At 39.3% G+C, this 57671-nt stretch carries 54 protein-coding genes (2 of these 54 running past the window's edge); 26 read left to right on the forward strand and 28 right to left on the reverse strand.

Translation table 11 applies throughout. The features are described from left to right. The 7 genes from AAHB15_RS05800 to AAHB15_RS05830 all read right to left on the reverse strand — a co-directional run. A protein-coding gene (locus tag AAHB15_RS05800; RefSeq protein ID WP_342041970.1) for a hypothetical protein crosses the window boundary here: on the reverse strand, positions 1-516 show its 5' portion. Its footprint begins 672 nt before the window's first position; the window shows 516 of its 1188 coding nt (coding positions 1-516); the start codon lies at positions 514-516; its stop codon lies off the left edge, out of view. Positions 517-675: 159 nt separating this feature from the next. Then, the gene (locus tag AAHB15_RS05805) at positions 676-1857 is read right to left on the reverse strand and encodes an HD-GYP domain-containing protein (protein ID WP_342041971.1); all 1182 of its coding nucleotides are present in this window, start codon (positions 1855-1857) and stop codon (positions 676-678) included. A gap of 224 nt (positions 1858-2081) precedes the next feature. Further along, positions 2082-3323: an ATP-binding protein gene (locus AAHB15_RS05810; protein WP_342041972.1), complete on the reverse strand. Its 1242-nt coding sequence runs from the start codon at positions 3321-3323 to the stop codon at positions 2082-2084. Positions 3324-3502: 179 nt separating this feature from the next. Next, entirely contained in the window at positions 3503-4918 is a 1416-nt protein-coding gene (locus AAHB15_RS05815) for an amino acid permease (protein ID WP_342041973.1), read from the reverse strand. 771 nt (positions 4919-5689) lie between these two features. Beyond that, positions 5690-6439: a C39 family peptidase gene (locus AAHB15_RS05820; protein ID WP_446715844.1), complete on the reverse strand. Its 750-nt coding sequence runs from the start codon at positions 6437-6439 to the stop codon at positions 5690-5692. A 206-nt stretch (positions 6440-6645) separates the two neighbouring features. Continuing rightward, entirely contained in the window at positions 6646-7092 is a 447-nt protein-coding gene (locus AAHB15_RS05825) for a threonine/serine exporter family protein (protein ID WP_335574748.1), read from the reverse strand. Positions 7093-7109: 17 nt separating this feature from the next. Then, positions 7110-7871, reverse strand: coding sequence for a threonine/serine exporter family protein (locus AAHB15_RS05830; protein WP_342041974.1), 762 nt, complete (start codon positions 7869-7871; stop codon positions 7110-7112). Positions 7872-8494: 623 nt separating this feature from the next. Between AAHB15_RS05830 and gntK the strand changes: the two genes are divergently transcribed. Next, positions 8495-10039: a gluconokinase gene (gene gntK / locus AAHB15_RS05835; RefSeq protein WP_144563272.1), complete on the forward strand. Its 1545-nt coding sequence runs from the start codon at positions 8495-8497 to the stop codon at positions 10037-10039. Positions 10040-10104: 65 nt separating this feature from the next. Here gntK and gnd read toward each other — a convergent pair whose 3' ends face one another. Then, positions 10105-11001, reverse strand: coding sequence for a phosphogluconate dehydrogenase (NAD(+)-dependent, decarboxylating) (gene gnd / locus AAHB15_RS05840; protein ID WP_342041975.1), 897 nt, complete (start codon positions 10999-11001; stop codon positions 10105-10107). 148 nt (positions 11002-11149) lie between these two features. Between gnd and AAHB15_RS05845 the strand changes: the two genes are divergently transcribed. Next, positions 11150-11995 (forward strand): MurR/RpiR family transcriptional regulator, encoded by an 846-nt coding sequence (locus AAHB15_RS05845; RefSeq protein WP_144563274.1) that lies wholly within the window; start codon positions 11150-11152, stop codon positions 11993-11995. A 42-nt stretch (positions 11996-12037) separates the two neighbouring features. Here the strand turns inward: AAHB15_RS05845 and AAHB15_RS05850 are convergent, their stop codons facing one another. From AAHB15_RS05850 to yfkAB, 5 genes are all read right to left on the reverse strand, one after another. Further along, positions 12038-13369: a GntT/GntP/DsdX family permease gene (locus tag AAHB15_RS05850; RefSeq protein ID WP_335574753.1), complete on the reverse strand. Its 1332-nt coding sequence runs from the start codon at positions 13367-13369 to the stop codon at positions 12038-12040. 223 nt (positions 13370-13592) lie between these two features. Next, the gene (locus tag AAHB15_RS05855; protein ID WP_098996209.1) at positions 13593-13823 is read right to left on the reverse strand and encodes a hypothetical protein; all 231 of its coding nucleotides are present in this window, start codon (positions 13821-13823) and stop codon (positions 13593-13595) included. 155 nt (positions 13824-13978) lie between these two features. Beyond that, a complete protein-coding gene (locus AAHB15_RS05860; RefSeq protein WP_342042128.1) occupies positions 13979-14263 on the reverse strand; it encodes a RidA family protein in 285 nt (94 codons plus the stop codon). A gap of 19 nt (positions 14264-14282) precedes the next feature. Further along, positions 14283-15206 carry an HPr(Ser) kinase/phosphatase gene (gene hprK, locus AAHB15_RS05865; RefSeq protein WP_251565257.1) on the reverse strand — a complete coding sequence of 308 codons (924 nt, stop codon included), beginning with the start codon at positions 15204-15206 and terminating at the stop codon, positions 14283-14285. Between the two features lie 221 nt (positions 15207-15427). Further along, complete coding sequence (gene yfkAB, locus AAHB15_RS05870) at positions 15428-16546, reverse strand: radical SAM/CxCxxxxC motif protein YfkAB (RefSeq protein ID WP_335574754.1); 1119 nt, start codon at positions 16544-16546, stop codon at positions 15428-15430. Positions 16547-16746: 200 nt separating this feature from the next. On the opposite strand from yfkAB, the gene AAHB15_RS05875 reads away from it, so the two are divergent. Then, on the forward strand, positions 16747-17547 hold the full coding sequence (locus AAHB15_RS05875) for a formate/nitrite transporter family protein (RefSeq protein ID WP_098527334.1): 801 nt from the start codon (positions 16747-16749) through the stop codon (positions 17545-17547). A 116-nt stretch (positions 17548-17663) separates the two neighbouring features. On the opposite strand, the gene recQ is transcribed toward AAHB15_RS05875, so the two are convergent. From recQ to AAHB15_RS05900, 5 genes are all read right to left on the reverse strand, one after another. After that, positions 17664-19787 carry a DNA helicase RecQ gene (gene recQ / locus AAHB15_RS05880; protein WP_342041976.1) on the reverse strand — a complete coding sequence of 708 codons (2124 nt, stop codon included), beginning with the start codon at positions 19785-19787 and terminating at the stop codon, positions 17664-17666. A gap of 205 nt (positions 19788-19992) precedes the next feature. Beyond that, a complete protein-coding gene (locus AAHB15_RS05885) occupies positions 19993-21087 on the reverse strand; it encodes a CaiB/BaiF CoA transferase family protein (RefSeq protein ID WP_342041977.1) in 1095 nt (364 codons plus the stop codon). A gap of 14 nt (positions 21088-21101) precedes the next feature. Further along, positions 21102-22673 carry a fatty acid--CoA ligase gene (locus AAHB15_RS05890; protein WP_342041978.1) on the reverse strand — a complete coding sequence of 524 codons (1572 nt, stop codon included), beginning with the start codon at positions 22671-22673 and terminating at the stop codon, positions 21102-21104. Positions 22674-22790: 117 nt separating this feature from the next. Further along, entirely contained in the window at positions 22791-23951 is a 1161-nt protein-coding gene (locus AAHB15_RS05895; protein ID WP_342041979.1) for a thiolase family protein, read from the reverse strand. Positions 23952-23963: 12 nt separating this feature from the next. Beyond that, the gene (locus tag AAHB15_RS05900; RefSeq protein WP_342042129.1) at positions 23964-25097 is read right to left on the reverse strand and encodes an acyl-CoA dehydrogenase family protein; all 1134 of its coding nucleotides are present in this window, start codon (positions 25095-25097) and stop codon (positions 23964-23966) included. Between the two features lie 374 nt (positions 25098-25471). Here AAHB15_RS05900 and AAHB15_RS05905 point away from each other — a divergent pair, with 374 nt between their 5' ends. Next, positions 25472-25678 carry a zinc ribbon domain-containing protein gene (locus AAHB15_RS05905; RefSeq protein WP_098527340.1) on the forward strand — a complete coding sequence of 69 codons (207 nt, stop codon included), beginning with the start codon at positions 25472-25474 and terminating at the stop codon, positions 25676-25678. Between the two features lie 53 nt (positions 25679-25731). Here AAHB15_RS05905 and AAHB15_RS05910 read toward each other — a convergent pair whose 3' ends face one another. Further along, positions 25732-26145, reverse strand: a complete 414-nt coding sequence (locus AAHB15_RS05910; RefSeq protein WP_342041980.1) for a VOC family protein — start codon at positions 26143-26145, stop codon at positions 25732-25734. Between the two features lie 596 nt (positions 26146-26741). On the opposite strand from AAHB15_RS05910, the gene AAHB15_RS05915 reads away from it, so the two are divergent. Further along, complete coding sequence (locus AAHB15_RS05915; RefSeq protein WP_342041981.1) at positions 26742-27704, forward strand: D-2-hydroxyacid dehydrogenase; 963 nt, start codon at positions 26742-26744, stop codon at positions 27702-27704. Positions 27705-28046: 342 nt separating this feature from the next. Here the strand turns inward: AAHB15_RS05915 and AAHB15_RS05920 are convergent, their stop codons facing one another. Beyond that, positions 28047-30800, reverse strand: coding sequence for a dynamin family protein (locus tag AAHB15_RS05920; protein WP_342041982.1), 2754 nt, complete (start codon positions 30798-30800; stop codon positions 28047-28049). A 373-nt stretch (positions 30801-31173) separates the two neighbouring features. Between AAHB15_RS05920 and AAHB15_RS05925 the strand changes: the two genes are divergently transcribed. Both AAHB15_RS05925 and AAHB15_RS05930 read left to right on the forward strand, forming a co-directional pair. Beyond that, positions 31174-31683, forward strand: a complete 510-nt coding sequence (locus AAHB15_RS05925; protein ID WP_342041983.1) for a hypothetical protein — start codon at positions 31174-31176, stop codon at positions 31681-31683. A gap of 6 nt (positions 31684-31689) precedes the next feature. Further along, entirely contained in the window at positions 31690-31959 is a 270-nt protein-coding gene (locus tag AAHB15_RS05930) for a zinc ribbon domain-containing protein (RefSeq protein WP_335574765.1), read from the forward strand. 281 nt (positions 31960-32240) lie between these two features. Here AAHB15_RS05930 and AAHB15_RS05935 read toward each other — a convergent pair whose 3' ends face one another. From AAHB15_RS05935 to AAHB15_RS05945, 3 genes are all read right to left on the reverse strand, one after another. After that, on the reverse strand, positions 32241-32963 hold the full coding sequence (locus AAHB15_RS05935) for an amino acid ABC transporter ATP-binding protein (protein WP_342041984.1): 723 nt from the start codon (positions 32961-32963) through the stop codon (positions 32241-32243). Beyond that, a complete protein-coding gene (locus AAHB15_RS05940) occupies positions 32960-33616 on the reverse strand; it encodes an amino acid ABC transporter permease (RefSeq protein ID WP_144563291.1) in 657 nt (218 codons plus the stop codon). The genes AAHB15_RS05935 and AAHB15_RS05940 overlap by 4 nt, the downstream gene beginning before the upstream one ends. A 100-nt stretch (positions 33617-33716) precedes the next feature. Further along, entirely contained in the window at positions 33717-34517 is an 801-nt protein-coding gene (locus tag AAHB15_RS05945) for a basic amino acid ABC transporter substrate-binding protein (RefSeq protein WP_342041985.1), read from the reverse strand. Positions 34518-34943: 426 nt separating this feature from the next. Between AAHB15_RS05945 and AAHB15_RS05950 the strand changes: the two genes are divergently transcribed. The 15 genes from AAHB15_RS05950 to leuD all read left to right on the forward strand — a co-directional run bounded on the left by AAHB15_RS05950 (position 34944) and on the right by leuD (position 50624). Further along, complete coding sequence (locus AAHB15_RS05950) at positions 34944-35300, forward strand: hypothetical protein (protein ID WP_342041986.1); 357 nt, start codon at positions 34944-34946, stop codon at positions 35298-35300. 363 nt (positions 35301-35663) lie between these two features. Next, entirely contained in the window at positions 35664-35801 is a 138-nt protein-coding gene (locus AAHB15_RS05955) for a hypothetical protein (protein WP_176541029.1), read from the forward strand. Positions 35802-35819: 18 nt separating this feature from the next. Continuing rightward, positions 35820-35981, forward strand: a complete 162-nt coding sequence (locus AAHB15_RS05960; protein ID WP_176541030.1) for a hypothetical protein — start codon at positions 35820-35822, stop codon at positions 35979-35981. A 144-nt stretch (positions 35982-36125) separates the two neighbouring features. After that, positions 36126-36455, forward strand: a complete 330-nt coding sequence (locus AAHB15_RS05965) for a MerR family transcriptional regulator (protein ID WP_098527351.1) — start codon at positions 36126-36128, stop codon at positions 36453-36455. Positions 36456-36647: 192 nt separating this feature from the next. Then, entirely contained in the window at positions 36648-37910 is a 1263-nt protein-coding gene (locus AAHB15_RS05970) for an ammonium transporter (protein ID WP_251565223.1), read from the forward strand. A 72-nt stretch (positions 37911-37982) separates the two neighbouring features. Then, entirely contained in the window at positions 37983-38969 is a 987-nt protein-coding gene (locus AAHB15_RS05975; RefSeq protein ID WP_342041987.1) for a DUF294 nucleotidyltransferase-like domain-containing protein, read from the forward strand. Further along, the gene (locus AAHB15_RS05980) at positions 38956-39690 is read left to right on the forward strand and encodes an exonuclease domain-containing protein (RefSeq protein WP_335572984.1); all 735 of its coding nucleotides are present in this window, start codon (positions 38956-38958) and stop codon (positions 39688-39690) included. Before AAHB15_RS05975 ends, AAHB15_RS05980 begins: the two co-directional genes overlap by 14 nt. A gap of 363 nt (positions 39691-40053) precedes the next feature. Next, positions 40054-41724, forward strand: coding sequence for a dihydroxy-acid dehydratase (gene ilvD, locus AAHB15_RS05985; protein WP_342041988.1), 1671 nt, complete (start codon positions 40054-40056; stop codon positions 41722-41724). Between the two features lie 598 nt (positions 41725-42322). Further along, positions 42323-44050: a biosynthetic-type acetolactate synthase large subunit gene (gene ilvB, locus AAHB15_RS05990; RefSeq protein ID WP_342041989.1), complete on the forward strand. Its 1728-nt coding sequence runs from the start codon at positions 42323-42325 to the stop codon at positions 44048-44050. Beyond that, positions 44047-44568 carry an acetolactate synthase small subunit gene (ilvN, locus tag AAHB15_RS05995; RefSeq protein WP_098527357.1) on the forward strand — a complete coding sequence of 174 codons (522 nt, stop codon included), beginning with the start codon at positions 44047-44049 and terminating at the stop codon, positions 44566-44568. The genes ilvB and ilvN overlap by 4 nt, the downstream gene beginning before the upstream one ends. A gap of 26 nt (positions 44569-44594) precedes the next feature. After that, positions 44595-45626 carry a ketol-acid reductoisomerase gene (gene ilvC, locus AAHB15_RS06000; RefSeq protein WP_342041990.1) on the forward strand — a complete coding sequence of 344 codons (1032 nt, stop codon included), beginning with the start codon at positions 44595-44597 and terminating at the stop codon, positions 45624-45626. After that, a complete protein-coding gene (locus tag AAHB15_RS06005; RefSeq protein ID WP_342041991.1) occupies positions 45613-47157 on the forward strand; it encodes a 2-isopropylmalate synthase in 1545 nt (514 codons plus the stop codon). Before ilvC ends, AAHB15_RS06005 begins: the two co-directional genes overlap by 14 nt. 262 nt (positions 47158-47419) lie before the next feature. Continuing rightward, on the forward strand, positions 47420-48526 hold the full coding sequence (leuB, locus tag AAHB15_RS06010) for a 3-isopropylmalate dehydrogenase (protein WP_335572988.1): 1107 nt from the start codon (positions 47420-47422) through the stop codon (positions 48524-48526). 93 nt (positions 48527-48619) lie between these two features. Continuing rightward, positions 48620-50038 (forward strand): 3-isopropylmalate dehydratase large subunit, encoded by a 1419-nt coding sequence (leuC, locus tag AAHB15_RS06015; protein WP_335572989.1) that lies wholly within the window; start codon positions 48620-48622, stop codon positions 50036-50038. Between the two features lies 1 nt (position 50039). After that, positions 50040-50624, forward strand: a complete 585-nt coding sequence (leuD, locus tag AAHB15_RS06020; RefSeq protein WP_098527362.1) for a 3-isopropylmalate dehydratase small subunit — start codon at positions 50040-50042, stop codon at positions 50622-50624. 39 nt (positions 50625-50663) lie between these two features. Here the strand turns inward: leuD and AAHB15_RS06025 are convergent, their stop codons facing one another. Further along, positions 50664-50978, reverse strand: a complete 315-nt coding sequence (locus AAHB15_RS06025) for a DUF3892 domain-containing protein (RefSeq protein WP_144563301.1) — start codon at positions 50976-50978, stop codon at positions 50664-50666. Positions 50979-51132: 154 nt separating this feature from the next. Here AAHB15_RS06025 and AAHB15_RS06030 point away from each other — a divergent pair, with 154 nt between their 5' ends. Both AAHB15_RS06030 and AAHB15_RS06035 read left to right on the forward strand, forming a co-directional pair. Then, a complete protein-coding gene (locus AAHB15_RS06030) occupies positions 51133-51711 on the forward strand; it encodes an RDD family protein (RefSeq protein WP_342041992.1) in 579 nt (192 codons plus the stop codon). A 134-nt stretch (positions 51712-51845) separates the two neighbouring features. Continuing rightward, positions 51846-53402 (forward strand): glycosyl hydrolase family 28-related protein, encoded by a 1557-nt coding sequence (locus AAHB15_RS06035; RefSeq protein WP_335572991.1) that lies wholly within the window; start codon positions 51846-51848, stop codon positions 53400-53402. A 185-nt stretch (positions 53403-53587) separates the two neighbouring features. On the opposite strand, the gene AAHB15_RS06040 is transcribed toward AAHB15_RS06035, so the two are convergent. Next, positions 53588-54178 carry a DUF1836 domain-containing protein gene (locus AAHB15_RS06040; RefSeq protein ID WP_342041993.1) on the reverse strand — a complete coding sequence of 197 codons (591 nt, stop codon included), beginning with the start codon at positions 54176-54178 and terminating at the stop codon, positions 53588-53590. Between the two features lie 131 nt (positions 54179-54309). On the opposite strand from AAHB15_RS06040, the gene trhA reads away from it, so the two are divergent. Next, a complete protein-coding gene (gene trhA, locus AAHB15_RS06045; protein WP_342041994.1) occupies positions 54310-54957 on the forward strand; it encodes a PAQR family membrane homeostasis protein TrhA in 648 nt (215 codons plus the stop codon). A gap of 213 nt (positions 54958-55170) precedes the next feature. Then, positions 55171-55992, forward strand: a complete 822-nt coding sequence (locus tag AAHB15_RS06050) for a YitT family protein (protein ID WP_176541032.1) — start codon at positions 55171-55173, stop codon at positions 55990-55992. Between the two features lie 57 nt (positions 55993-56049). Here AAHB15_RS06050 and AAHB15_RS06055 read toward each other — a convergent pair whose 3' ends face one another. From AAHB15_RS06055 to AAHB15_RS06065, 3 genes are all read right to left on the reverse strand, one after another. Further along, the gene (locus tag AAHB15_RS06055) at positions 56050-56421 is read right to left on the reverse strand and encodes a DUF488 domain-containing protein (RefSeq protein WP_335572994.1); all 372 of its coding nucleotides are present in this window, start codon (positions 56419-56421) and stop codon (positions 56050-56052) included. Positions 56422-56508: 87 nt separating this feature from the next. Then, positions 56509-56742, reverse strand: coding sequence for an excisionase family DNA-binding protein (locus AAHB15_RS06060; protein ID WP_098527370.1), 234 nt, complete (start codon positions 56740-56742; stop codon positions 56509-56511). Positions 56743-56981: 239 nt separating this feature from the next. Further along, a protein-coding gene (locus AAHB15_RS06065; RefSeq protein WP_342041995.1) for an amidohydrolase crosses the window boundary here: on the reverse strand, positions 56982-57671 show its 3' portion. It continues 498 nt past the right edge of the window; 690 of the gene's 1188 nt are visible here — the last part of the coding sequence; the start codon falls outside the window, past its right edge; its stop codon occupies positions 56982-56984.

Here is a 57671-nt window from a genome sequence, read left to right on the forward strand (position 1 = left end):
TAACACGGAACAAAAAGTTAGAACAAGAAAAGCTATGATACTAACAACCATATAATTAGAAATGAATAAATCTTGGTAATGAGGAAATAGATTTGGGTGGGTAACTAATAGAAACGCGTTTAAAATGAACAATATAACATAAAAAAACAGTGCGACCTTATTAAAAAAGAACTTCCCTACCTTAGGTGAAAGCCACAAAAATCCGAGATGTTCTTTTTTATTTTCCTTTTGTTTAGAAACAATCTCTTGTCCATCGATTATGGCAATCAGCTGGAGATCTAAAAGCTGTTCAGCAAAATCAATAAGGTTAACGTCTTCTTCCGGATACTTTTCTTTCAACCTCTGCTCGATATCCCCTAATGAAAGACCATTGTTCAATAAATCAATTGCATTAATACAAATCTCTGGCATTTCATAAAACTCACCAGAATTTATATCCTCAACAATAAAGTGTTTTTTCTCTTCTCTAATTTTGATAGGGACTAATGTAAGTTTCGAAAAAAGGGTTATATCCATTATAAACCACCCTTCCTGATGTTTATCAAATAAAGAAGGATGCAAGCTTTTGCTAGCACCCTCCCATTTTATTTATCATCCAAACCAGCAAACCCAACATAAACTAGTTGCTTTAATTTTTTTTAATTTCCGGATTTTCAAGGATATCACCTCCTTAAATTAGTAAATTACAAGATTATTGTTTTCATCAATCGTATTTACAGATGTATCATGGAGCTCTCTCCAAGTTGGATAAACCTGCTTAAATAATTCAACTAATTCAGGATCAAACTGAGTGTTTTTCCCCTCTAATATCCGTTTGTATGCTTCATCAACTGACAAGGCATTTCGATATGATCGATTCGAGGTCATCGCATCAAAGGCATCTGCGATTGCAGCAACCCGAGCCAGAAAGGGTATTTCCTCCCCCTTTAATTGATCAGGGTACCCATTCCCATCCCATCGTTCATGGTGCGAGCGTATAACATCAATACTACTATTTAAACCTACCACCTTTGATACGGCATCTGCCCCAACATTAGTGTGAGATTTAATTATTTCAAACTCTTTATCAGTAAGCCTAGATGGTTTCATTAATATTTGGTCAGGAATATGGATTTTTCCAATATCATGAAGTAAACATGCAAATTCAAAATCTTTTAATTGTTCTTCTTTATATCTTCCTGTTGCTTTTGCAAGTTCAAGTGCATAACTCGCCACTCGTTCACTATGACCTCTTGTATAAGGATCCTTAAGTTCAAGTGTCGCTATTACTCCTTTTACAAGACCAGTTAATTGTTGATCATAAGATGATTTTATTGCATTCACATAAGATTGAAATCTTGATAATAAAATAAATGAAAAAACGGAAAGAGTGACCGCTAAAATAATGCCTATGACTACATTTGGTGGATTAATAATTAGTCCCACTATCATATATTTAAATATGATTCCACACGAAACAACTATAACAAAAGGTTTACTAACGAAAATTGCAGAGAGTAACAGCCAAAAGATTTCTACGGCACTACCACCAGGATATTGGGAGGGGTCTCCCGAGTAAGTCACTAAATCATTAATTAATGAAATAATAGTATAGGTTAAAAAGTAGATATATTTAATATAATGTGTTTTTTGTTTTTTGTTTAAATAGTGTGCCACCGGCAGTAATGCAATTGTCAATAAATATAACCAGTATATAAGACTTCCTAGTCCTCCCTCTAATTCTGTATTACGTCTAGAGATGAAGGAATAAATGATATCAAAAGCAATAGATATTATATAGAATAAAACCAAAAACCATTTTAGAGTTCGGGTTTCAGCATTTCTTAAATTAGGATCAATTTTTGGTTGTTTTTTCATTTGGTAAACCTCTCGTAAGGATCATAAAATATTCTCCTTTTAGGTAGTAAGTATTATATTGACGAACTGAAAGCTAAATTTTTTGACACTTTCCTACATTATAAAACATTTAAATTAATTAAAGTACAATAAATCAAGTCGATTTATGAATAAATAAGAAATATTTTGGTTTAACGTAAAGGATATTCATTTTTTTCTAACAAGTTGAAAAATTTAGTTAACCACTAATTTCCTTTATTATTAATCGGTAAAATAACTTTGATTTTAGTTCCCTCTTTTAAGGAACTTTCGATCTTAATTTCCCCTAGATGATCTTTTATAATTTGGTTAGTAACCATTAAGCCTAAACCTGTTCCATCCTTTTTTGTAGTGAAAAAAGGCTCACCAAGATTTAAGATGTCTTCTTCAGCAATCCCCATACCTTCATCCTTAATTGAAATTAATAATTTCTGCTGTTTTTCAAAGACCTTTACTTGAATGTGAATCCGGCCGCCTTCAGGCATCGATTCAATTGCATTTTTAATTAAATTAATAAAAACCTGTTTTAGTTGTTTTTCATCACAATCAATCGGGGGCAATGGTCCAGCAATAATAGTTTCGACAGTTACACCTTGTCTTTCAGCCTGCTGCTGGGTAATCGATAGGGTATAGGCAATAATTTCCTCGATGCTTGCCTTTTCAAATTTAATTTTTTTTGGTTTTCCTATATACATAAGGTCATCAACAATTGAGTTGATGCGGTCGATTTCCTCAATCATAATTGGAAAATAGTTATTAGTCTTTGGATAGTTTTCCTGGTGGAACTGAGTAAATCCTTTTAATGCTGCGAGAGGGTTCCGAATTTCATGACCAATAGCTGCTGCCATTTGACCAATCACCGCGAGTTTCTCCTTGTTCTTTAGTTCCTCGTAAACATCAGTTAACGAATGAATGTAAGAATAAAACCTTACCAAAACAGTTAGAGCAATTCCTGATAAAATTAAGTAAAGTAATATGGGAAAAACAACATTGATATCCTGCAGTATTAGACCTATTAATATATATTTCCCAATGATTCCTATAGCAGTAAACCAAAAGTACTTCTTATTTACAAATATAGGTGCAAATAGAATACAGAGGACCTCTACTATATTCCCAGTTGCAAAATGATGATTTGTTCCAATATACCTAATTAAGTTATCTATAATATCAATCATTAGGAAGGCAGTTAAATATAGATATTTAATTAAGAAAAGCTTCCCTTTTTTGAATTGGTAAACAGCCAAAAAAAGGGGTAACAACATTAAAAAATATAAAGATAGTCCTAAACCATCTCTGGAAACTTCAACACTGCCACCAATGTATAACCTAATATAGTAGTAATACACATCCCAAACATAAAAAAGCAGGTTAAATAAACATAAAAAAAGGATTATCGCTTTTTTTTCTTCAGCAAATAATCTAAGATTATTGCTACCTTTTTTCATATAGCTAACTCCTTAATATTTAAATAATAATAGATCAAACTAGTTCTCTACTCCTATTCTACCATCTTTCACGAATCCAAATGACAATATTTTTGTTTACTCGATAATTTCCGACAATATTCGATAAAATTATAACAAAAAAAAGAACTTGCCAAAAAGCAAGTTCTTTTTCCTGTTGACTAGCTGACTTTCTTCATGCGCTTAACTTTATCATTTAACGTTGAATGCCTGCGTCCATATCCGAAGTAAACAAATAATCCAATTACTAACCAAACAGCGAAACTGATCCATGATAGAGCTGGAAGCTGAAGAGCTAAATATCCACAGAATAAGAAAGCAAGAATCGGGATATATGGTACAAACGGTACACGGAAACCAGTTTTTGGGGTCTGCTTGTTTTTACGTAGATACAATATTCCAACTGATACAGTCATAAAAGCAAATAATGTACCGATGTTTACCAACTCTGCAAGTCTTCCTAAAGGAACTAATCCTGCGAAGATTGATACTAAAATACAAGTGATCCAAGAATTTATCATTGGTGTTTGCTTCTTTTTATCTACCTTAGAGAATACCTTTGGCAGTAATCCGTCACGGCTGATTGCATAAAATAAACGTGTTTGTCCATAAATCATAACTAATAAAACTGTAGTGATACCGGCAATTGCTCCTAAAGAGATGAAACCTGCTACCCAATCCTGGTGAATATAGTTAAGAGCAAAAGCCACGGGATTTTTAACTCCTAGCTGTTGATAAGGAACAATCCCAGTTAAAATGGCAGATACAATGATATATAAAACCGTACAAACTAATAGAGAGGCAATAATACCAATCGGCATATTTTTCTGTGGATTTTTCACTTCTTCTGCCGCTGTAGAAACAGCATCAAAACCAATGTAAGCAAAGAAGACAGTAGCTGCTCCAGTTGTCACACCAGAGAATCCAAACGGCATAAACGGAGTCCAATTACCTGGTTTTACATACCATACTCCAACAGCGATAAATAATACTACAACTGCAAGCTTAATAATAACCATAATAGTATTTAATCGAGCTGATTTTTTTACACCTTGTGTTAGTAGCATTGTGATAATGAAAACAATTAAGATCGCTGGAACATCAATATAAGTTCCATTTGCAGGATTATAAGCACTTGTAATTGCTTTAGGAAAATGAATTCCAAACCCTGCTAACAATCCTTGAAAATAGCCCGACCAACCGCTCGCTACAGCTGATGAAGCAAGTCCATATTCCAGAATTAAATCCCAGCCTAATATCCAAGCTATGATCTCACCAAAGGTCGCATAGCTGTAGGTATAGGCACTTCCGGAAACCGGGACCGTTGAGGCAAATTCTGCATAACATAGGGCTGCAAATACACATGCTAATCCTGATAAGATAAAGGATAGTATTATTGCAGGACCCGCATGCTCAGCAGCTACTACTCCTGTAAGAACAAATATACCCGTGCCGATAATAGCCCCAATCCCGAGCATGGATAAATCGAATGCACCCAACTCTTTTTTTAAGTTTACATCTTTTTGACCAACATCTTGAATAAGCTGTTGGATTGATTTTTTTCTAAATAAATCCATTATATAACCCCCTTGGGTTTAATTTCTAAAATTTCTGAAAAGAGTGCCCAAAAACTTATATTTGAATAGTATAATGATTTTTCAGAAAAAGCAATAAATTTTAAAAAAATATATTATTTCAAAATAGTTCCAATACAAAAATTCCCACATGGAAGCATCTATACATCTTAATTTTCACTATATCCACATGTTTTACTTATTGGTTTCATTATTTTAAAAAAGTAATTTTTGTATTCTTAAGAAACGTTAGTAAAAAAGGTTAGCTCTTACCACTTATACCATTTTCAAGTGTGCTTAGTTACGCAGTAATTAAAACAATAACAATTACATCACCAATATTTCTTGACACATCGATTAAAACAGTGTATTATTATTTTTTGTACTCCAAAAATAAAGAGTAACTTGTAATAGATAAGATTAATGCAATGTAAGAATTTTTTTCTGGCATTCTGCTTATGTTTTAAGATAAAAACTTATTCACACTGGATCGGCTTCGGAGCCGTTAGGATGTAAGAGAGGTAGGGCTTACGTCGTTTAGGTATAAAACCATCAGGTGGAAGAATAACCGCGGCAAACTTGTTTTTATTAAACAATTACAATAAATAGAATTTTTACCTTGCAATGGCTGATATTAAATGACAACAACCATTCACAAGTTACAATAGATTCTAACTAAATGAATCTTCTTTAAAAGAAGGCAGAGGGATTTTCCCTCTGCCTTCGCCCAATTTTACCAATAAAAAATGTCCTGTATCAAATACAGGACATTTTTTAATTTTTTATAACGATTGCTTGCTTGCCCATTTGCTCCCAAGCCTTAATAAAACTTTCACGGTTTAATTTCTTATTTTTCCCACCATATGGGTCATTAATATAGATATAATTTTCATCATATCCAGTTATGGCGACACTATGTTCGCTAAAGGTAATTTTAATTTTACCCTGGGGTGTATTCCAGGTTTGAAAAACAGAGATTGGAGCAAAGCTGGACGTGGTAATTATCCAAACAGGACGCCCTTGTCCCACCTCTTTTAAAATATCAGTAAATGGTTTACCCGTAAGATTTACTGCTCGATCGCCGACATATTTCTTTGTTAGTTCGAAAACAGGTCCATTATATACTCCAAGCCCAGGTCCATGTGCCATATCTCCAACAAACCCAATATTAGGATTTCCTTTTTGGCCATTACTATAGGTTAACGGGACTGTTTTAATATTTTTAGCTAACTCATTTTTCGTTACCTTTACACCAGAATAGTTAAGAATCATCGCAAGGCTTGTTACCTCACAGCCATTGTAAAGAAGCGGTTGATCCATTTGCATAATTAAAGGCACATCCAGTTTAATACTATCTGGTAAGCTGGGAGCTACCTTCGCCTGAAGAACTACTTCTCTTGTTTTTAAGGGAACAGCCTTAAACGTCTTTGCAAATGCTTGCTGCTCAGACATGACCGCAAAAATCGTTTTGGTCCCAAAAACGGTAAGCGAGAGAATCACTATGATAATTAGAAATTTTTTCATAGGCAGATAAACCATTCCTTGTTAGATTCTTTGCTGATGATGTAAAAATTAGTAAGATACTATTATATAACATTATCAAATTATGCTAGTTGTTTAAAGGTAAAACTTTACCAAATTTAATCATAAGTGTCTTTTCTTAATTTTTCCTTAAAAAAGGGAAGCATGGAGACGGTTCTTCTGAAGCAGAAGAACCGTCCCCACGCTTCCTAAACTTTTATCCTTGAATGTTTAATTTTTTTAGCAATCTGATTAATAACTTCTGAAAAAACTAATCCAAAGGCAATTGAACCTGCCAGCATTAGCACTCGTGCTGCTAGAGCAATCGCATCGTTATAGTTATTTTCTACAATATTTCTCATCGCGTCATACGCCAGACCGCCAGGGACTAATGGAATAATGCCTGCTACACTAAAAATAATCACCGGCATCTTATAGAGCTTCGCCATTTCTTGGCTGAGGAGCGCAATAAAAATTGTTGCAGCCAATGTGGCTGCTATTGGATCATGGTTATAACCTTCGAGAAGAAAATAAATTAACCATCCGCCCATCCCGATTAAACCGCATTTTATTAAGGATTCTTTTGGGGCATTAAATAGTATCCCAAATGCTGCTGTAGCCAGGAAACTGGTAATAGCCTGCGAAAGAATGTCCATTCTCGTTCACCACCATGCTATAAAAATGATAATACAAACGCAATTCCGGCCCCAATCGCAAACGCCGTCAGAAAGGCTTCAGCCCCTTTTGACAGACCTGAAACCAAATGGCCGGCCATTAAATCACGGATGGCATTGGTCACTAAAAGCCCCGGAACTAATGTCATGACTGAGCCAATGATAATCGTATCTAATTTATGCCCCAAGCCGATCCTAACAAATAATAATGATAGTAACCCAATTACAAATGAAGCTAAAAACTCTGAAAAGAACTTAATCGGCACAAAGCGATGAAAAGCAATAAAGCTTACATATCCTGCTCCACCAGATATCATTGCAGGGATAAAATCGTTCCAGCCGCCGTTAAACATAATCATAAAACAACCACTGGCTATTGAGGCTGCTGCTACTTGGTATCGCATTGGGAAAGTAACATTAAGTTCTTCAATATCCTTTAATTTGTTCAAGGCTTCGTTCAAGTCCAATTCCCCGCTGCTAATACTCCGAGAAATACTATTCACCATGGCTACTTTTTTCAAATCGGTTGACCGTTCTGATATTCGGATAAGTTTAGTTTTAGTTGGTTCCGATCCTTCTGCTGAGAAAATGATTCCCGTTGGAGTGACATAACTATGTGATTTTTCAATCCCAAAGGAAGCTGCGATCCGCATCATGGTATCTTCCACGCGATAGGTTTCTCCGCCGCTTTGAAGCATAATCTTCCCTGCAAGCAAGCAAACCTCCATGATTTCATATGTCTGTTCAACTATTTTTTCCATCTATTTCTCACCACATATTTCAACATTTATTATCAGTTTAAAGAAAATAAGTGTTCGAAGCAATCTGGCGAAAAATAATAAGCAGCCTTATCATTAGGTTGGCTGCCTGTTCGGATTATTGTTTCCAGATTTTCATAAACACCAGATTCAAGATTACCACTACCCTATAAAGGGAAGCAAGTGTTGTTTTTTCAGTCAAAAGCAAGGCAACAAAAGGCAATCCAAAAACGATGAGTTCTAAGAAAAGAAAGGGAATTACCCCTCCTATACTTAAATATTCATTCGTCATTTGTGTATTCAATATAGGCGCAAACCTTTTTCTGTCCCAAAATACAAACCCGCTTATGCAGCAATTAAATCCCCAAAAAATAATATGGAAGTTTTAGGCGGGTTGCTCCTACAACGCACATATAAATTTCATTTTGAACAAAAAATGAAGATAGTTGATCTTTGGATGTAATCCACTGCATTTTTAATTCAAATTTAAAGTCAAAAAAGTTTCAAAACAATAATTATTTCAGGTACAATTATGATATAAGAAATATTTTTTCATATTATTTATTACTTAGAAGAATTTTTTCTCCAGTCAAAAACTTCTAATTAATATTAAAGGAGATTTTCTAATGGATAACCTATCTTACTACCTTGGCGTAGATATTGGAACAACTAGTACTAAGACAGTTCTTTATAAAGATAAAGGGACGGTCATTAGTATGCACCATGTCGAATATCCACTATATAGCCCAACCCCATCTATTGCTGAGCAAGACCCGGAAGAAATTTTTAGGGCGGTGGTGGAAACCATTAAAGTGGCGATCAAGAAGGGGGAAATTGATTCCCAGAAAATTAAACTTGTCTCTTTTAGTTCCGCAATGCATAGTGTCATTGCCATGAGTGACGAAGATAAACCGCTTACCCGCTGTATAACTTGGGCTGACAGCCGGGCAACTGCCTGGGCTGAAACGATTAAAAAGGAACTAAACGGACTCGCTATTTATCGAAGGACTGGAACACCTGTTCATCCGATGTCACCATTAAGTAAAATTACATGGCTGCGCCACGACGAGCCTAAACTCTTTAATCAGACAAATAAATTCATCGGGATAAAGGAATTTATATTCCATAAACTATTTGGCAAATATGTCGTCGACTATTCCATTGCATCGGCAACAGGAATGTTTAACCTTGAAGAGCTTGCTTGGGATGCTGAAGCCCTAGAAGTAGCTGGGATTAACGGTGATAAACTATCCGAGCCTGTCCCAACTACCTATTATTTAACAGGCTTAAAAGAGGAGTTTGCCAAAGAACTTGGACTATCTATAGAAACACCTTTTGTAGTGGGGGCTAGCGATGGTGTTCTTTCCAATTTAGGCGTTAATGCCATAGACCCTGGTGTAGTAGCTGTTACGATTGGGACAAGTGGTGCCATCCGGACGGTGACGGATCGACCGGTTACAGATCCAAAAGGAAGAATTTTTTGCTATGCGCTAACAGAAAAACATTGGGTTGTTGGCGGTCCGGTGAACAACGGCGGCATGACCTTCCGGTGGGTGCGTGACCAGTTGGCATCAGCCGAAGTGGAAACAGCTAAGCGCTTGGGAATTGACCCTTATGAAGTATTAACCAAAATCGCTTCAAGGGTTGCTCCAGGTGCTGATGGCCTTATTTTTCATCCTTATTTGGCCGGTGAACGCGCGCCACTTTGGAATGCCCATGCAAGAGGATCCTTTTTTGGCCTTGGACTTCATCACAAAAAAGAGCATATGATTCGAGCTGTACTCGAAGGTGTAATCTTAAATTTATATTCTGTCTTACTTGCGCTTCAGGAAGTTATTGGAGTGCCCACCAAAATTCAAGCAACAGGCGGTTTTGCACGGTCTGAATTATGGCGGCAGATGATGGCAGATATTTTCAACCAGGAGGTTGTAGTCCCAGAAAGCTTCGAAAGCTCATGTCTGGGTGCAGTCGTTCTAGGTATGTATGCTCTTGGGGAAATTGAGGATTTTTCAATTATGTCTGAACTAGTTGGTTCAACCCATGCCCATCAGCCAATCGAAAGTAATGTAGAAATTTATAACGACTTAACACCTATCTATATCCGCGTCTCACGCGTTTTAGAAAATGAATATGGTCCTATTACAAGTTTCCAAGAGAAGTGGGTAAAGTAACCTCTTTTGAACCTAAAAAAAGCAAAGCATCCGGATTAAAATCCGGATGCTTTTTTTCTAACCTATTATTTTGTTTCAACTGCATGTCCACCAAATTCGTTTCTTAAAGCAGCGACAACTTTACCTGTAAAGGTATCTTCTTCGAGTGATCGATATCGCATCATCAGTGACAAAGCCGTTACAGGCATTGCTGTTTGAAGTTCAAGAGCAGTTTCAATTGTCCATTTACCTTCTCCTGAAGAATGCATAATTCCTTTAATAGAATCAAGTTTAGGATCTTTAGAAAAGGCGTTTTCCGTTAGTTCCATCAGCCAAGAGCGGATAACGGAACCATTATTCCAAACTCTTGCAACCTTTTCATAATCAAAATCAAAATCGCTTTTTTCCAAAACTTCAAACCCTTCCGCAATTGCCTGCATCATTCCATACTCAATTCCATTATGAATCATCTTTAAGAAATGGCCGCTGCCGATCTTGCCTGCATACAAGTAACCATTGTCTACATTGATATCACGGAAAACTGGTTCAATCGTGCTGAAGACCTCCCTATCTCCGCCAACCATCATGCAGGCGCCTTCCCTTGCTCCAGCCATACCGCCGCTCGTACCTGCATCGAAGAAATGTATGCCTTTTTCTGCAAGTTCCTTGCCTCTCTGGATGGAATCTTTATAGTGAGAATTCCCTCCATCAATAACGATATCCCCTTCCGCCAGCTCGTCCTTTAGCTCCTCCACCACTTGTTCAGTGATAGAACCCGATGGAACCATAACCCATACGATTCTAGGAGTGGAAAGTTTTTTTACCAGGGCAGAAATAGATTCAGCCCCAACTGCTCCCTCTCCACTAATTTTTTTAACAGCTTCCTTATTTACATCAAATGCAACCACATTATGTTTATTTTCCATCAAATTAAGTGCAAGATTATAACCCATTTTTCCTAGTCCTATTAAACCGATCTCCATTTGGAAAAACCTCCGAAATAATTTTTTCTTTATAATTGTATTATATGAAAATTTTTTTCTTAAATCAATTAATACTTGAAAAAATATTTTTTCAGATAATTTCATGCTATACTTAAGATACGATTTTTTATAGAGAGGATACCAATTTATGGCACAAAACTGTTTGGGAAAGATACGCTCTTATTACGCACGTCTAAGTGAAAAAGAAAAAAAAGTTGCAGATTATATCTTAAAAAATCCTGAAAAAATTATCCATAATACAATCAATGAAGTCGCCGAAGATTTGCAAGTGGCTGATGCGACGGTATTTCGCTTTTGCAAGCGGATAGGTTTTAAAGGTTATCAAGCAATGAAAATCGCTCTTGCTTCCGAAATTATCGAACCCATACAGCAGATTCATGAGGAAATCAATGAAAACGATAATGAAAAAACAGTAGCTGATAAGATTTTTCATTCTAATATCAGAACATTAGAAAACACCTTACAGATCCTTGACGGCAATTCCATTCAAGATGCTGTTAGTCTGCTAATGAAGGCCAACCGGGTTGAATTTTATGGTACTGGCGGATCAAATGTGGTGGCTATGGACGCTTTTCATAAATTTGTGCGCACAGGAATTAAAGCGTTTGCATTTATCGATTCCCATTTTCAACTTATGTCAGCTTCTCAGTTAGGAGAAAATGATGTAGCAATAGTAATCTCCCACTCGGGGACAAATAAAGACACCCTAAATATATTAAAGACGGCTAAAAAAAATGGGGCAAAAACGATCGGCATTACAAGTTATCCAAAATCGCCCATTTGTCAGTATTCGGATGTTGCACTCTATACGAGTTCAGAAGAAACAGAATACCGTTCCGAGGCCCTTTCGTCGAGAATAGCCCAATTAAGCCTTATTGACGCACTTTATGTGAATATAATGGTCCTTAATAAAGAAAAAGCAAAACACTCTCTCGGAAAAGTAAGACAAGCAATTTCTCATACAAGAATGTAGATATTTAAAGAGGATGACCTAAATTAGGCCATCCTCTTTATTTTATACAAAAATGTTAAGAATAAGTGCACCTGCAAACGCAATGAAGGATAAAATCGTTTCCAGTACAGTCCACGTTTTAAAAGTTTCTTGAATGGAAAGACCCAAATATTCTTTCACCATCCAGAAGCCTGCATCGTTAACATGAGAGAACATTAACGAACCTGCTCCCGTGGCGATAACAAGTAATTCTAAATTAACACCTGACATATTAGCTACGATTGGTGCCACAATTCCAGCAGCAGTTGTTAAAGATACCGTAGCCGAACCAGTTGCAATTCGAATTAAACCAGCAATCAAGAAAGCTAATACAAGTGGAGATAATGACATTCCTTCAGACATCGACGCAATGACCTTCGCCACTCCGCTTTCAATAAGGATCTGCTTAAATCCACCGCCTGCTCCGATTATTAATAGAATAGAACCAACTGGTAAAATGCATTCCTCTGTAAAATTCTTAATTGCGTTTTTATCGATTCCCTGACGGAAGCCTAAGAAATAAAAGGCAAAGAAACATGAAATCAATAAAGCAATGATTGGACTACCAATAAATACTAAGAACTTTTCAAAACCAGCTGGTACAGGTAAATATGGTGCTGCTGTTCCTAAAATCATTAGGATAACTGGCATTAAGATAGTAAGGAAAGAAACACCTACACTTGGTAATGACTTTTTGTCTTTATTGTCATCAACACGCACTAATTCTGGTTCTCCAACCGGTACGACACGTTTGTTGATATATTTAGCAAATAATGGTCCACCGATGATTCCCGCCGGGATCGCAATGATTAATGAGTAAAGTAATACTTTACCAAGGTTTGCCCCATAAAGACCTATAGCCGCAATCGCACCAGGGTGCGGAGGGACAAGTCCGTGGACAATCGATAAACCCGCAATCGCTGGTAAACCAATTAATAAAATATTTTGTTTTGATGCTTTTTGAATTGAAATAACAAGCGGTAATAAAATTAAAATTCCAACTTCAAAGAAGACTGGGATCCCAATGACGAACCCTGATAGAAACATGGCCCAAGGCAGTTTCTTCTCACCAAATACTTTTATGAAGAAATTAGCTATTTGTAAACCTGCTCCAGATTCAGACAACATTTTTCCTAGAATTGTTCCCAAAGCCAAGATACCGACTAAGTGCCCTAAGGTACCGCCAACTCCTGTTTCGTAAGCGGCAACAATTTTATCTAAACCCAATCCTGACATAATCGCCAAGAATAATCCTGCTACTGTTAAACTAATAAACGCATGCCACTTAAACAATGAAACTCCTAAAATAACAATAACAATTGAAACAAGTGTAATGAGTAATAAATAGGCATCCATTTGATTGCCACCCCTCTAAGTTTTAATCGATTTTTGTAGAATCACCATGAAAGCACTTCCAACAAAATTGATTATACGAAAAAAATTTTTTTATTTCAACAATTATTTTGAAAAAATATTTTGTTTACTTACTAAACAAAATATTTTTTTTCATTCTCCACAACATAATTAATTTAAGAGGCCCTTCCGATTAAGAAAAGAGACGGGTGCCAATGTCCCGTCTCTACTCTCCAATATTGTCTTCAAACCATTCCTGTAGCTCATTTAAAGAGGTGAAAGTAAAAATCTCTTCACCATTCTGGCCATTGTCTATGCCAGAATTTCCTCTCAGAGTAACTTGGCCCTCATCCTCCGAAACAAGGATAGCATAGGGGTGGTTGACGTTGATATACCTTGAGTCTAAATCGGTATCAAGCCAATTCTTGCTTCGTAAAAATGCTTCAATATGGTCCATTTCTTTTCCCTCCTCATCCTTTTATTGTTCCAAACTGCAAAAAAAAGAGACATAATTAATGTCTCTTAAAGATATTTTTATTTTAAGTAATTTTAAGAAAAGAGCTTATTGACTTGTATCTATAAAAAGTAGCCTTACTTCAATAAGTATTCTTTTTACAAGACAGCGGTCATTTCAATTTGTACTCTAAGGCCTTCCCTTAGATTTTTAACACTGGTATGTCTTGCAGGGCGATCATTTTCATTTGGAAACATTTTTAGCCACTCAACATTGACAATTTTTTCATATTCACGGTCTGTTGCTGAAACACTTAAATGTGCGATATCATCGGTCCTTCCTCCGGCAAGCTCCATGATCTCTCTCAGGTAATGAAAAAGATTGGCCACTTCGTCTTCGACTCTTTCAGGCATTTCACCTGTTTCAGGGTCCGATCCAATGATGGCTGAGGTGTATTTGTTTTTACAAGCTTACATCAGATTCCAGCCGTCTCATAAACTCTTCTGCAGCACTGTATCCTTCCTGCTTCAAAAGCCAGTTATTTGCTGCGGCTTCAATCAATCCTGCAACATCACGGCCAGGTTGGAGCTGAATCTCAATATGAGGGATTCGAACGTCCATATATTCCGTAAATCTAGATTCGTGATCCAATTCGTTATGGAGGGAATCTTTTTGCCATTTGGTCAGTTCAATATCGAGTGCGATTCTCGTCTCATCCTGAAAAGCTTTTCTCCCATATAGGCGGACCACATTCAATAGTCCCACACTTCTTAAAGCAAGAAATTCCTTCGTCTTTCCGTCATGTGTAGCAAGAATGGTTCGTGGACTAAGCTTTTTTAATACAACAATATCATCAGCCACAAGCCTATGACCTCTGCCAATCATTGTGTGTGCAATTTCACTTTTGCCGATACCTGATTTTCCCCTAAGTAAAATGCCCATTCCATATACATTAATACATACCCCGTGGACGGCGATTTCTGGCGCTAATTTTTTTACCATATATGCATCAAGCTTCATAATAAATTCAGAAGTCGTTTGAGGCTCTAACGTACATAACAACGGGATTCCCTCTTCAAGACAATACTGTGTTAAATACGTTAGACCTTCCTGTCCCGCTGTAACGATAAAGCATGGAGGATGGTATTTAACGATATTACCTATTCGTATCTTACGCTCCTCAATGCTTAACTTATGTAAATAAGTAATTTCCTTTCTTCCTAGTATTTGAACACGTTCAGTTGGAAAAAAATCAAAGTGTCCAACGAATTCTAAACCCGGACGATGAGATCGGGATTGTGTAATGGTTTGTTGTAATTGATTTTCTCCAGCCAATATTTTCAAAGAAAATTTTCGAACTAAGTTTTCAACTGTTAATATCTTCATGTCTGTGCCACTCTCCATCCTAAATCACTTTCTTAGTCTTGATTTTATCATCCTTTACATAGTAGAATGTGAGATTTTTTAAGAAGTCAGCTGTAGCCGTTAAACCATAACAATAGAAAAGGTCAACCAGAAGACTGGTTAACCTAATGCTATAAAATAGGGAAGGCCAAAAAAAGGACCATACCTCCCTTTTTTAGCCTTCCTAACACTATTTTTTCCTATTACTTTATTATAGTTGCTTTCTGTGTAGCAAAATCTATATCTTGATAATAACTATTCTTTACTAAGATATTAGGTCCTAGACAGGACACAGCCGGACAATGACAACTTAATTCTTTTGCAAGGTTAGAGGATTGCCAACTGTCATAGGCCGATATTAAATCGTCTGTTTGAATATTTCCAAGTGGTGGTGTATCACCGAAATCCGTAACGATGATGTCTCCAGTAAAAATGTTCACATTTAAACGAGAACGGCCATCTGGATCGTTTCTTACGGTGACATTCTTACTTTCATAAAGTCTTTTTAGAAGCGCTAGGTCCTCTTCTTTCTTACTGCACGCATAAAATGGCAGTGTCCCAAACAGCATCCAGACATTTTCATCCCGAACATCTAATAAATGATGAATAGCTTCCCTTATCTCCCCTAATGAAAGAGTTTCAAGGCTGCTGGCAAAATCACTTGGATACATAGGATGGACCTCATGCCGTTGACATAACATCTCTTCAACAATTTGCCGGTGAATTTTCTCTAAGTGCGGAAGAGTCCGCTTGTTTAACATAGTTTCTGCGGATACCATGATTCCCGCTTTCACAAGTTCACGGCTGTTTTCTATCATTCTCGTAAAATAGGCTTCTCGTTGTTTGAAATCGGGCTTTCTCTCCATCCTTGCAAAACCGCCCTGGGCAAAATCATCCACTGTGCCCCAGTTATGCGAAATATGTAAAACATCTAAATAAGGGACAATGAGCTCATAACGTCCTAATTCAAGGGTTAAGTTGGAATTAATTTGTGTTCGGACACCACGCTCATGAGCGTACTTTAATACTGGTACAACATAATTTTTTACCGAGGATAAGGAGAGCATCGGTTCCCCGCCAGTAATACTTAATGAACGCAATGACGGAATTTCATCCAATCTTTTTAATAACAGATCAAGCGGCAGTGCGTCTGGGTCTTTTGGCTGTAATGTATAGCCAACTGCACAGTGTTCACAGCGCATATTACATAGGGTTGTCGTGGTGAATTCAATATTCGAAAGCAGCGGCTTCCCATACTCCTCAATGTCTAAATAAGCTTCCCATGGATCATATTTTGGGGTGATTTGTTTTCTAGTCAACATTTGAACTCCTTAAAAATCAATCTTCAAAACCTTTTTATTATAGCTGATTTCTAGAATAATGGGTTGTTTTAAGTGTTAACAAATTTTATGTTGCAGCAATTGTGTCTATTCAAGGAAAATTCGCCAAAAATATACATATCCTGACTCCTTTCGTTTACAATATACAGATAATATTAAACGTTAGAATGGTGGTCATTTACATGGAAATGCAACCTTTAAGTGAAGCGGAAAAGCTCGCTTTAAAAAAGATTAAAATATTCCGTCAAAGCATCCTTCGCTACTTATTACGGGCAATGCTTGCGAGTATGTTTATCGGCTTTGGCGTTATTGTTGCCTTTAAGACAGGGAACTTTTTCTATCTAAAAGATTCCCCGTTTGCCTATCCAATGGCAGCTCTTACCTTTGGAGCAGCTATTATTTTAATAGCATATGGAGGCGGTGATTTATTTACGGGTAATACATTTTATTACACCTATGCAGCGCTCCGTAAGAAAATGGCTTGGGTCGATGTCATCAAACTATGGATTTGTAGTTACTTTGGTAATATCTTGGGAGCTGCCGTGTTTGCCTTTATTATTTTTACTACCGGACTTTATGCAGATTCATCTGTGAACGGCTTTTTACTTCATGTCGTGGAAGTAAAAATGCAAGTTCCGACAACTCAATTATTTTTTAGAGCGATTCTTTGTAACTGGCTCGTATGTATGGCCTTTTTCCTTCCAATGGGATTAAAAGGAGATGGTCCAAAAATGTTTGCAATGATGTTGTTTGTATTCTGTTTCTTTATTTCTGGATATGAGCACAGTATTGCTAATATGTGTACGTTCGCTATTGCTTTGGTATTAAATCATCCAGGCACAATTTCTTGGGCAGGGGTCGTACATAATTTAGTTCCGGTCACGATTGGTAATTTAATTGGCGGTGCTGTGTTTATGGCGATGATGTACTACTATGCAAATAAGCCATTTTTAGCTGAGTATGATAAGGAGCAGGGGCATTAATTAAGTCATGGTCCCTGTTCTGCCTTTCGACAAATTTCCAAGGAAATATTCACAAGAACAGAGAGATTACGACATTATAACTATTTAGAAAGGGCTGGAAATTTTCCAGCCTCATCTTACTTACTTAAAAAATAAAGATATGCCTTGATCATAAAGTAACTGACTTCTTCAGGCAGTAGTTCCTTAATCGGTTTTAAGCGGCTCCTTCCTGCTTCTGCTACCGCCTGCTCTAGTAATGGCAGATACTCCTCGGGAATGAGAGCGGTAAAGTTAACCTCCATCCCCTGCTGTGCGCATTGGATGATATGTTCCTCAACCGTTTTGAGAGATAAATCCCGCTTTTCAGCAATTTCATTGAGAGAGAGATTCTCTTTATACAAGGTATATGTTTCTAAATGTGAGTCACGAACGACCTTTTTGGTCGTTTTTTTCGGTGCATTGGATGCTGGTACTTCTTCACTTTGATATTCTGGATTCTCCTCAAGAAATACACGTATAGCCTGAATAAACTCCAGTCCATATTTTTGCAGCTTGTGCTCTCCAACTCCGCTCACTTGTAAAAATTCCTCACTCGTTTTCGGCTGTTTGGCACACATATCTTTAAGCGCGGCATCCGAGAAAATCACAAATGGCGGGACATTTTCCGATTCGGCAATTCGTTTACGCACTTCTCTTAAGCTTTCGAATAATGGATCATTTTTCGACACTTGTTTAACCTGTACCGCTTCTCTTCGATAAACCTGCTGCTTGCCTAGGAGGACATCCTTGCCTTGTGGTGCGACAAAGATGGTTGGAAATTGCCCTTGCTCAATCGCAATTAATTCTTGTGAGATTAGGAATTCAATAAATTCTCCTACTTCTCTTGCACCCTGATTCTTCATGATTCCATAAGTGGTCAGCTTATCAAAGCCCATCTCTGAGACTTTTTTGTTTTTTGATCCCGTTAGCACTTGGGCAGTTAGATTTTTCCCAAAGCGCTGGCCCATTCGAATCACACAAGACATCACCATTTGTGCCTCTTTCGTTACATCCACCTTGCTTCTTGAATCTAAGCAGTTTCCACATCTCCCACAGCTTTCTGTTTCTGTTTCACCAAAATATCTTAAAATAAATTCCTGAAGACAGTTTTCCGTGTGGCAGTAATCCGCCATTTGCTGCAGCTTTTCTAACTCTTGCGTTATCCTGCCACGATCACTCGATTGATCGATAAGAAAACGCTGAACTTGAACATCCTGAGGAGAATAAAGCAAAATACATTCACTATCTAACCCATCCCGGCCTGCACGTCCTGCTTCCTGATAATAGCTCTCCATATTTTTGGGCATCTGAAAATGAACGACATAGCGGATATTGGATTTATCAATACCCATCCCAAATGCGGAGGTGGCAACCATCACAGAAGCTTTATCCTCTAAAAATCGTTCCTGTTCCCGAGCCCGGTCTGCATCCCCCATTCCGGCATGATAGCGGGCGGCATTGATTTGTTCCTTACGCAGTCTTTCATATAGCTGATCAACATTTTTCCTTGTAGCTGCATAAATAATACCGGCTTCTTGTTGATTCTTTTTTAGATAATCAAGGAGAAACTTAAGACGGTCCTGCCCCTTAATAACAGAAAAAGATAAGTTTACCCGTTCAAATCCGGTGATAATTGTATTCGTTTGATCAATTTTGAGAGAATAACAAATATCTTCCCGAACCCTTGGTGTCGCGGTTGCTGTAAGGGCGAGTACTACCGGTTTTTGCGGCAGGTTATTAACCATCTGCTGGATATGACGGTAGCTTGGGCGGAAGTCGTGTCCCCATTGAGAGATACAGTGGGCTTCATCCACTGCAACTAATGGTATGTCCATCTGCCTTAAGTCCTCGAGAAAATCATATGACTCTAATCTTTCCGGCGCTATGTACAATAGCTTGTATTTCCCTGCTTTTGCTTCGTTTATTCTCCTATTAGCTTCTGAAAAATTTAACGAGCTATTAATAAATGTGGCAGGGATTCCTGCTTGGATGAGGGTATCGACTTGATCCTTCATTAAGGAAATCAATGGGGAAATAACGATTGTGGTACCTGAAAGGACGAGGGCTGGAATTTGATAGCAAATCGATTTACCGCCGCCTGTCGGCATGACACAAATGGTATTCTGACCTGTTAGTACCGACCGGATTGCCTGCTCCTGCCCGTTTCGGAAGGAACTGTAACCGAAGTGTGTTTTTAGTAGGGAAAGTGCTTGTTCAAACAAAATTGTATCTCCTTTCAATTTTAGGAACTGTCTATATTATACTGCTTTCAGAGCGGATACTGTTCTATTAATTAAAAAAACTGAGAGAGAAAATTCTCATGCCTAGAGTACTTTCCGCTTATCCGAGAACAACCTTTTTTTGTCCGAGAGTATTCTTAACCATAAAAAGAAAGACTATCGCTCCCTCCGATAGCCTTTCTCTTGTTTATATGAAGATATTATTTAAAATCTCTGCTTTATGCTCACCTTTTTTAGGAGGAGGAGCAATCACCGGGAGCTCTAAATCGCTGTGCATTTTAACCTGATAATCTCCCCAGGACGATGCAAAAATAAGTTCTTTTTCTTTAAAATACGGATTTTCGCTCAGTTCCCCTACCTCGAGGACTGGTGCCATACAACAATCTACTGCCTGAGCAAATTCGGTCCATTCGAAAAAGGTCTTAGTTTTAAAAAGGTTGATGAGCTCCTGGTAGACTGGGTTAGATGCTTCTGTTCTGGAAAAATGAGCTCCTATCCAATCCTCGCGTCCATGGGCCTGGCAAAAACTCTTCCAAAATTTTGGCTCTAACGCCCCTAAGCTCATGTAACGCTGATCCTTCGTTTCGTAAATCGCATACGAAATAATACTGCCGTTCAAAACGTTTATACCGCTTCCTTCACCTGTTTCTTTTTCTACCAAGACATGATTTCCCAATAGTGATACCAGTTGATCAGTAATGGAAATAGAATGATAGCTTCCCTTTCCTGTCAACAGTCTTGAAACAAGCCCTGCTAAAATCCGCTCATTGGCGGCAAACCCGCCCAAATAATCGGCAAGAGTGATCGAGGGATGGATGGGTCTTCCCTGTTGATCTTTAAGCTGGGCAAGGACCCCACTTAAAGCCAGATAATTAATGTCATGATTTCCTAGTTTACTTAACGGGCCATTTTGACCGTAACCAGAAATAGAACAGTAAATGATATCAGGCTTCACCTGTTGAACCGCTGCATATCCCAGACCTAGTTTTTCCATTACCCCGGGCCTGAAGCTTTCAATCACAACATCGGCATGGCCAATCAACCTTAGCGCAGTCTCCAGGTCAGCTTTTTCCTTCAGATTTAGTGCAATACTCTTCTTTTGTCTGTTATTCGCTAGAAAAACAAGGCCAGCATTATCCTTTAATACGCCTGTGTTCCGGGCTGGATCTCCTTCCGGTGCCTCTACTTTGATGATTTCTGCCCCTAATTCCGCTAGTCTGAGTGTTGCAAATGGTCCCGGAAGATAGTTGGTAAAATCCATCACCTTTATTCCTTTTAACATAGACAAAACCCTTTCTATTTGCTGGAGTCGGGGGAAAGAAGCTCCTCCAATTGTTTTCGCAAAACAAATTTTTGAATTTTTCCGCTCGCATTCCGCGGGAGTGACTCACAGAAAACATATTTACGCGGGCGTTTATAGTTGGCCAGCTGATCGCTGTTTTTACAATATTCATCCAGCTCTTGCTCCGTAATAACCGGATTCTTTTTTACAATAAAGGCGGTAACCGTTTCTCCCCAGCGGTCATCCGGCTGACCAACAACTGCCACGTCAAGGACACTAGGATGAGCATGTAAAAGATCTTCTACTTCCCTTGGATATATATTTTCTCCACCGCTAATAATCATATCATCGACACGGTCATTGACATAAAGGTATCCTTCTTCATCCATGTAGCCGATATCGCCGGAGTGGTACCACCCTTTATACATAGCCTTTTCAGTCGCATCTTCACGGTTGAAATATCCAAGCATCATACACGGTCCCTGTACAATAATCTCACCCGTTTCTCCCACTTGAACGATATCATCCGGATCTGACGGGCCATCCTCCCTCGTGCGGACAATTCGAATATCATGACTGAGAGCTGCTTGCCCGGCAGATCCTGCTTTCCGAAGCTGATCATTCTCTGATAAAAAGGTAATGGCCGGTCCCATTTCCGTCATCCCGTAAGCCTGGATTAGAGAGATACCTAGGCGGTCATGCAGCTTATTAACAAGGGATGGAGCCATGGGCGCAGCACCATAAAGCCCAAGCTTCAAACTAGAAAGATTATATTGAGTTAAATCCTCTTGAAGGAGCATATTCCACATCGTTGGAGCCGCAAATAGTTTTGTGATTTTTTCTTGTTCAAATAATTGAAGGATGGCCTTTGGATTAAATTGATGCAAAATGACATTACTTGCCCCAACATGGACTCTTGGGATAAAGGCACAATGGAGTTCCGCACAATGAAACATCGGTGCGGTAACAAGACCGATATCATTTACTTCAAGCTTTTCCGCGGCAATACACAATACGCTTTGGTCCACCATATTGCGGTGTGTATGCATCACACCTTTTGGTCTTCCGGTTGTTCCGCTTGTATAGATAAACGCATAGATATCAGATTCTTTCACCTCTATTTTTTTGTCCTCAGTAGAAGCTTCTGCCAGTTTTTCTTGATACGATGCTGCATAGTCAGGCTTATTTTCATCGATAAACCAAAAGGCAGTTTTATCAAATCGGCCGGCGATAGCCTCAATTACAGGCTCCAGTGCCCTTTCAAAAATTACGACTTTCGGGGTAGCATCTGAAAGAATATAGGCAACCTCCTCCTGCGTTAAACGGAAATTAATTGGATTAAATACCGCTCCAATTTTGGCGCAGGCAAACAGGGCTGTACCTAATTCTTCGGTATTAAACATGAAGGTTGATACGCGGTCTCCTTTTTTCACCCCTTCTTTGAGTAAGGCATTGGCTAGCCGGTTTACTTGTTCGCTCCACTCCTGATAGGTGTAGCGCACATTTTTTCTGACATCGTAAATGGCCGGTTTGTTTGGGAACTTTTTCACTGTTAAATCAAAGATTTTACCAATCGTCGTACTCATTAGGCCGCCTCCAATTATTTAAACTTAAGGGCAGTTGGGACTGCCTTTTTTTATTCATTAGGATTAGGATGATATTTGGTTATCAGAGATTTTTTAAGTTTATCAGAGAATCGTTTTTTACCGTTCCAGCCGTTCAATAATAGTCGCATTCGCCATTCCATGACCTTCACACATGGTTTGCAAACCATATCGCCCACCTGTCCGTTCAAGCTCATGCATCATCGTAACCATTAAACGTGCACCACTGCCGCCTAATGGATGGCCTAAGGCAATCGCACCTCCGTTCGGATTCAGCTTCCTAGGGTCGGCACCAGTCTCCTTCAACCATGCCAGCGTAACAGGCGCAAAGGCTTCATTGACTTCAAATACATCCATATCACCAATCGAAAGGCCTGATCTTACAAGCGCCTTTTGTGTCGCCGGGATTGGTCCTGTCAACATTAAGGTTGGGTCTGATCCAACGACCACACGTGTGTGGACTCGAAAACGAGGTTTCAAACCGAGTTCTTCTGCTTTTTCCCGTGACATCAGTAATAAGGCTGCTGCACCGTCACTAATTTGGCTGGAATTCCCGGCATGAATGACCCCATCTTCTTTAAACGCTGGACGTAGACCGGCTAATGCTTCAAGAGAAGTTCCTTTTCTTGGACCAGAATCATCCTTAATAACAGCCTTTGTTCCGTCAGGAAGGGTCACTTCAATTGGAAAAATCTCTCTCGAAAAATATCCTTCTTCTTGCGCCTTAAGGGCCTTCTGATGACTCTCCAGTGCGAATTGGTCAAGTTCAGCACGGGTAAACCCATATTTTTCAGCAATCCTCTCGGCCGATAGACCCTGGTGAATCATTTCATACTTTGACCTTAACTTCGGGCTAAATGGCTCTTCCGCCCCCTTGTAATTGGATCCCATTGGAACACGGGACATGCTTTCAACACCGCCAGCGATGACCACATCCATGTCGCCGGAGAGGATCGCTTGTGCCGCAAAGTGAACGGCTTGCTGGCTGGAGCCGCATTGGCGGTCAATTGTTGTTCCTGGAACTTCGATTGGGAACCCGGCAATTAATGCAGCTACCCGGGCAATATCACCAGCCTGCTCTCCCGATTGAGTCACGCATCCTAAAATAACATCATCAATGATTGCTGGATTGATTCCGGCCCTGTTAATGAGCTCTTTTAGGGTTAAACCTGCCAGGTCATCCGGCCTGATATCCTTTAATACCCCATTTTTTCTTCCTACCGGTGTACGAACGCCTTCTACAATAACAACTTCACGCATGATTATTTCCCCCTATAATCCTAGATTTTTAGCAATAATTGTTTTCATGATCTCGTTTGTCCCTGCGTAAATACTTGAAACCTGGATATCGCGGAATCGCCTCGCAATCTCGTATTCTTCCATATAGCCATAACCTCCATGCAGCTGCATGCATTCGGAAGCGACCCGTTTAGCTATATCCGTCAGTTTCCATTTGGCCATCGACACCTTCGTTACCACATTCTTCCTTTCAATGTGTTCTGCGATTAACTGATCTAAAAAGGCTCTGCCCATTTCAATTTCTGTTGCCATTTCGACAATCTTAAACTGGGTATTTTGAAACTGGCTAACTGGTTTTCCAAAAGCTTCCCTGCTTTTTACATAGTCAATCGTCGTCTTGAGCATAACTTCTGAGGCCGTTTGCGCCCCAATCGCGACAAGAAGGCGTTCCTGTTGAAGTTTTTCCATTAAATAGAGAAAGCCTTTGCCCTCCTCTCCGAGCAGGTTATTCTTTGGGACGCGGCAGTCTTCAAAAATTAATTCAGCTGTATCCTGTGAATGCAGACCGACTTTGTTCAGTTTTCTCCCTCGAGAAAACCCCTGCGTATCACGCTCAATCACAAGGAGACTCACGCCTTTATGTTTGGGAACTGCTTGGGTGTCTGTTTTAACCGCAACAACAATCAAATCAGATTGGATTCCGTTCGTGATAAAGGTCTTTTGACCATTGACGATATAATAGTCACCGTCCAGTTTGGCTGTAGTTTTTATGTTGGCTAAATCTGAGCCAGTTCCGGGTTCGGTCATAGCGATTGCTGTAATAATATCGCCTGTTACACACTTCGGCAGCCAGCGCTGCTTTTGTTCGTTCGTTCCGTAAGAGGTGATATAAGGAATGACAATATCATTATGGAGCCCGATGCCAACTAAGCCTGATCCTACTCGTTCAAGCTCCTCATTGATGACTACGGCAAATCCCCAGTCGACTTCGCTGCCGCCATACTTTTCGTCGATATCTGGACACAGAAAGCCTTGCTTCCCCATCTTTTTCCAGAACGACCGAGGAATCATACGATTTTCTTCCCACTGTTCATAGAAGGGATATGCTTCTTTTTCTAAAAACTTTCTTAATGACTGGCGAAAAATTTCATGATCTTCGTTTAATATGGATGTTTCATTCTAGTAACCTCCCTCTCAGGATTTGTAAACGCTTACTTTTTTGGTGTGATTTTTAGATTAAGATGATTTTGAGATGGAGTCTACAAATTCCTACGGTTATTCTACAAATCTAAGCTTTTTTCTACAAAAGTAAAGGGTAATTCTACGAAAAAAACAATATTTCAACAAAAACAAAGAACAATTCTACAATTATTGGTAAAAAACTCCCAAACCATATCCTGAAATTGAATCATGGCTTTACCCACATATCCCTATTCTACCAAAAAAGCAGGATGATTTAGAATATTTTTACATTTGGTTAGCAACTTTTTCTTACTTCAATCGTAAATATTTTGAGATATCTTAATTTGGAGTTGATTGCAATGAGTGAAAAAGGATGTATTAAATGCGGAAGCAGGGATACTGGCACGAAAGATGTAGCAATGACAGGAACAGGACTATCCAAAATGTTTGACCTTCAGCACAACACATTCACAGTTGTTTTTTGTAAGAACTGCGGATATTCAGAGTTTTATAATAAAAAAACATCGACCGCTTCGAACATTCTTGATTTGTTCTTTGGAGGATGATTTTTTTTAAGTAAGGGATTCTCCTAATGGGGAATCCCTCCAATTTTATAAGTTTAATTTTTCGGCATCCTTTCCATATCCATATACAGGACATTCCACCGATGACCGTCGAGATCCGTAAAGCCGCATCCATACATCCAGCCCTGTATCTCAGAAGGTTCACCATATAATGTACCTCCCGCATTTACCGCTAATTCGGCTATTCTTTCTACTTCTTCTCGACTATCCGCATCAAAAGAAAGCAATACTTCAGAAGCCAGCTTCGTATCAGCAATTTCATGCCTGATAAAATGTTTGAAGGTTGACTCTAGAAAAAGCATAATCGAAGTATCGGTATTGCCAATCACTAGTTGCGCTTGGTCGATTTGGTCAGCTCGAGTGTGTACTGAAAATCCAAGTTTACTATAAAATTCTTTTGATTGATTTATGTCCTTTACCGGGAGGTTAATCCAAAACTGTTTTATCATTAGTTCCTCTCCTTTTCTTGTAAACGATTTACCTCCATTATGACACGAAAGAAATGGAATTCATAACTAAAAAGGGATGACTGTTCGTCGTCCCTTCCATCATATTACTTAGACTGCATCCTGATTGCTCCAACGAGCCTGATGGTTTCACCATTTAGCATGTTGATAATAACGCCGCGCTCGTTTTGTTCATTCACCTGCCATTTTCCACGGCTACGTGGGAGTGCGATACGGTACACTTTTTTTGATTGTTCTTGCAGACAAAAAGCTGTAACCACAGGCTATTCCTGTCCTCATGGCGCTTTCATGCGGACAAAAAACTGTTACCACAGGCTATTCTTGTCCTCATGGAGCCTTCATACGGACAAAAAACTGTTGCCACCAGCTATTCCTGTCCTCATGAATTTTTCATGCGGACAAATACCTGTTGATACAAGCTATTCTTGTCCTCATGAACAAAAATTCCGCCGTAACAATTTGGACTGCGGACAAACAAAAGTATCTAAATTTGTACACCACCCAGTTCAAAGAAACTATTAATATTTAATTATATATACGATATGATTAGTCTATATCAACATAAAGGTGGGAGTTAAATGAGCAACCGGAAAATAGTCATTACACAAAACTTAAAACAGGAATACATAGAAAAAATTAAAGACATCGTCCCTGATTGGGATGTAATCGTTAGCAAAGAACCAGCGGTTTGGAAGGAACATGCGCAGGATGCAGAAATCATTGCCGGCTGGAGAAAAGAATTAGCCGATTATTGCCTTGCCCCTGAGTCAAACCTGAAGTGGCTGCAAACCTGGAGTGCCGGCGTCGATTCTTTGCCCCTTGAGAGACTGCAATCAAAAAATATTAGAGTAACAAGTGCCAATGGTGTACATGCTTATCCGATCTCTGAAACAATTTTTGCCCTAATGCTTGGATTAACAAGAAAAATTCATACCTATGTAAAAAATCAACAAACGAAAACATGGGACCATGCTCACTTAAGCCTCGAAATCCATGAAAAAACGATTGGAGTAATTGGCGTTGGTGAAATTGGAAAAGAAACAGCTAAAATTGCTAAAGCATTTGAAATGACGGTACTTGGTGTCAGGCACTCAGGGAAACCATCTGACTATGTTGATGAAATGTATACACCAAATCAATTAGATCAGGTGCTGTCAAAATGTGATTATGTGGTCGTCACCCTGCCGCATACACCAGAAACCCATCACTTATTTGGAGTACAGCAATTTAAGCACATGAAACCGTCTGCCTTCTTTATCAATATTGGCCGTGGTGAAATCGTGGTTGAAGAGGAATTGATTGCCGCTTTACAAGAAGGCACGATTGCTGGTGCAGGTCTGGATGTTTTTGAAGCAGAACCGCTAAGTTCCGAAAGTCCCCTATGGGAAATGGACAACGTCATTATTACCCCCCATACCTCCGGGGCAACCGAGCACTATAATAAACGCGTCATCGAAAACATCCTTATTCCCAATTTAAGGACCTATCTAAATGGACAGATACCAAGCATTAATCTAGTGAATTTTAGAAAAGGATATTAAAAAAAGGGCTCTTTTTAACCAACCTGTTTTCTGTTAGAAAAGCTAATAAATATCCTCAAGATTGTTAAGGACGGCAGAGGCTGATGCCGAGTAATTTACTCTCTAACGAAGATTCAGAGAAAATTGTCAAGTGGTTATCTGAGAAAAAATAACATTCATAACAAAAAACATTCCGGTCTTATCGACCGGAATGTTTTTTGTTATGAATGTTTAGATTTACTGTCGTCAATAAGTTCTATTGGCAACCAGGTCGCTATACCCCCATAACGAACTTTCACCGTCTAGTTTATCGCAATGCACGCCGAACCAAAAAAAGAAGATGCCCCTTGGGCATCTTCCTGATTAATATACAGTTTGTATTCCTTTTCCAGCCACAGTCATCCATTCGAATTGTCGGAGTCTTACACCGAAAAGTGTTAACGGATCACGGAACATTTCTGGATTAGTATTCATTTTGTTAAGCAGGTCCTGGTTTGACTCAATTCCTAACTTAGCTTCTTCAACAGCTGTTTCTAAATTCCTTAACGAACTCTTGAAAAATAAAGTTACATCCCGCGCTAGTGATTTTTCAAACAGCTCAAACGGTTGAAAAAATTGCTTACTAACTTCGTCAATTGTTTCAGCATAGTCCTCATTTTCCACGAATGCTTTGTACTTGTTATAAAGCATTGCTTTGTTTTGCGAAATTGCCCCGAATAATTTCCCGGCACTCTTCAGTAAAAATTGCGACGGCGTTCGGCGGAGGAGGATATTGACGTTTTCAAGCTGGAACCGGCTTGTCATACGATCCGTATCGCGGAGCCAATCATCTAGCACCTTGAAATCACAAACAAGCGCGAGGTGCTCCTCCCCGTACATCTGGTTAAAGCCGTCCCCCATCTCATTTAAAAATTCCTGTGCCTGGTCAAACTCCTCTTTGCTATAGGAAATCCAATCCTGTAAGGAAGAGTAGAATTTAGGCATAACCGTTTGTTCCAAGTATTCTTGTAATCTGCGATTCATTTCGTCGTTCAATTCCAGATGAATATTACTAAAGTTGCTGTCCTCTTTAATAAGCGCAGAGCATTCTTTTAACATAGCGGGAACTGTCTTGGCGATATCTTGTTGAATCGTTTCCCTGATTGTCCGGTAGGATTTCGTAATCGCTCTTGTTTTTTGTACTTCTGTATCTTTTAGCTGATTTACGGCCCCATTTAACTTCGTGTACATTTCTTCATTCCAGCGGATAGATTCTACCAGTTGATCTTCCACATCAATCCGTTTTTGCAATAAGCTTGCAATAATGGTTCGGATGAAATACAACAGCTTAGCTAGTCGTCTATCCTCTAGGTTTCTAGTAGTTTTTATCGACCGAATAAACTCTTTTATATCCTTTAACTGCTGACCTCTCTCATATTGCGATGAAAAGGCAAACACGTTTGCATCCGGCAATATGGAATGAATCAAGGACTCGGTTTCTTGATATATTCTAACCGCTTCCTGCTCACCCACAATCGTATCCATTTTGCTAAGCAGAAAATGAACCGGAATATCAGGTGCTAATTCCTGAATCTGCACCAATATTCCTCTTTCTTTGTCTCTAAACGGAGCGTTACCATCAAGCACAAACAAGACAGCGTCGGCGACTTGCAGGTTTTTCAATACTTCATAGCGGTCATTGTGGTTTCCCTTTAAACCTGGTGTATCTATAAAAGCCAATTTATTTTCCTGCAAAAATCCGTTTGGACTTCTAAATTCAATAATCGATTCTAAAGCATTACGTCGGCGGTCCATCCGCTCCTGAAATTCCGCAAATCCATCTAATCTAGAAATCTCTCGATCCGTTATTTCAGTTATTTCCTCTTCTTTCCCGTCTTTAAACATGACAATAGAAGAAGTTGGGCTGTCCTGAAGGTCATCTCCAAGGACAGTATTAATAAAAGTGGATTTACCACTCCCCGTTAACCCTGTAATAAGCAAGTGCTGTCTATCAAAATCCACTAATTGATCGACAAGCCATTTAAACCGGTTATTCTCACCCATATCATGTGCTGCCGCCCAATCAATAATGGCGTCAAATAATGACAGGCTTTCCTCAAGTTCATCAATGTCCGTCTCTGTTATACTAATCAGCTTTTCCGCCTCGGAAACAATGGATAAACTGATAGTAGTAGGAAACAATTCGTTCCAAGAAAGCACAGCAGCTGATGATAACACGACATTTCTTTCATCCGCTAAGCGAAGCCAATTGGTCAACATGTCTGGGATAAATTCTTGCAGCATTTTTATAAAATATCTGCCTTCAATCAAGTTGAAATAAGAATTTTTATGAAGACTTGACAGCTCATGCCAATTATCTTCTCTTTCTAGGTCAAGTTGTAATAATAGCTGGTTGATTTCTCTGATCCAAGTAAAATAAGATTCTTCGTGTTCGTAGCTTTTCCATAGTGAAGATACGAGTTGTTCAAATTTTTTCTTATCAAGTTGAAACAAGCGAATTAAGGCAGGGGTAAAATAGCTTGGCGCATGGCCCTTTGTGACACCTTTGTCTACATAGGTGTTTAATACGTTAATCCAATTTAAATCCTCCGAGCGCATGGCTTCGGATACAGCCAAATCAACAGCATTATTCCAGTCCTGCTGTCCTTCAAAAAATGCCCTGGCGATTTCGGTAACGTTCGGGTACTCCGGATTAGACGCAATTGTCCTTTTTATTGTTGCAACCGCTGCGTCGTTCTTGCCGCGTTCGATATACAGAGAAAATAGCTGTAATGCGACTTCAGTGTTTAATGTAGCATTATCTGATGAGATAGTAGTGTAAATATCCTCTGCAGTCGACAGCAAACCTAATTCATAATAGGCATCTGCTGTATTTTTCTTTGCCCATGGCTCAAGTTCTTCGGTAATGTTTTCCCATTTGAAAATAGCCGCTTCATAGTCTTTATGGTGAAAATACACTTCCCCTTGGGCAAAGCGTATTGATGATAGGTTTGGGAGATCCTTTGTTGCCTCCTCCTGAAACGCTTCGCCAAGAACGCGGATCGGGTGAATGTCTTCATGCTCATTGATGAACATTTTATAATACGTCTTTTGTTTTAGCTGGTCTTCTAACGTCATTTCTTTCCCTCCAATTGCAAACACTCTATGTCATTCATATGGAAAAGAGTCATATTTATTCCATATACTATTCGACGTATGTATGGATTTTAAGTCCCAATTATATCGATTCTAACAAAGGAATTTTTTAAAATGATGTCAGTTGTATTTCATTTTGAAGACAAACGTGATTGGGTTGGCTCCTCTTCCGCTAACCCGGATTGTACGGATAGGTCTTCTTTAAAAAATTCATCCTGTTTTACTCACTTTTCCAGAATTATCAATAAACAAAGTATAGCACCTTTTTCTTTAGTTAAAAATAGAAATAGACTAGCTTCCTTTTTTTACGATTTTCAACGTATAATGGTAACAAATACTTAAAGGGGATATTTATTTGGAAAAGGGTCAAGCTAATTTTTTAATCGGACAAATTGAACGAGCTAATCCCATAACATTTGAGATTAAAAAGCTAGAAACTGAAGACGGGATGCTGCCAAAGTTTCATCAATGGACAAATGGCAAGCAAATATTGGCCGCATATGAAGTGATTCGACCAGAAATTGACAGCGGCTATTATCTTTTATTTATAGATTGGCATCGTAATGACAACTATTATTTAGTTATTTATGCACATGATAAATCCACTACCTGTGCTGAAATAAGGCAAATACAAGAACTTGAGGAAGGGTCCCATCTGGTTTGGTCCTATAAACCTTTTAAACGAGACGGGAAAAACGACCAAAGAAAGGCATATTTTAAGCAAATGTTTGGGTCGACAACCGTTCATATTAAATTGCCATCCTCTTCAGTTGAAGTGGAGGATTTCATCAGACAACTTTTCAAACTATGCCAAAACCGGATTAAAGCGGATAAAATTACCGAAGTGTTTGATTTTGAGAATTGAAATGGGGTGTTTAATATAGGAGTTTATAAAAACTGTCAAAGCTGTGGGATGCCTTTAGCAAAAGATGATTTAGGCGGCGGAACGGAGAAAAATGGAACCAAAAGTATTAAATATTGCAGCCACTGCTTTATGGATGGCGAGTTTACTCTTCCTAATATAACGGTGGAAGAAATGAAACAACGAGTAAAAGAAAAGATTGTTGAATTTGGAATGCCCAAATTCATTGCTGGGATGTTTACTAGAAATATTCATAAGCTTGAGAGATGGAAGAGATGATGAGTAGCCATCTTTTTATTTTTTTGGAATTGTGATCGTTTCGCTTAAAAATTTTTACTATCTTGCTTAATAATTTTTTATGAACGTTCAACTAAAAGGTAGCACCAGCATAGGCAAAATTATTTTTTATTTTGACCGGTCACCCAAAAATCGGGGATTCTGTGGCACAAATATCCTTTATTTTGACCGTTCCACCCAAAATTGGAGCTTCTCAGGCACATTCCACCAGATACAAGACCAAATAAATAGGGAGCCCTTAATCAGGCCCCCAATAAAGCAAACTATAATACCTTACTCAAAAATGCCTTCGTCCGTTCCTCCTGCGGATTATCAAACAGCTCAGTTGGAACTTTTTCTTCTACTACTAAGCCGCCGTCCATAAAGATTACCCGGTCCCCTACTTCTTTCGCAAAGCCCATTTCATGAGTAACGACCACCATCGTCATACCCTCTTTGGCAAGATCCTTCATTACCTCTAATACCTCGCCAACCATCTCTGGGTCAAGCGCAGAGGTTGGTTCATCAAACAGCATTATCTTCGGTTCCATCGCCAGCGCCCTGGCAATCGCTACCCGCTGCTTTTGTCCGCCAGATAAAGAATCAGGATAGGCATCTGCTTTATCCTCAAGACCGACCTTATGCAGCAGCTCCATCCCTTTAGATCTCGCCTTATCCGCAGGTATATTTCTTACCTTCATCGGTGCAAGCATAATATTATCAATAACCTTCTTATGAGGGAAAAGATTAAATTGTTGAAACACCATTCCAACTTCGGTCCGAATTTTATTGATATCTGTTTTTTTATCGGTAATATCAACGCCCTCAATCAGGACCTGTCCACCCGTAATTGTTTCAAGCATGTTGATGCAGCGAAGAAACGTCGACTTTCCTGAACCGGAAGGACCAATCACAACCACTACCTCTTTTGGGTTAACCGTAACATTAATATCTTTGAGGACCTCATTCGTCCCGAACGACTTCTTTAAATTTTTCACCTGAATCATTCTGTCGCGAACCTCCTTTCAAGTTTTCCTAATAGGAAGTTTAAAGATAAGGTTAACACTAGATAAATCGCCGCTGATGAAAGATATGGCTCCCACGGACGCATATACTCCCCTTGCATAGCTTGTCCCCAGTACATCAACTCAGGGGCAGCAATTAATGCTGCCAATGACGAATCCTTTATCAAAACAATAAATTCATTCCCCAGCGGAGGAATCATTCGTTTAAAGGCTTGAGGTAAGATAACATAACGCATAGCTTGTCCATGTGTCATCCCAAGAGAACGAGCTGCCTCCATTTGCCCCTTATCAATAGATTGAATTCCGGCGCGGAAGATTTCCGCCACATATGCAGCCGAGTTTAAAGAAAGTGCTAGGATGGCTGCTACAATTGCATTTGTGGTACTGAGAAATGCGGGTACAACAGCAAAATGAATTAATAGAATTTGCACCATTAATGGTGTGCCTCGGAAAAAGTTAATGTACCATCTAAACGGCAAAGAATATAGCTTATTTTTCATCATTTTTCCTAATCCAATAAATAAACCAAGTATGGTACCAAATATAATACTAGCGATTGAAAAACCAATCGTTAACAATGTACCCTTTAAAAGTAAAGGTGCATAATCAACGATGATATCCCACCTAAAATCCATTATGATCCCCCCGCTTAGATTGTTCGTTGTCCTGTTTGTTTATTAACCAAAAATTGCGTAACTGCCTATTAGATAGAAGTTACGCAATTTCAATAGAGTATTATTGTTGGTCCTTTAATGTTTGGGTATCTGGTTCAACCCCAAACCACTTTTTATAGATTTTTGCATATGTTCCATTGTCAATTACTGTTTTAACTGCCTTATCAAGTTCAGGCTTCAACTTACTGTCCTTCGGTAATAATAGACCATAAAATTCCTTTGAAAAAGCAGTATCGTCTTCAATGAATTCGAAATTATCTTTTGGATTATTTTTAACATATGTTTCAATAACTGTGTTATCAGCAACAACTGCGTCAGCTCCGCCATTTTTCAATTCAAGAATGGCTAGATTGTTATTTTTAAACTTCTTAATATTAGGGTTATTTTTCCCAAATAATTTTTCAACTACTTCCTGTCCAGTCGTTCCATTTTGAACGGCAACCTTTTTGCCCTCTAAATCCTTCGCACTCTTAATTGAACTTCCCTTTGGCACTAAGATTTCATTTTTTGATAGGAAATATGGAACTGTAAAGTCATAGCTCTGTTGACGTTCTGGAGTGATGGTAATCGCAGATACAGCGAAATCAGCTGTCTTCTTTTCGATCTCTACAAAGATTGGGTCCCAGCCAACATGTTCAATGTTTACATTGAAACCTGCTTCCTTAGCAACAGCGTTAACAAAATCTACATCGAAACCAACGACTTTGCCTTTTTCCTGGTATTCAAATGGTGCATATGCAGCATCGGTTACAACTCTAAGTGTTTTCTTCTCGCTGCTCCCTGTTTTACTTGTTCCACAAGCTGATAGCAGCAGGAGTAATCCAACCACCATGAGGGTTGAAACTAACTTAATTTTTTTCATGTTTGAACCTCCTAATTATTTTTATATAATATTAATTTTACAAAATTAATAATATTAAGACTATAAGTGATTATAACTTGTTTCGTGTTTTTATTCAATATTTTATTTTCTTACTATATTAATACATTAATAAACTAAAATTAACTATTTATTATTGAAGCTTTAACACTTAATACACTAGTATCATACGTTTTGGAATAGTAAAACCAAAATACTTACCTATAATTCCCAAAACATTTCAATAGCAATATACTAATTATTAACGAAGTTAAATCTTCCAAAATTTTGAAAAATATAAGTTTTTTATAGATTTAATTAATTATTCCTATTTTTCTGAATCAAATTTCCTTTATAGGCATTCGCCGTTTCCCACTACATTCGATTACATAATTTATAGGGTACTATCACATAAGGAGAGATGCCTAAATGAATCCCTACGGTTATTATCAAGGCCCACAAACGCCAGTTGAGTATCATACCCATGTTCCAGTTGAACAATACCCTTCCTACGTCCCAACGGAACCAATTCAATCCTATGCTCCAATCGATCAGATAAATCACTATGCTCCCATTGACCAATATGACCCAAATCGGCAGCCGCAGCAGCTTGAACGTCGAGTTAATCAGCTTGAAAGGCAAAATGAGCGTCAAGAAAGAGAAATTAATCAGCTCCAGCGGGATGTAGCCCAGTTGCAAAGAAGGCTCCAACGCGTCAATCAACGTGTTAGAGCAATCGAAAATCGCCTCCGTATTCCATTTACACCTTTTGAAGGAGAATATTAATGTCATGAGAACCGGTCTTTGGCCGGTTCTTTTTCATTAGCTGTGTAAAAGGGTTATTGTTGATTGATGAGCATGTTGTTTGGAGCGGAAGGCACGAAGACTCCTGCGGGAGTACGGGGCTGGGGAGACCCCGCAGGCGCTTATGCGCCGAGGAGGCTCTCCCCGTACCGCCCGCGGAAAGCGAAGTGCCTGGAGCGGAAATCAACAGCCAAATTTAACACAGTCTTTTCATTCGTAAGAATTCCTTTCAATACATTCAGGCACCCCAGAAAATATCCTGTTAACCTTTCTAACATCTTCACTGACAAGAGCAAAAAAATCAGGTAATTTTTAACTATAAACTAATCGAAGGGGAGAATTTACATGAATCAAAGATATGAAATTAAATTAGCGATGCAAATCTTACAATTAGATAAATTACGTGATGAATTATATGAAGAACTCATGAAAACTATGGGCTCTAAAGGACACGAACTTTTACGAAAATTACAAAACGCCTAATATCTAAAGGAGGGAAAGATGTTGACAACCCACTTACGAAGAGGCCTTGAACGATTAAAGCAATTTTATATTAAAAAGTTAGCAGGTTCCGATATGCTTTATTCATCCGCCGAGCTTCAATCACTTACAATCAGTGAACTGGAGATTCTTTATAAGAAGTCAATGCCCTCTAAGAAATAATATCCTTCTACTCCAAAAAGATTAATTTCAATAAAAAAATAAATCATATATATACAAATATCCATTTTCATGTAAGGAAATGTAACGTATAATATTAAAAATATTCTAACTATAGCTAACATTGGGGTGTGGTGAGCGAGTAAAATGGGAAAAGATATGTCTTACAAAGATAAAAAGGTTATTACCATTGGAATTGTCAGAGACTTAACCGGACTTTCCGAAAGGCAAATACGATATTATGAAGAAAGAAAGCTGATATTCCCCGAAAGATCTGCAGGCGGAAGCCGAAAATTTTCCTTTACCGACGTCGAATTATTAATGGATATCGCTAACAAAATTGAGGACGGAATTCAAACACATGAAATTAGAAAGGAAATGCTTCGAGAACAGAAGAAACAAAATCAGGATGATATACGCCGCAAAATGATCCAAGGGCAGCTAAATGCCCAGTTTGGGATCCGAAGAAATTCATAAAAGTAATAAAGCCTCGATTCTTTAACAGAAACGAGGCTTTATTTTTACATAAGATAGGGAGATATCTTCCCATTTATTAAAAACCATGTTAGAAAATCTCCCATAATTATAGATAGCACCTCCAGATTATTGTAAAGTTACAACTACAGAGGTTGTTATAAAAATTAACATTATTAATAAGGGGGAATATAAATGGATACTACATTCTTAATGAACAGTCTTTGGGTTATGTTAGGAGCGGTACTAGTTATTTTAATGATCGGCGGTTTCATCCTCTTAGAAACAGGATCAACCCGGATGAAAAATGCAGGACATATAGCGGGCAAAACCATACTAACATTTAGTATCAGTTCAATTATATTTTGGGCAGTTGGTTTTGGTTTAATTTTCGGTAAAGGTAACTCACTGATTGGTTTCTCGAATTTCTTATATTCAGGCTATGACATGGATAGTTTATCACTTTCCGGCGCAGTTTTCTTCTTATTCCAATTAGCCTTTGCAGGTATTTCACTAACAATCGCATTTGGCGGATTTGCTGAACGGGCTAAACTAAGTGCATATCTTGTATTTGCAGTACTATTTTCCGTCATCGTTTACCCTCCTATCGCTCACTGGATTTGGGGCGGCGGCTGGTTAGCTGAGCATGGCAAACAAGACTTTGCTGGATCGACAGTTGTTCACTTAACCGGTGCAATGGCGGCACTTGCGGCTACCATTCTATTAAAACCACGGATTGGAAAATATAACAAAGACGGTTCCGCTAATAACCTAGCAGGACATAACCAAGTATTCACAGCTTTGAGCGTCTTACTATTATGGGTTGGCTGGTTCGGATTCAATGCAGGTAGTACGTTATCTGTTGACAAAGGGTTCTTCGGATTTGTTGCTATGAATACCAACCTTGCAGCTGCAGCTGGAACCATTGCAGCGATGATCGTTTCTTGGATCGTATTAGGGAAAGCAGATGTTCCAATGATGTTAAACGGTGCTTTAGCGGGTCTTGTAGCGATAACAGCTTCCTGCGCTTTCGTAGAAACATGGGCAGCAGTATTAATTGGTTTTATCGCTGGAATATTAGTGTTTTATAGTATCAGATTCTTTGAGAAGATTAAAATTGACGATCCAATTGCCGCTCTATCTGTTCACGGAACTGCCGGGGTTTGGGGGACCTTATCTAATGGATTCTTCGCGACAAAAGAATTAGCCACTGTTGGTAAGCCCGGTTTATTTTATGGGGGCGGATTACATCAGCTCGGTGTTCAAGCATTAGGGGTTTTCACTTGTGCAGCCTTTGCTTTTATTGTCTCCTTCATTCTTTTAGCTGCGATGAAAAAAGTAATGAATGGATTACGTGTCACTGAAGAAGAAGAAATTATTGGTCTTGATATGAGCGAGCATGGCAGCTACGGATACCCTGAATTGGTAAAAGCAGAACAACAATTTAAAATTCAATAAGAAATGAATAATGAAACGCAGTCAATCCCTTTAATAAGGATTGACTGCTATTTGAATTTTGGGGGTGTACATGTGCAACTTGACCCATATACGGAACTAGTTCAGCTTCGCGACGAAAATATGAAAAACGTATGCCATGATCATTTTAAACTAAATGAATTTCATGATGAATTAATCCACAGTGTGGCGGATATCGCTATTAATCAAGTTTCGAGCCAGCATGGACCTCCTCCTTCACCCTTCACATTCTTCGTCATGGGCAGTGCTGGCAGGATGGAACAATCGGTGTGGAGTGACCAAGACCATGGAATTATTTATCTCGATTCATCGGACGAGGCCAAATCTTACTTTCTAACATTAGGAAAAGAAATCTCCAGAGGACTCTATCAAGCAGGGTACAGATATTGTGACGGCGGCGTAATGGCCAGCAACCCGTTCTGGTGTAAATCACTTAATGAATGGAAGCAGCAATTATCAAAATGGATGCTGGAATCAACCTGGGAATCGATCCGCTATCTGCTCATTTTTCTAGACGGAAGATCTATTTATGGCGATGTCGCCTATGTTGAAATGTTAAAGGAACATATTTATCAAAACATGAACCAACATCACTTACTGATGAAATCTTTAAGCAATACCCTTCATCTCAAAAAAGGAATCAACGTATTGGGCCAGCTTCTCGCAGAAACACACGGGGCCCATGCCGGAAAACTAAATATCAAAGAAATTGGTCTTTTTCCATATGTAAATGCAATCCGTCTTCTCTCCATGAAAGAAAAATTGTACGAAACCTCATCTCTTTTGCGTCTTGAAAAAATACCAGATTCCTATTTTCCTGCGAGTGATAAAGCTTTTTTCAAAAAACAGTTTTTAAAGCTGCTAACCTACCGATTATTATTTTCTGACCATAAGGACTATGACTCAGGTCATTATTTAGCTGTCAGCCGCCTGACAAAAGAACAGATCAGAGAGGTTAAAGAAATCATTAAAAACGGTGCAGTCCTCTTTCATAATATGAAAAGGTTAATAGAAAAGGATGATTCAGATGAGAATGAATGATATGATCCAATTTTTCCGCCAAATATCTGGAAGAGCAAATTCAAATCTATTTGCCAGCTTACCAAATCAATCCTCTCTGCAGCAAATGGCTTTCCTTAGAGAAATTCAAAGAGAAATGAAAGAAAAGAACAGTTTGGACGTTCCGTTAAAAGAATTAAGGGTTGTGGTCTTCGATTTAGAAACGACCGGTTTTTACCCCGAAAAGGGGGACCAAATCATTTCGATTGGTGCGGTCAAAATGACAGGAGGCCAATTAAAGGAACAGGAGACCTTTTATACATTAGTAAAATCGAATCTTCCATTATCAAGTGAAATTTCTGCTTTAACGAATATTTACGAAAAAGATTTAAGTACTGCCCCGATTGCTAAAGATGCGTTAATGCAATTCTTTCAATTTATTAAAAGCGATCTTCTAGTTGCACACCATGCCAGTCACGAGCAGGCGTTTATGAAGAGAATCACCAGCGACGCGTTACGAACAAGATTCGACCATCGGATTGTCGATACTTCTTTTCTCATCCGCCTATCAAACCCCTATATGAAATCAGCCCCGCTTGAAGAAGTTTGCGAGGAATGTGGCATTGAGGTAGAAAATCGCCACCATGCCCTTAGTGATGCCATCATGACAGCAAAAGTTTGGAGACATTATTTACAGTTAGCAGAAGAAAAAGGCTTCCGATATTTACGACAAGTATATGAATATTTAGCAAAAATTGGTTGATAAACTACTATATTAATCTAACATTTTTACCTATTAGCATAGTAGTTTTCAACTGGACTTTTATTCTCCTCCCCCCTACTTACTACTGAAATTTCTTCGAATTTCCTCTCCTCAGTTTCAAAGAATAAAAAATTTTTTAAAAATTTTTTATTTATAAATTCCTTATCAGACCAATGATGAAAACGCTACCAGATTAATTGATTTGTTTGAATTGTCAGATTTTTATATTGACCATGTTCTCGATTGGTTGTATGATTATCGAAAATAAATCATCAATCATTAACAAGATGAAATGTAACAAACGACGGAGTGGCTTGTTACCCAAGATACAGACCATACCATTGTCAGTTAGGAGCTAAGAAAATGCGAAGCGATATGATTAAAAAGGGAATTGATCGTGCTCCCCACCGCAGTCTATTATATGCAACCGGGGTAAAAACGAGTGACCTTGAAAAGCCATTTATCGGGGTGTGTAACTCGTATATTGACATTATCCCAGGACATAAACACCTTAATCATTTCGGTGAAATAGTGAAAGAAGCGATCCGTGAAGCTGGAGGTATTCCTTTTGAATTTAATACAATCGGCGTCGATGACGGAATTGCAATGGGACATATTGGCATGCGCTACTCCCTTCCAAGCCGTGAAATTATCGCGGACAGTGCTGAAACTGTAATCAACGCACACTGGTTTGACGGTGTTTTTTACATTCCAAACTGTGACAAAATCACACCAGGGATGTTAATGGCTGCCGCAAGAACGAACGTACCATCTGTTTTTGTATCAGGTGGTCCAATGGAGGCTGGTGTTTCACCATCAACAGGAAAAAATCTTTCCCTTACTTCAGTTTTTGAAGGTGTTGGTGCCTACCACAACGGCACAATTAGCCAGCAGCAGTTACTTGAGATTGAAACAAATGCCTGCCCTACTTGCGGCTCATGTTCCGGAATGTTCACAGCAAACTCAATGAACTGTTTAATGGAAGTTTTAGGAATGACCGTTCCTGGTAACGGGACGATGGTTGCTACTTCAGAAGAAAGACACCAACTAATTAAGCAAGCCGCTAGACATCTTATTGAATTAATTAAAAATGATATTAAACCACGTGACATCATTACAAGAGAAGCCATTGATAATGCCTTTGCACTAGATATGGCAATGGGCGGCTCCACTAATACAGTGTTACACACATTAGCCATCGCTCATGAAGCAGGGATTGATTACGATCTTCGCGAAATTAACAAAATCGCTGAAAGAGTCCCTTATCTTGCAAAGATTATGCCAGCATCTGATTATTCTATGGACGATGTTCATCGTGCCGGCGGTGTAAGTGCAATCATCAATGAGCTTTATAAAGTAGAAGGCGCATTACATGATAATTGCCTAACCATTACAGGAAAAACTCTTCATGAAAATGTGAAGGAAGCAACAATCACAAATGAGGCGGTCATTCGGACTAAAGACAATCCATATAGCCCAGTTGGTGGACTATCCATCCTATATGGAAACATTGCTCCTGATGGTGCCGTCATCAAGGTTGGTGCAGTTGATCCTTCTATTAAGACCTTCTTAGGAGAAGCCATCGTGTTTGATTCTCAAGAAGAAGCACAAGAAAACATTAATAACGGCACTGTGAAAGCTGGCCACGTAGTGGTAATACGCTATGAAGGGCCTAAAGGCGGACCAGGAATGCCGGAAATGCTTGCTCCTACATCCGCTATTATGGGACGTGGACTAGGTAAAGAAGTTGCCCTTATCACGGACGGCCGATTCTCGGGTGCAAGCCGTGGAATTTCGATTGGTCATATCTCTCCGGAAGCTGCAGAAGGCGGACCAATTGCCCTCGTTGAAAATGGTGACAAGATTTTAATTGATTTAGAAACACGTTCAATTGAACTTGTTGTTGATGATGAAGTGTTAGCTGAAAGACGCAAGGCATGGGTTAAACCAGAACCAAAAATTAAAACTGGTTATCTAGCAAAATATGCGAAGCTTGTTACTTCTGCTAATACTGGCGGCATAATGAAGATATAAAATAACGGCATGATTGCCAAAGCTAAAGCACGGGAATCGTTAGTACCCCTCCCCTTCCCTAAGGAAGATAAGGTACTAAAAGTGATAATGATGATAATCTGACAAAATAATAATTAAATCGATGACGGGAATAAAGGAATAAGATCTTGTATTTTCAGAGAGCTGGGGTTGCTGGAAGCCCAGTAATACAACTTATTCTGACATCATCCCTGAGTGTTGGGCTGAAATATTTTATAAAGTAGGCTCAATCAGGTGTTATTTTTAAAGCACCTGTTACCAAAAGAAGCGTTCTAATTAGTTGTCGCTTCCTAAGGCAGTATTCGTAAGGATACTGTAAAAAACGGGTGGTACCGAGAAAATGAAAGGCCTTTTCTCCCCGATTATTCTGCTTATGTTTTCGTTTTTGCAGTTAATTCGTGGAGAATGGGCCTTTTTGACTGTGTATAAAGATTTATTGTAAAATTCCAACATTTTATTAATAAAATTATCTGTTTATTTACAAATTTCTATATTATAATACAAAAAACGACATTTACTTAAAAATTCATTATTTTTCGATATCTACATTCAATTTATACCTTTAAGGAGGGATTATGACGTGAAAGTAGAAGCAAAAAAGCTTGAGGTCCAAACAACTACAGAACCGAGAACCGGTGCAGACCTTCTCATCGACTTACTGAAAAAAGAAGGTGTAGAAACACTGTTTGGATATCCTGGTGGTGCCGTTCTTCCAATTTACGACGCCATATACCGTGCCAAAGGAACAATCGAGCATATTCTCTTCCGACATGAACAAGGAATGATTCATGCAGCCGAAGGTTATGCCCGCGTTACAGGCAAACCTGGAGTGGTCATTGCTACCTCAGGGCCTGGAGCAACCAACCTTGTTACAGGCATAACGGATGCAATGATGGATTCCCTGCCGCTTGTCGTTTTCACTGGGCAGGTTGCACGAAACATCATCGGAACAGACGCCTTCCAAGAAGCAGATATTATGGCGATCACGACACCAATTACCAAACATAACTTTCAGGTCCAATCCGTTGAGGACTTACCGCGCATCGTCAAAGAAGCTTTTCATATTGCTTCTACAGGGCGGCCAGGACCAGTCGTAGTGGATGTCCCGAAAGATATCTCAGCTGGATTTTTAACCCAGGAATTTGAGGAAGCAAGCATTAATTTACCTGGATATCAGCCAACAACAAAGCCAAATCCATTACAAATTAAAAAGCTTGCCGAATCGATTTCAAAAGCTATCAAGCCATTAATTCTTTCGGGCGCCGGTGTCCTTCATGGAAAAGCATCCGCTGAATTAACTGCTTTTGCGGAAAAACACCAAATCCCAGTAGTCACTACTTTACTTGGACTTGGTACATTTCCTGCAGATAATCCCCTTTCGTTAGGAATGGGTGGAATGCATGGAACCTATGCAGCAAACATGGCGATTTACGAATGTGACCTGCTAATCAACTTTGGTGCCCGATTCGATGACAGACTAACAGGGAATCTTAAACACTTCGCCCCATTTGCGAAGGTTGCCCATATCGATATCGATCCTGCTGAAATTGGTAAAAATGTTCCAACACATCTTCCAATCGTTTCTGATACGAAAGAGGCACTTAGCGAACTGCTTAATCATGAAATTGAATCACCTAAAGCTGCTGAATGGCTGGAAAAACTGAGCCAGAACAAACAGGAGTATCCGCTTTGGTATAAACATGATCCAAACGGAATGTGTCCGCAATGGGTAATCGAAGCAGTCCATAAAGTTACTAATGGTGACGCCATCGTTGCTACTGATGTCGGTCAGCACCAAATGTGGGCAGCACAATATTACACCTTTAAGCAGCCACATCGCTGGATTACCTCTGGCGGACTAGGAACAATGGGCTTTGGTTTCCCTGCCGCAATTGGCGCACAAATCGCCGAACCAGATAGTACCGTTGTAGCAATTGTTGGCGATGGCGGCTTCCAAATGACACTTCAGGAATTGTCGATTATATATGAAAGAAACCTTCCTGTAAAAATTATTATTGTCAACAACGGCGCCCTAGGAATGGTTCGCCAATGGCAGGAACTTTTACATGGAAATCGTATTTCAGAATCGATTCTTCATACACAGCCTGATTTTGTCAAACTTGCTGACAGCTATTCAATTAAGGGTTATCGGGTTAACAATCAGGAAGAACTGATCACGGTTTTACCGGAAGTATTTGCCCATAATGGTCCGGTATTAGTTGATTGCCGTGTCCTTCAGCAAGAAAAAGTATTCCCGATGATTGCCCCTGGTAAAGGAATTCATGAAATGTTGGGGGTGAAACCATGAAACGGATCATAACAGCAACTGTTCAAGACCGAAGCGGTGTCCTTAACCGTGTAACCGGACTCCTGCAAAGACGCCAGTTCAATATTGAAAGTATTTCGGTTGGCCCTTCCGAAACCGAGGGAATTTCAAAAATGACATTGGTAGTTGAAGTTGAAGACGAACAGCGTCTTGAACAGGTAACAAAACAATTAAACAAGCAAATTGATGTTTTAAAGGTATCCGATATTACTGATAAAGCGATTGTCGCAAGAGAACTTGCCCTAATAAAAGTAGCATCCAACAGCCAATTGCGCAGTGAAATCAACGGGATTATTGATCCGTTCCGTGCCTTAATTATTGATGTAAGCAAAGACAGTCTCGCCGTCCAAATTACAGGACGTCCTGATAAAATTGATGCCTTGATTGAAATGCTTCGCCCCTACGGCATTAAGGAAATTGCAAGAACCGGTCTGACTGCCCTCCAGCGTGGGCACCAGCCACAAGTAAACGACCTAGCAACATATTCACTATTAAAATAACAATATATCTGAGAGGATGATTCATAATGGTAAAGGTACTTTATAACGGAGATATTCAAGAGGAAGTTTTACAAGGAAAGAAAATCGCAGTAATCGGATACGGCTCTCAAGGTCATGCTCATGCACTTAACTTAAAAGAAAGCGGCTTTGATGTAGTAATTGGTTTACGCGAAGGAAAATCATGGGATAAAGCAGTTGAAGATGGTTTAGACGTTCGCCCTGTTGCAGAAGCTACTGCAGCTGCAGATGTAGTAATGGTTCTTCTTCCAGATGAAATGCAGCCTAAAGTATATGAAGAAAGCATCAAAGCGAATCTTCAAGCAGGAAACGCATTAGTTTTTGCACATGGTTTCAACATTCACTTCAGCCAAATCGTTGCTCCTGCTGATGTTGACGTATTCTTAGTAGCTCCAAAAGGCCCAGGACATTTAGTTCGCCGAACTTATACAGAAGGTGCTGGAGTTCCTGCTCTATATGCTGTTTACCAAGATTACACTGGTCAAGCACGTGATGTTGCTCTTGCTTATGCAAAAGGAATCGGCTCTGCTCGTGCTGGAGTATTAGAAACTACTTTCCAAGAAGAAACAGAAACAGATTTATTCGGAGAACAAGCGGTTCTTTGCGGCGGTGCTACTGCCCTAATCAAAGCTGGCTTCGAAACTCTAGTAGAAGCAGGTTACCAGCCTGAAGTTGCTTATTTCGAGTGTTTACATGAATTGAAATTAATCGTTGACCTTTTATATGAAGGTGGATTAGAAAACATGCGTTATTCTATCTCTGACACTGCTCAATGGGGAGATTTCGTATCTGGACCACGTGTAGTAAACGAAGATACAAAAGCACGCATGAAAGAAGTATTAAAAGATATCCAAACTGGTAAATTTGCTCAAGGCTGGATCTTAGAGAATCAAACAAACCGCCCACAATTCAACGCAATTAACCGTGCTGAAAACAATCACCAAATCGAGGTTGTCGGCCGCGAGCTTCGTGCATTAATGCCATTTATTAAAAAGCCAGTAAATGCGAAGAAAGAAGTGGTGGTAAATGGTTCACGTTAACATCTTTGATACAACCTTACGTGATGGAGAACAGTCTCCTGGTGTGAATTTAAACCAGCTTGAGAAATTAGAAATCGCCAGACAGCTTGAACGGTTTGGGGTTGACATTATGGAGGCCGGCTTTCCGGCTTCCTCTCAAGGTGATTTTGAAGCAGTAAGAGCCATTGCCCAGACAATCAAGAACTCTTCGGTTACAGGCCTGGCACGTGCAACAAAATCAGACATTGACATTGCGTGGGATGCGTTAAAAGGTGCAGCCGAACCTAGATTGCATGTTTTTCTTGCTACCTCCCCTATCCATATGCAATATAAGCTGATGAAAACTCCAGAGGAGGTTATTAACACAGCAGTAGACATGGTTAGATATGCGAAACAAAGATTTCCGCATATTGAATGGTCTGCAGAAGATGCTTCCCGCTCTGATCTGGATTTTCTAGTTCGAATTATTACAAAAGTCATTGATGCCGGAGCAACTGTCATTAATCTTCCGGATACAGTAGGTTATACAACTCCTGAAGAATATGGACGGATGTTCCGTTACATCAGAGAAAATGTACCTAATATTCATAAAGCTGCCCTTTCCTGTCATTGTCACGATGATTTAGGAATGGCCGTTGCCAATACATTAGCTGCAATTGAAAATGGTGTAACTCAAGTTGAAGGTACCATTAACGGGATTGGGGAACGTGCCGGCAATGCCTCTTTAGAAGAAGTTGCCGTTGCCCTTAATATCCGTAAAGATAAGTATCCATATACTACAAATCTAGTTTTAAAAGAAATTAAACGCACAAGTGATTTGGTCAGCCGTTTAACAGGGATGATTGTTCCGCCTAATAAAGCAGTTGTAGGAAGAAATGCCTTCGCTCATGAATCAGGAATACATCAGGACGGCGTTTTAAAAAATGCGTTAACCTATGAGATTATCACTCCTGAATTAGTCGGGGTTACTTCCAATGACTTAGTTCTTGGAAAACATTCTGGCCGCCATGCCTTCAAGGACAAAATCGAGCAATTAGGTTACTCCTTATCACCTGAAAAACTTGCTGAAGCATTTACTTCTTTTAAACAATTAACCGATCGTAAAAAGGAAGTTACAGATGAGGATTTATTTACCATCTTAACTGATATTCAGACAGCGACTATCGATGTAAAAAAATATGAATTGGTTGCTTTCCAAGTGCACTATGGTTCAGCAAATCTCCCTACTGCGACTGTTGCCCTTACAACTCCAGAGGGTAATCGAGTTGAAACAGCGCGTACCGGATCAGGAAGTGTTGAAGCATTGATGAACACCCTTGAAGCACTAATTGAAGAAGAAATCCATTTGACTGATTTCAGACTAAGTTCTGTTGGCCAAGGACGCGACGCTCTTGCTGAGGTCCATGTAAAGATGACGGTGAACGGAACCTCTTACTCGGGCCGCGGCTCTGCCCAAGACGTTTTGGAAGCATCAGCAAGGTCCTTCTTAAATGCAGTCAATCGTGCTTGTTTTAACCAAACAGCATTAGTTCAAGAACCAGCAGCACTATAAGAAAAGTGCAAGCGCCCTGGTCAGTGGCGTATGGCCTGGAGTGCTCCAACTGAGATAAAGGAAACACGAAGAGCGACAGCGATTCGATGTTGACTTATCGTAGGGCGGAGCGCGAAGGACACTAGCCGCTAGGGCGCTGGAGCTGGACAATTTTCAAAGTCGATTTTATACTTTCTTAATCTTTAAAAAAGTACTTACTTAAAAATAAAGGCGTCCCCATAGGCGCTAATCGTAAAACATAAAAATGAGGAGGTTGCTTCTAGTGAAAAAACATATTGTCTTACTTCCCGGTGATGGGATTGGCAAGGAAGTTATTAATTCCGCAAAAGATGTCTTACAAGCAATTGCAGAGGAATTTAATCATAGTTTTAGCTTTGAAACCCATGAAATCGGAGGAGCAGCCATTGATCAGTACGGCACTCCCCTTCCGGATTCAACAGTCGATGCTTGTAAAAAAGCAGATGCTGTCTTACTAGGTGCTGTAGGCGGACCAAAATGGGATCAAAACCCTTCCCATCTTCGTCCAGAACGTGGCTTGCTTGGTATTCGGAAAGCGTTGGATTTATACGCAAATTTAAGGCCAATTAAGGGATTTAAGAATCTGCTCCATGCTTCCCCGCTTAAGGAAGAAGTCGTGGCAGGAAGCGACCTCCTCATTGTACGTGAATTAACGGGCGGGCTTTATTTCGGTACACCAAGCGAACGCCGTGATAATGGTAATGCTGTAGTCGACACACTTTCTTATACACGTAAGGAAATTGAAAGAATTGTCGATAAAGGCTTCCAAGCTGCCCAGCAGCGCTCGGGGCACCTTACTTCGGTTGATAAGGCCAATGTCCTTGAATCCAGCAAGATGTGGCGTGAAGTGGTTGAGGAGAAAAAAGCTCAATATCCTGATGTAGTAGTTGAGCATCTGTTAGTTGATGCTGCCGCAATGAAATTAATCACAAACCCAACTCAGTTTGATGTCATTGTGACAGAAAATCTTTTTGGCGATATTTTAAGTGATGAAGCTTCTGTTTTAACTGGCTCGATTGGTATGCTCCCTTCTGCAAGCTTGCGTGAAGACGGTGTTGGTCTGTACGAACCAGTTCATGGTTCCGCACCTGACATCGCCGGCAAAGGAATTGCCAATCCAGCTGCGATGATTTTATCAGCTGCCATGATGTTAAGATATTCATTTGATTTAAATAATGAAGCCAAAGTGATTGAAGATGCCGTACAGTCGGTTCTCGATTCTGGATTCCATACAGGGGACCTTCAAATTGCAGAAGGACGCCAAGTAGGAACAACAGAGATGACAAAATTGATTGTTGATTATATTAAATCGCAGCATGCATCCAAATGCATCGCCAGCTGTTATTATTAATTCATTTGCAGGGTAAACCAGTTCATTAAATGGTTTACCCGCAATTTTTCTATCCATAAAAACTATAAATCTCTTATAGTGAGGAAGTGTACTATGAAAACACCAAAAACAATTATCCAAAAAATTTGGGAACAGCATGTTGTTCATCAAGAAGAAGGAAAACCAGATTTACTATATATTGATTTACATCTTGTTCATGAAGTAACCTCCCCTCAAGCGTTTGAAGGCTTGCGCATGAACGGGCGAAAAGTTCGCCGCCCTGACCTGACTTTTGCAACAATGGATCATAACGTGCCAACCCGCCAGAGGCTGACTATTAACGATCCTGTTTCGAAAAATCAAATTGATACCTTACAAAAAAATTGTCAGGAATTCGGAGTAACCCTTGCTGACATTCATCATCCAGATAACGGAATCGTCCATGTTATCGGGCCTGAGCTTGGTCTTACACAACCTGGTAAAACCATTGTTTGCGGCGACAGCCATACCTCTACACACGGTGCATTTGGTGCCCTGGCCTTTGGTATTGGTACAAGTGAAGTTGAACATGTTCTTGCCACTCAAACCCTTTGGCAAGCAAAACCAAAAACCCTTAATGTAAAGGTTAATGGAAAACTTGGGACAGGCGTTACTGCAAAAGATTTAATCCTTGCGATTATCGGTAAATTCGGTGTTCAGTTTGGTACTGGTTATGTCATTGAATATACTGGTGAAGCAATCAGAGCCCTTTCCATGGATGAGCGTATGACGGTCTGTAACATGTCCATTGAGGCTGGCGCTAGAGCAGGATTGATTACTCCCGATGAAACCACTTTTGAATACGTACGCGGCAGAAGACATGCTCCACAAGGGGAAGAGTTTGAGAAAGCTGTAGAAAAATGGCGTGCTCTTGCAACAGATGAAGGTGCAGTTTATGATGCTGTAGTTGAAATTGATGCAGCTGATGTTGAACCGCAAGTAACATGGGGAACGAACCCTGGCATGTGTATCCCGGTTACAGCAAACGTACCAAGCCCTGACGATAAGGAAAAGGCAAGCGAAAAGGACGAAATCAAGCGTGCCCTTGAATATATGGGGCTTGAAGCTGGACAGCCTCTTTCAAGTGTAGCGATCGATCATGTATTTATTGGTTCTTGTACGAACTCAAGATTGAGCGATTTACGTAAAGCCGCTGAAGTGATTCGCGGCCGCAAAGTAAATCCTGGTGTTAAAGCGATTGTTGTTCCAGGTTCATTTGGTATTAAACTTGCCGCTGAAAAAGAAGGCATTGATCAAGTGTTTATTAAAGCTGGATTTGAATGGCGTGAAGCGGGCTGCAGTATGTGCCTTGCAATGAATGATGATATTGTTCCACCAGGCGGACGCTGTGCTTCTACTTCAAACCGAAACTTTGAAGGACGCCAAGGAAATGGTGCCCGCACCCACCTTGTAAGTCCAGAAATGGCAGCCGCAGCAGCGGTAGCCGGTCATTTTGTGGATGTCCGTCAATTTACTGCTCAGGAGGTAATTTAATATGGAACCATTACGTGTGCACCAAGGCCTTGTTTATCCATTAAACCGTTCTAATATTGATACTGACCAAATTATCCCTAAGCAGTTTTTAAAACGGATAGAACGCAGTGGTTTCGGCCAATTTTTATTTTATAACTGGCGTTTTGATGACAACGGGAATCCTCGTCCTGATTTTTCATTGAATGAGCCGAAATATAAAGGCGCATCGATCATAGTTGCCGGCGAGAATTTTGGCTGTGGCTCTTCTCGTGAGCATGCCCCATGGGCAGTTCAGGATTTCGGCTTTAAAGTCATTATTGCTCCAAGCTATGCCGATATTTTTAAAAACAACTGTGTGAAAAATGGTATTCTCGCGATTGTAGCTAGTGAGGATCAGGTTCAGACAATTATTAAAAAGGCTGAGTCCACTGAATACACATTAACAGTTGACCTTGAGGAACAGAAAGTATACGACAATGAAGGTTTTGAACTTTCATTCGATATCGCTCCATACCCTAAGCAAATGCTGCTTAATGGCTGGGATGAAATTGGCGTCACTTTAACATACGAGGATAAAATTAATCAATATGAAGCTGCAAGCAAATAAAATGCGCTGGGCATTGCCCTAGCGCATTTTTTCTGCCTATTAAAATTCTGGCAGATGATCCAGATTGTTCTCCTTAATGCCGTCCGGTTCACTCCGGATGATGTCCCGGCCATATTTATGAAAAACATCTACATGGGCGAGTTTACCTGCCTTCGCTTCATTTAATGCGGTTAGATAATCTAATTCCCGCCCAGAACTGGTTCTGAACGCGATGATGTCGCCATCATCATTTTTTCTAACTGCAACAAACTCCTCTTTTCCGGAGCTATTCCCTTGATTCGCCTCAACTTGTGCCTGCTGTTCACCTTGCGCTTTATACTCTTCGTAGATTTTTTGATAATCCTTCTGTTCCATCACTTCCACCTCCGAACATTTGTTATTATTTTTCATTATCATTTCATTTATCCTTTTTGACAAAAATGTCAATAAATGTTCAAACTTATCCTAAACTAATAAAAATTTACAGTTAATTTCTCATGGTATAATTTACCTGGTTAGGGGCGATGATATGGAATTACCCAAAGAAAATGTTTGGTTTTACATCCGCAATCATAAACAACAAGGACCTGTTGGTTTTTTTGAATTAGGGAAACTATTTGAACAAGGCATCTTACCTGCTGAAACTTATATTTGGCACAAAGATATGGATGATTGGCAGATGGCAAATAGTCTATATCTGATTCCGGCAACCTCCATTAAGTATAAGCTCGCAGATTCAAAGGTAAATTTAGCTGCCACTTGGCAGGAACTAAAAAAGGATACTTATCCAAATAGAAGACCCTTTGTACGTTTTTTGGCTAGGTTATTTGATTTATCGTTATTTTCTCTTTTCCTTATCACATTTGTATCGATCTTTTTCCCGTCCTTTATTTTTAAGTCATCAAGGTTAATCATCTTTTTACTTAGCGTATTTCTCTATATTTCTGTAGAGACTTATATCCTCTCTATCTTTGGCAACACCTTAGGTAAGACCGTTCTAAACATTCGTTTATATAAAGTAAATGGAGAGCGAGTCGACATTTTAACAGCAATAAAACGGAGTATAGTTCTACTGTGGATTCCCGGTAATTCATCCAACTTTCCATGATATACCTTCTTTTGTCATTCCATCTTAACGAATAGACAAATGATTGGGATGGATTTATATTGGACCCGTTCTTTTTCACTTTAAAGCTTGACCAGTGTATACTACTTTTAATAAGCCTTTACGGAGTGAAGAAAATGCCAGATTTAGATAAAACCCATGATCCGCGTCAGAACAAATTGCTAATAGACCAAATAACTGGAAACAAACTACATATAAAAGAACTAATCCAAGAAACCGATTCCTTATTTCAGCAAGCACGTAACTTTTCAAACGTGCCAAAACCTCAAGAAAACAGATCATTTTCTATCCGGGAAAAACTTGAAGGCGGTATTTTTCGTCTTACTGCTGAACGATCTCGGCTATTAGAACCCACCCGAATTTTACTGGACCATGATGGAAATGTCGTTCCCGATTGGAAAGACAAGCTTGACGTGGAATACAAGCGATTACTTGCTAACATTAAGAAAGAAATAAATGTAGTGGATTATGGAGCAGTTGGGGACGGAAAAACAGATTGCACCTCTGCATTTAAAAAGGCATTTGGTAACGGACAAGTTAAAGTAATCGTTCCTCCTGGAATTTATGTCACGAAGGGGATTACACTGCCGTCTTGGTCATCGCTTATCGGCTCAGGTGCAGGCACGACCACGATTAAACTTCATGACAAAGCCCCAAAAGGTACAAGATTAATTACAAACGCTAATCATTGGAAAGGAAATCATCACCTTTTTGTCCAAGGCTTAAGTTTGGATTGGAACGTCGAAAGACTCGGTAATGTTCAAAAGACAAGTACATGGGGCAACCATTCAAGCTGTTTAACCTACGCAAATGTTACTTACGGCTGGGTGAAAGACGTGGAAGGAATGAATCCCGGACTTCATTGTTTTGATATTTCTTCAACATTATACAATTATGCCGGTGATGGATATCGGGCCCGCGGCGGCAGCAAATATGTCTGGCTTGATCATGTGACTGGCTACGGTTTTGGTGACGATGGAATTACCACACACCACAGCGATTATATTTTTATCTCTAATTCACATATGTGCGACCCAAGCGGTCGTGCTCATCAACAGGGCTTCTCAAATTCAAACGGAATCGAGATTGATGATGGTTCGCGGAATGTTTGTTTAGTGAATAATTCGAGTGCCCGATGCTTTGGCGGAATTGAAATAAAGGCCCACGAGAATTCTTCTGCGGCGTCCAACGTGATAATCATGGGACACATTTCTCTCAATGATAATCGTTCTTTTAACTTCCGCCATATAGGTCACCATAACCGGAACGATTCAGAATCGAGGAGTGCCCATAATATTATCGCTGCCAATCTGGCAGCGATTGCACCAGTATACTCTGATTTATATAAGGATTCAACACCACGGGGATTAGTCGTTTCCGCTTATAAAAATGTGGTCGTTAATCAATTTACAGTGGTTGGCAGCCCTGAGTATGACTTTAAAGGCAACCCGGTTATTGTGGTGCAATATCGAGCAAGAAATGTAATTTTGAACAGAGTGACAATCAAGGATTTTACAAATCGAGGGGCTTGTATAAAGGTTTACGGCGGCGATAATCATGCTGACTCTATTAAAATTCAAGATTGCTCTCCAGAAGAAATTGAGGTTGGGCCGGGTGTACAAGATGTTTGGATTGAAACAATGGCCCCTGCCCATGGACCCGCCGGAATTTAGGCCACATAAGAAAAGCGTAAGCGCCTTGAACAGCCCCGACAAGCATAAGACGCTCAGGGAAAGAAGGCGTTCTTTGCCTTCATTCCCTGAGCGTCTTATGACCTCGAGGGGCTAGGCGCTGGAGCTAGACAATTCTCAAAGTTAAAAACTTTTATATCTTCTTATCTCATGAAAAAAGCGTCAAATTATTTTTGACGCTTCCCTTCCTTCTCAACAACAATTTCGTCTACTAGTTTTTCAGCAGCTCTTCTGTATAAATTACTCATATGGACTAGAGTAGAAATCATCAGAACCTGCTCTAAATAAGCAGCATCATCCTGGTGGTCCTCAGAGATTTCCTCCTTTACTTGAGTTACTCTATCTCCAATATCTACTTTAAAATCAGCAACATTTTGGTTGGTTAGATGTAAGTAACTACTATAAAAAGAATCTAATTCCATTTTATCATTTATAATTTTTTTATTAATTCCGCTTAGGGTCACCTTAATATCATTGATCGATAGTGCCCCCTTTAGCTGGTAAATCAAGCTCATTAAAATTAGATGTTCTTTTGAATATTTTTTATTTTGTATCGGAAAAATCAATTTTCCCTTTGCATAGTTATTAATCATGGTTTTAGTAAGAATCTTATCTTCTTGATTCCGCTTTGACTCGTTGAATTTATTCTCAAATAATTGAATGACCTGGTCCATATATAAATCAATGTTTGGAATTTCATCCAGTGTTAAATTTATCTCAGGACCTATCGAATCTATGATATGTTTGATATTTTCCATTTTAAAAGACCCCACTAACTTAATCGATAATATTATTATACATAATTAGATAAAGATTGACTAGATTCTGTTTTATCGGTATCATTATAAGTAGTTATAAAAACTACTTGTTGTGTTAAGGAGGCAAATAAATGCATAATTATATTCGAGAACCTATTAATGGATTAACCCATTTAGCCGGTGCCGTTTTATCCTTTGTCGGTTTGCTCATGATGGTCATAAAAGCGTCCATGACCACCCCAACTCCGCTTGCGATCACCGCTGTCATTATTTTTGGTGTCAGTATGATCCTGCTCTACTCTGCTTCAGCGACATATCATATGGTCATTGCACGAGATAAAGTGATCGCCTTTTTACGTCGGCTCGATCATTCGATGATTTTTGTTCTGATTGCGGGAACGTATACGCCTTTTTGTTTTATTAGTCTGAACGGAAAAACTGGTGCCATTTTATTTTCAATTATCTCGGCGGTTGCGATTAGCGGCGTTGTTTTTAAAATGGTCTGGTTTTCTTGTCCGCGCTGGATTTCGACTGCTTTGTACATCTCAATGGGCTGGATGATTGTGTTTGTCTTCTCACCACTTACCGGAAGCTTAAACCCGATTGGACTGTTCTTACTTATCCTTGGAGGAATCTTCTATACGATCGGCGGAGTCATTTACGGGGCAAAACCGAAGTTCCTTGGAACTAAATATCTAGGCTTCCACGAGATTTTTCATATTTTTATTTTATTAGGAACCCTGTCACATTTCTTAACGGTATACTTATATGTAATTTAATTTTAGACGCCTCTAATCAAGGCGTTTTTATTTTGCAAAAATACATATTTTATACAAATTCGTTAACATTAAACTTTTTATATTGACTCAAACTAAGATAATGTTTTAATAACGTTTATCGCTTCTTATTACGTTTAGCCAATTTGGATGGAAATGACTTGGGGTCATGTGAACTTATAACAAATGGGTTAAAAAACAACTGAGGTGTTTAATTTGTTTCGATTAATATTTCAAATTATCGTCATTGGACTATGCTCGATTCTTTTCGGCTTTGCCTTTAATACCTTCCTAATCCCCCATAAACTGACGTCCGGTGGTGTAACGGGTATCTCCTTTTTAATTCAGCACTTTACCCATATTAATACGGGGTTGATTATTCTCGCGATTAATATTCCATTATTTTTCGTTGGGATCAAATATTTAGGAAAAAAATTTGTCTTGTTTACTGGATATGCGGTATTGGTTTTATCACTTAGTATGCGATTCATCCCGATTCGGGCCATTAGTCCGGATATTCTTCTCTCCTCGATTATTGGCGGTGCTCTCTATGGAATTGCTGTTGGACTCATTATCCGTCAAGGCGGGTCCACGGGTGGAACTGATATTATCAGTTTAACCCTTGCCAAAAAAAGGAACATTCAAGTTGGTTTTTTAAATACCATTATGAATCTTTTTGTGGTAGGTAGTTCTGGACTAATTTTCGGATGGAATATTACCCTTTATACAATAATTGCGATCTATGTGGCCGGCCGTGCTGTCGATATGGTTTATACCAATCAGAATAAATTGACGATTACGATTATAACCGATAAGTATCATGAACTAACGGACGCTTTATTTCAACTGCATGCGAGAGGGGTTACGATGACCGATGTCGAGGGGGCTTACACTCATAAGCAAAGGAAAATGTTAACGACTGTGATAACTAAATTTGAGCTTAATGAAACAAAGCATACGATAAAAAATGTTGACCCTCAGGCGTTTGTGAATATCATGCAAACGATGGAAGTAATGGGACGATTCCGGAAAAATTAAGAGCAGACGGCCATTAACGTTTCGGCCTTCTGCTTTTGTGTGGAGGATGATGTAGTTCTAGGATCCAGCTTCCTGTCTTTTAAGCTCCTCCATCAACACTTGAGCATGATTATAGATTGGTTCTTTTGCTCCATATAAAAGAGTCACCCTATCCTCCTCAGCCAGTTCAAGGATTTTATTGACTAAATCACCTTTCTCATTATCCGTCCGTAGCTCATCAAGATACTTTGTTCGAAACTCTTCAAAAAGTTCCGGTACATGACAAAACGACTTCCGCAGCTCATTACTTGGAGCTACCTCTTTAAACCAAAAAGATAATCTAGCTGCATCCTTTGAAATCCCGCGTGGCCACAGCCGGTCAACCAAAATCCTGCAGCCATCCATCTCATCATAAGGTTCATAAATTCTTTTAATAAAAACATTAGACAAAAAAAATCACCTCATTACGGGTAAATCTCCCCATTCGTCCACTCCACACAGACAATGTCCACGAATGGTGTCAGGCACCTAAAAGCCTTAGTCCTCATCTTTTATATCTATATCCTCTGGAATTGGTTCACTCTTCAATTCCTCCACTAATTTCTTATATTTCTCAAGCTGTTCAAAATGTGTTTTGAACTGATTCTTGAAGATCATTACTACGCCATCTTCGTCATGCAAAACTCGTATTTTACCTTGTAAAATTAGTTTCTCTACATATGGTACAGACACCGATAAATACTTAGCCGTTTCCTCTAATGTTAAATACACTTTTTCGTCACTCCTACTACTAACTTTGTAAAGCCTACTATATCCTATTTTAGCATGAGTTACTTAATTTTCTACAATTCTTATTTCTGTTCAAGCACCAACAAACTCATCCGTAGTGGTTGAACATAGTTAAATGAATGAATGAGAAAAAAGGACAACATACAGTTAAGAACCCCTGCATGTAAATTTTATGACAGAGGTTTTTGTTTATTGTTATCAAATGAATATTTTCAAAAGTGTTAGTCTATTTTGTAATAACCACAAACAACTTGACCGACTGCTTTTGCGGCTACTAATAGGGCATCTTCATCAATATCAAATTTCGGATGGTGATTAAAGTATGGTTTTTCTACCCCTTTTGGTGTGCAGCAAATGTAGAAGAAGCACGCTGGAAATTTTTTCGCATAGTGTGCAAAGTCTTCTGATGGGGACATCTTAGGGAATTCCCTTATTTCCTTAATTTCTTTATCATTTGCATTTTTCAAAAATCCAGCAACCATCTCTGTCACTTCTGGATCGTTATATAATGGTGGATAATCTGGTGTATAAGTAAGTTCACATGCTACATCAAATTCTTGTTCAATCCCCTTAGCGATGCGGCGAATTTCTTGTTCAATTAATTCGCGAGTTTCATCTGTCATGGCACGGACATCACCTTCGAGCACTACACTATCCTTAATAACATTGAATGTTCCTTTTCCGTCAAATGAACCAATCGTAATAACCCCCATATCGAATGGGTTTAAACGGCGGCTGACAACCGTTTGAATAGCTGTTACGAAATGGGAAGCAGCTACAATGGCATCATTTGCTAAGTGAGGAGAAGAACCATGTCCCCCTGTACCTTGAACTTTCAACTTAAAGTAGGCACGTCCTGGAAATACGTAGCCGCTGTTATAGCCGACAACGCCTGCTGGTCCGAGCGGTAG

This window comes from Bacillus sp. OTU2372 (assembly GCF_038440275.1).
GTDB lineage: Bacteria > Bacillota > Bacilli > Bacillales > Cytobacillaceae > Neobacillus > Neobacillus bataviensis_B.

Excerpts from the sequence above, each read along its gene's own strand:
- AAHB15_RS05805 (WP_342041971.1), bottom strand. The coding sequence starts at position 1,857 with ATGAAAAAACAACCAAAAATTGATCCTAATTTAAGAAATGCTGAAACC.
- AAHB15_RS05810 (WP_342041972.1), bottom strand. The coding sequence starts at position 3,323 with ATGAAAAAAGGTAGCAATAATCTTAGATTATTTGCTGAAGAAAAAAAA.
- AAHB15_RS05815 (WP_342041973.1), bottom strand. The coding sequence starts at position 4,918 with ATGGATTTATTTAGAAAAAAATCAATCCAACAGCTTATTCAAGATGTT.
- AAHB15_RS05820 (WP_446715844.1), bottom strand. The coding sequence starts at position 6,439 with ATGAAAAAATTTCTAATTATCATAGTGATTCTCTCGCTTACCGTTTTT.
- AAHB15_RS05825 (WP_335574748.1), bottom strand. The coding sequence starts at position 7,092 with ATGGACATTCTTTCGCAGGCTATTACCAGTTTCCTGGCTACAGCAGCA.
- AAHB15_RS05830 (WP_342041974.1), bottom strand. The coding sequence starts at position 7,871 with ATGGAAAAAATAGTTGAACAGACATATGAAATCATGGAGGTTTGCTTG.
- gntK (WP_144563272.1), top strand. The coding sequence starts at position 8,495 with ATGGATAACCTATCTTACTACCTTGGCGTAGATATTGGAACAACTAGT.
- gnd (WP_342041975.1), bottom strand. The coding sequence starts at position 11,001 with ATGGAGATCGGTTTAATAGGACTAGGAAAAATGGGTTATAATCTTGCA.
- AAHB15_RS05845 (WP_144563274.1), top strand. The coding sequence starts at position 11,150 with ATGGCACAAAACTGTTTGGGAAAGATACGCTCTTATTACGCACGTCTA.
- AAHB15_RS05850 (WP_335574753.1), bottom strand. The coding sequence starts at position 13,369 with ATGGATGCCTATTTATTACTCATTACACTTGTTTCAATTGTTATTGTT.
- AAHB15_RS05855 (WP_098996209.1), bottom strand. The coding sequence starts at position 13,823 with ATGGACCATATTGAAGCATTTTTACGAAGCAAGAATTGGCTTGATACC.
- hprK (WP_251565257.1), bottom strand. The coding sequence starts at position 15,206 with ATGAAGATATTAACAGTTGAAAACTTAGTTCGAAAATTTTCTTTGAAA.
- yfkAB (WP_335574754.1), bottom strand. The coding sequence starts at position 16,546 with ATGTTGACTAGAAAACAAATCACCCCAAAATATGATCCATGGGAAGCT.
- AAHB15_RS05875 (WP_098527334.1), top strand. The coding sequence starts at position 16,747 with ATGGAAATGCAACCTTTAAGTGAAGCGGAAAAGCTCGCTTTAAAAAAG.
- AAHB15_RS05885 (WP_342041977.1), bottom strand. The coding sequence starts at position 21,087 with ATGTTAAAAGGAATAAAGGTGATGGATTTTACCAACTATCTTCCGGGA.
- AAHB15_RS05890 (WP_342041978.1), bottom strand. The coding sequence starts at position 22,673 with ATGAGTACGACGATTGGTAAAATCTTTGATTTAACAGTGAAAAAGTTC.
- AAHB15_RS05895 (WP_342041979.1), bottom strand. The coding sequence starts at position 23,951 with ATGCGTGAAGTTGTTATTGTAGAAGGCGTTCGTACACCGGTAGGAAGA.
- AAHB15_RS05905 (WP_098527340.1), top strand. The coding sequence starts at position 25,472 with ATGAGTGAAAAAGGATGTATTAAATGCGGAAGCAGGGATACTGGCACG.
- AAHB15_RS05910 (WP_342041980.1), bottom strand. The coding sequence starts at position 26,145 with ATGATAAAACAGTTTTGGATTAACCTCCCGGTAAAGGACATAAATCAA.
- AAHB15_RS05915 (WP_342041981.1), top strand. The coding sequence starts at position 26,742 with ATGAGCAACCGGAAAATAGTCATTACACAAAACTTAAAACAGGAATAC.
- AAHB15_RS05920 (WP_342041982.1), bottom strand. The coding sequence starts at position 30,800 with ATGACGTTAGAAGACCAGCTAAAACAAAAGACGTATTATAAAATGTTC.
- AAHB15_RS05935 (WP_342041984.1), bottom strand. The coding sequence starts at position 32,963 with ATGATTCAGGTGAAAAATTTAAAGAAGTCGTTCGGGACGAATGAGGTC.
- AAHB15_RS05940 (WP_144563291.1), bottom strand. The coding sequence starts at position 33,616 with ATGGATTTTAGGTGGGATATCATCGTTGATTATGCACCTTTACTTTTA.
- AAHB15_RS05945 (WP_342041985.1), bottom strand. The coding sequence starts at position 34,517 with ATGAAAAAAATTAAGTTAGTTTCAACCCTCATGGTGGTTGGATTACTC.
- AAHB15_RS05950 (WP_342041986.1), top strand. The coding sequence starts at position 34,944 with ATGAATCCCTACGGTTATTATCAAGGCCCACAAACGCCAGTTGAGTAT.
- AAHB15_RS05955 (WP_176541029.1), top strand. The coding sequence starts at position 35,664 with ATGAATCAAAGATATGAAATTAAATTAGCGATGCAAATCTTACAATTA.
- AAHB15_RS05960 (WP_176541030.1), top strand. The coding sequence starts at position 35,820 with ATGTTGACAACCCACTTACGAAGAGGCCTTGAACGATTAAAGCAATTT.
- AAHB15_RS05965 (WP_098527351.1), top strand. The coding sequence starts at position 36,126 with ATGGGAAAAGATATGTCTTACAAAGATAAAAAGGTTATTACCATTGGA.
- AAHB15_RS05970 (WP_251565223.1), top strand. The coding sequence starts at position 36,648 with ATGGATACTACATTCTTAATGAACAGTCTTTGGGTTATGTTAGGAGCG.
- AAHB15_RS05980 (WP_335572984.1), top strand. The coding sequence starts at position 38,956 with ATGAGAATGAATGATATGATCCAATTTTTCCGCCAAATATCTGGAAGA.
- ilvD (WP_342041988.1), top strand. The coding sequence starts at position 40,054 with ATGCGAAGCGATATGATTAAAAAGGGAATTGATCGTGCTCCCCACCGC.
- ilvN (WP_098527357.1), top strand. The coding sequence starts at position 44,047 with ATGAAACGGATCATAACAGCAACTGTTCAAGACCGAAGCGGTGTCCTT.
- ilvC (WP_342041990.1), top strand. The coding sequence starts at position 44,595 with ATGGTAAAGGTACTTTATAACGGAGATATTCAAGAGGAAGTTTTACAA.
- AAHB15_RS06005 (WP_342041991.1), top strand. The coding sequence starts at position 45,613 with ATGGTTCACGTTAACATCTTTGATACAACCTTACGTGATGGAGAACAG.
- leuC (WP_335572989.1), top strand. The coding sequence starts at position 48,620 with ATGAAAACACCAAAAACAATTATCCAAAAAATTTGGGAACAGCATGTT.
- leuD (WP_098527362.1), top strand. The coding sequence starts at position 50,040 with ATGGAACCATTACGTGTGCACCAAGGCCTTGTTTATCCATTAAACCGT.
- AAHB15_RS06025 (WP_144563301.1), bottom strand. The coding sequence starts at position 50,978 with ATGGAACAGAAGGATTATCAAAAAATCTACGAAGAGTATAAAGCGCAA.
- AAHB15_RS06030 (WP_342041992.1), top strand. The coding sequence starts at position 51,133 with ATGGAATTACCCAAAGAAAATGTTTGGTTTTACATCCGCAATCATAAA.
- AAHB15_RS06035 (WP_335572991.1), top strand. The coding sequence starts at position 51,846 with ATGCCAGATTTAGATAAAACCCATGATCCGCGTCAGAACAAATTGCTA.
- AAHB15_RS06040 (WP_342041993.1), bottom strand. The coding sequence starts at position 54,178 with ATGGAAAATATCAAACATATCATAGATTCGATAGGTCCTGAGATAAAT.
- trhA (WP_342041994.1), top strand. The coding sequence starts at position 54,310 with ATGCATAATTATATTCGAGAACCTATTAATGGATTAACCCATTTAGCC.